Source organism: Nesterenkonia sp. AY15 (assembly GCF_022565855.1).
GTDB lineage: Bacteria > Actinomycetota > Actinomycetes > Actinomycetales > Micrococcaceae > Nesterenkonia.
The window spans coordinates 56,205-110,879 of the sequence record NZ_JAJOYV010000008.1 but is presented as its reverse complement, the minus strand read 5'-3'; the positions used below and the strand labels follow the sequence as shown (position 1 = coordinate 110,879).

The following is a 54,675-nucleotide window of genomic DNA, read 5'->3' as shown; positions in this document are numbered from 1 at the left end:
GCGATATTCACTCTGCGCACCCGTAAGACCACCAGGACCATGCGTCATCGGCTGCTCGATGTCGTCACCGAGCTCTCGGCCGGGCTTGGCATGGCTCCGAAGGTGACCTTCACGGGTCAGATCGATGGGTTCATCAAGGGTGAGCTCGCAGATGATGTCGTCGCGGTCCTGCGTGAGACGGTCACCAACGTGACCCGCCATGCCCAGGCGACTGCGGTCTCGATCGAGGTCCAGGCAGACTCCGCCGGAGTCACGGTCACGGTCGGTGACGACGGGGTCGGCCTGGCTGCCGGTGACAAGACCGCGAGCGGCACGGCGAACCTGCGGGCCAGGGCGCGTGCTCGGGGTGGTGCCTTTGGGCTGACCCCGGGGGAGAACGGCGGGGTGCGGGCGCGCTGGCACGTCCCGGTCCATGGTCAGGACGTCCCATGATCAGGGTCTTCCTCGTCGATGATCATGAGATCGTCCGACGCGGCATTGCGCGGCTCGTCGACGTCGAACCAGAGCTGGAGGTCGTGGGGGAGTCGGCGACGGTGCGCGGGACGCTCGACCGGGTTCAGGTCACGCATCCTGATGTGGTCGTGCTGGATCTGCACCTGCCCGACGGGACCGGGATCGATCTGTGTCGCAGCATCCGTTCTGCGCACCCGGCGATCCGCTGCCTGATCCTGACCGCCGATGATGACGAGAGCGCCCGCGTCGCCGCAGTCATCGCCGGCGCCTCGGGACATGTGCTCAAGAGCATCCGCGGGGGACGTCTGGTCGAGGCAATCCTGCGGATCGCCCGGGGTGAGAGTCTGATCCCCGAGAATCTGGCGGAGCGAGTGCACAGAGACCTCTCTGCCCAGGCGCTCCACGCCCGGCGGCCGCGCGTGAGCCTCACCCTGCGCGAGCAGCAGGTGCTGAAGCTGATCACTGAGGGACTGACGAACCGGCAGATCGGGCAGCGGCTGGGTCTCGCGGAGAAGACCGTGAAGAACTACGTCTCCGGGCTGCTGGCCAAGCTCGGCATGGAGCGCAGGACTCAGGTAGCCGCCTACGGCGCCGCCACCCAAGACAGTGATATCCACAGCTGACGCACCTGTCTGGCGCCCACCCGACGCCTCTGGTAGGACCTATGGCCCTACATGGGCCCGACCCTGATGCGAGAGGCTGGACCCAGCTCGCAGGACTGCGGGCGGGGAGAAGGGAATCCACCTGTGATCATCGCGACAAGAACCCGATCAGACAACAAGATCCACTCTCTGGTTCTCGCCGAACTCGAGTGGACGCCGGAGATCGACGCCTCAGAGGTCGAGGTCGAGGTCGAAGCCGGAGTCGTCACCTTGTCGGGTGAAGTGGGGGACTATTTCGAATACCTCGCCGCCTCGCGTGCCATGCGACGCGTGCACGGCATCGCTGGGGTTCTGAATCGGCTGACCGTGCTTCCTCGCTCGGCGAGATGGGTCACCGACACGGACATCGGCCGCGTCGCGGAACGTGTCCTGACCTGGTCCGCGAACATCCCAGGGACGGTGCGGTCGCGGGTCGAGGGCGGGTGCGTGACGCTCACCGGGCAGGTCGACTGGCACTTTCAGCGGGAAGCGGCCGAGCGGGCGGTGGAGAACATCCGGGGAGTGCACACGGTGCGCAACGAGGTCACGCTGATCCCCCGCCCCGTCTCCGAGGAAGCCGCCGAACGGATCAGGAGTGCCCTGTTCCGCGATCCCCAGGTCGACGCCGGCCGCATCAGCGTCTCAGTCGTGGGCAACACTGCGGTCCTCACCGGATACGTGAAGTCGCTGATGGAGAAGACCCAGGCAGGTGAGGCTGCCTGGTCCTCACCTGACGTCACCACGCTCGACAATCGCCTCGACGTGCGCCCCTACTGAGGCGCACGCACTGATCGAAGCACACTTCCGGTCCCGTGATGCGCTGGGCCCAGCTCGACGTTGCTTCGAAGTCCACCCGACCTGAATCACCCGTCCCACGAGAGGAAGGGACCATGACAGATCATGTTTCTCGCTTCGATTCGCTGGCAGGGTTGGTGAGTCTTCGCCACAACTTGTTCGACGAAGGGATGCGCGGAACGCCGAGCACCGACGTCTACACCAGGGATGAGAAGGAACTGGTCGTGGAGGCGCATCTGTCGAATTTCGCGGACACCGACATCACCGTCAGCGTCGACGATCGAACGCTCGTGATCCAGGCGGAGCGGCGCGAACGCGAGGAGGACAAGGGCAAGCGGTACCTGCTCCGCGAGAGCACCAGCAGCTTTCGGCGCAGCGTCGATCTACCGGAGCAGGCGAAGGACCGGCAGATCAGGGCGGTCTTCGACCACGGGGTTCTGACGGTGTCCGTTCCGCTGGAGGAATCGACCACGCTCAAGTGGATACCGATCGACAACGGACACTCGAACAACTGACTCCGGCAAGACCGGAGTCTGCAAAGACTAAGGGGGCGTGATGTTCGACTGGCTCTATTTCTGGAACCTCATCTGGTCCTTCTTCACGCTGCTCTCGCTCGTCTTCGTTCCGGTCTTCATCGTGATGATCTACTTCGTCACGCGGACACCCAGGGCTCGGGCACCTGGAGCTCGTCCTGGGGCCTCGTCGAGGTTTGCCCGCTCGGACGGTGCGGTGCCCGGGCCCGTGGGTGAGAGTCACACGAAGAAGGCCGCGTGAGCTCCGGATCGTCCCCCAGGGCCACCCGGCCCTCGCCGAATGGTGCGCACGGGTGTCATCCGCGGCTGGAGATCCAGGCGCTGACCTCGCGGGCCTGCAGATCCACGAACTTGCGCATATAGGGCTCGGCGGCCGCCTTGATCTTCTTGCCGATGATCGGAATGTTGACGTTGACGTCGCCCCGGACCGTGGAGAGCGTCTCGGTGGCCCCGCGCACGTGCAGGTTCTGCGCGGACTGCGCCGAGACCGGAGCCGAGGCGATCTTCACCGCGGTGTCCGCGCGGCGTGACCCGGCCCCGTCGGGTGCGCCCCAGGAATGGGTGACGTGCACGGTGACCTCACCCTTGATGACCTTCTTGGCGATCTCCGGGAGCTTGTCCGCGGGCATGGACTGCTCGGTGACGATCTCGAAGGGACCGTCCAGCGGGCCGAGGACCTCGAAGCTCAGCAGCTTCGCGCCGACCTTCTTGGACAGGTGCTCATTGAATTCTCGGTCCGCGTAGGCCTCGATGATGTCCTGCGCGCTGTGCGGAATCATGAGCTCTGTTTCAAGTGCCACTGATGGTCTCCTCGTTGACGTCTTGGTGAAGGCATTCTGCGACGGCGGTCACGGAACCTACCCATTGTAAAGTTGTCCCAGTGACCATCATGACTCTTCTCCTGCTCCTCGGCGGTTTCGTCCTGCTCGTCGGCGGCGGCGAGGCCCTGGTCCGAGGCGCCGCCTCCCTGGGTCGCACGGTGGGCCTGTCCTCGCTGATCATCGGACTCACCGTGGTGTCCTTCGCGACCTCAGCCCCGGAGCTGGCCGTCAGCACCGGCGCCGCGCTGAGCGGCTCACCCGGCCTGGCGGTGGGCAATGTGGTGGGCAGCAACATCGCCAACATCCTCTTCGTCATGGGCCTCACCGCGATCTTCGGCGCGCTGTTCGTGAAGATCCAGCTGATCAAGGCCGACATCCCGATCATGATCGGACTCTCGGTGCTCGCCCTGCTGATGGCGCTTGACGGCGGCTACAGCCTCCTCGACGGCATCGTGCTGCTGGGTCTGCTGCTGGCCTACCTGGTGGTCACCCTCGTGATGGCCCGTCGGCAGACGCGCCGGGAAGCCCGTGAGGAGGCGGAACGGCTCGATGTGGACACGGTTCTCGCCGGCGGCTCGGTGCGACTGACCAAGGGTCTGCGCACCTCGAAGCTGCGAGCCGTGCTGATCGACGTGCTCCTGGTGCTCGGCGGGGTGGCGCTGCTGGTCGTCGGTGCTCAGATGCTGGTCACCGCGTCCACCACCATTGCGATGGTGCTCGGGGTCAGTGATCTGATCATCGGTCTGACCATCGTGGCCATCGGCACCTCGCTGCCGGAACTCGCCACCAGCATCATCGCCGCCCTGCGCGGCGAGCGGGACATGGCGGTGGGCAACCTGGTGGGCAGCAACATCTTCAACATTGGCGCGGTCCTCGGGATCACCGCGATCATCGCCCCGGACGGCGTCGAGGTCGCCTCGGCCGCCGTCAACTTCGACCTGCCGGTGATGATCGCGGTCGCCCTGGTCCTGCTCCCGCTGGCGTTCACCGCCCAAGCAATCGGACGCTGGGAGGGACTGGTGCTGGTGGCGCTCTACAGCGCCTATGTCGTCTATCTGGTGCTCTACGCGGCTGGGCATTCAGCGCTGCAGCCCTTCAGCTCGGCGATGCTATGGTTCGTGCTGCCGATCACCGCGCTCTGGATCGCGGCTCTGGTCGGATACGAGGTCGGGGTGCTGCGCACCCGCCGGGCGGCCCGGGCCGGGGCGTCATAGCCGGATCAGCGAGTATCCTGTGTGAGGCCCGAAACTCACGATTCTCCCACCGCGCCGAAACACCACCGCGGATCTCCGGCATCGATCTGTATGCGAAACGAGGCGTCACTCTCCCATGGCTCTGTCAGGTCTGCGCACAGCGCTCACGGCGAACCCCTCCTATCGGCGCGTCGCCTCGGCCGCCGCCCATCCCGCGGGGGAACGCACCGACGAGCTGCAGATCTCCTCGACCACCGGACTTCGACCTGCGCTGATCGCCGAGATCGCGACCCAGCTGCGCGGCACGAGCCCCACCGGCACGCTGCTGGCGGTGACCGCCACCGACCGCGAGGCCGACGAGCTGGCCACCTCGCTCGCCGCATACGCCCCGGAGGCCGCGGTGGCGCACTTCCCCTCCTGGGAGACCCTGCCGCATGAGCGGCTCTCTCCACGCTCGGACACTGTGGGACGTCGGCTCGGGGTGCTGCGCCGACTCGCCCACCCGGACGAGGCCGGAGGCGTGCTCGACGTCGTCGTCGCTCCGGTCCGGGCCGTGGTGCAGCCGCTGGTCGCCGGGCTGGGGGATCTCGCACCGGTGCGGCTGAAGGTCGGCGAGTTCGCCGACTTCGACCAGACCGTCGCGCAGCTCGCCGATGCCGCCTATTCCCGGGTGGACATGGTCACCCGGCGCGGCGAGTTCGCCGTGCGCGGCGGCATCCTCGACATCTTCCCGCCCACCGAGCCGCACCCGGTGCGCATCGAGTTCTTCGGCGACGAGGTTGAGCAGATGCGCTGGTTCGCCGTGTCCGATCAGCGTTCGCTCGACACCGAGTCCACCGAACACCCGGAGGTGCTCGACGCCGCGCCCTGCCGCGAGCTGCTGATCACCGACGCCGTGATGGCCCGCGCCAAGGAGCTGATCATTCAGATGCCGCACGCGGCGGATCTGCTCACCAAGCTCGCCGAGGGCATCGCCGCCGAGGGCATGGAGTCCCTGGCCCCGGTCCTGGTGCCCGAGATGGTGCCCTTCGTGGACCAGCTGCCCGCCGGCTCGCTCACCGTGGTGATCGAGCCGGAGAAGACCCGTGGGCGCGCCCACGACCTGGCCGCCACCAACGAGGAGTTCCTCGCCGCCGCCTGGTCCGCCGCCCCAGACGGCGCGGCCGCACCGCTGGACATCAGCGGAGCGCAGATCGGCAGCGAACAGCAGGGCCTGTCCGCAGGCGGCTTCGCCAGCCTCGCCGAGACCCGCGAAGCCTCCATCGCCCACGGCGCCGGCTGGTGGTCGATGACCTCCCTGGGCCTCGATGAGGAGCTGGAGCAGGACGCCGACATCGTCTCGATCGCCTCCCGTGAGCCGATCGGCTACCGCGGCAGCGTCGAAGACGTGATGACCTTCCTCGCCGAGCGCGCCAAGGCGAACTGGTCCGTGGTGGTCACCACCGCCGCCTCCGGCTCCGCCCAGCGGGTCCATGAGCTGCTCACCGAACACGACGTTCCCTGCGTCCGGGTGGACACCCTCGAGGAGACCCCTGCCCCGGGCAAGATCACGATCTCCACCGCCAACGTCTCTGAGGGCTTCGCAGTGGACCCGCTGCAGCTGGCGCTGCTGACCGAGTCCGAGATGCTCGGCCGCGCCATCCGGCAGGACTCCGGCTCCGCACGGAAGGTGCCGGCCCGGCGTCGTCGCCATGTGGTGGACCCGCTGGCGCTGAAGCCGGGGGACTATGTGGTCCACGAGCAGCACGGCATCGGCCAGTTCGTGGAGCTGATCCAGCGCAAGGTCGGCTCCCCGCAGGCCATCAAGGCCGGCACCGCGGGCATCCGGGAGTACCTGGTCCTGGAGTACGCCGCCTCCAAGCGCGGCGGCGCGAAGGACCGGCTGATGGTCCCCACCGACCAGCTGGATCAGGTCTCCCAGTACGTGGGCGGCGAGGCGCCGTCGCTGTCGAAGATGGGCGGCAGTGACTGGTCCCAGACCAAGCGCAAGGCCAAGAAGGCGGTCAAGGAGATCGCCGGGGAGCTGATCAGGCTCTATGCGGCACGCATGGCTTCGCGCGGGTTCTCCTTCGGCCCCGACACTCCCTGGCAGGGGGAGCTCGAGGACGCCTTCCCCTACGCCGAGACCCCGGACCAGCTCACCGCCACCGATGAGGTCAAGGCGGACATGCAGCGCGAGATTCCGATGGACCGACTGATCTCCGGAGACGTCGGCTACGGCAAGACCGAGATCGCCATCCGCGCCGCCTTCAAGGCCGTGCAGGACGGCAAGCAGGTCGCCGTGCTGGTGCCCACCACGCTGCTGGTCTCCCAGCACTATGAGACCTTCACCGAGCGCTACGCCGGGTTCCCGGTGCGGGTGGCGCCGCTCTCACGGTTCCAGACCGCCAAGGAGTCCAAGGAGACGATGGCCGGTCTGCGCGAGGGCAGTGTGGACATCGTCATCGGGACCCACCGGCTGCTGTCCAAGGAGGTCGACTTCCACGACCTGGGCCTGGTGATCATCGATGAGGAGCAGCGCTTCGGCGTCGAGCACAAGGAACAGCTCAAGAAGATGCGCACCAATGTGGACGTGCTCGCCATGTCCGCCACCCCTATCCCGCGCACCCTGGAGATGTCCATGGCCGGGATCCGGGAGACCTCCACGCTGGCCACACCGCCGGAGGAGCGGCACCCGGTGCTCACCTACGTGGGCCCCTACACCGATAAGCAGGTCTCCGCCGCGATCCGCCGCGAGCTGATGCGCGAGGGACAGGTGTTCTTCGTGCACAACCGGGTCTCCTCGATCGACGCGACCGCCGCCCGGATCCGGGAGCTGGTCCCCGAGGCGCGGGTGGAGGTCGCCCACGGGCAGATGAGCGAGACCCGGCTCGAGCAGATCATCCAGGACTTCTGGGAGAAGCGCTTCGACGTGCTGGTCTCCACCACGATCATCGAGACCGGGCTGGACATCTCCAACGCCAACACCCTGATCGTGGATCGGGCCTCGACCTACGGGCTCTCCCAGCTGCACCAGCTGCGCGGACGCGTGGGACGTTCCCGGGAGCGCGCCTACGCCTACTTCCTCTACCCGGCCGAGAAGCCGCTGGGCGAGGTCGCCCTGGAGCGGCTGCGCGCGGTGGCGGCGAACAACGAGCTCGGCGCCGGCCTGCAGCTGGCCATGAAGGATCTGGAGATCCGCGGCGCCGGCAACATGCTCGGCGGGGAGCAGTCCGGGCACATCGCAGGGGTCGGCTTCGACCTGTACCTGCGCCTGGTCGGCGAGGCTGTGGCCGATTACCGCGGGGACACCGAGGAGACCTTCACCGAGGTCAAGATCGAGCTGCCGATCAACGCCCACCTCCCGCATGACTACGTCCCGGGGGAGCGGCTGCGCCTGGAGGGCTACCGCAAGCTCGCCGCCGCGGACACCCAGGAGAAGATCGCCGAGGTCATCACCGAATGGCAGGACCGCTACGGGGACCTGCCCGACCCGGTGACCAACATCGTGGAGGTGGCCCGGTTCCGCAACCGCGCCCGGGCAGCGGGGATCCACGACGTCGGCACCCAGGGTCAGTTCATCAGGTTCGGCCCGGTGACCGAGCTGGCGGAGTCCAAGGCGATGCGCCTGGAACGGATGTACCCGGGCAGCCAGCACAAGGTCACCATGAAGCAGGTGCTGATCCCGAAGCCGAAGACCCGCGGCGTCACCGGGGTGGAGCTCACCGATTCAGAGCTGCTGGCCTGGCTCAATCAGGTGTTCGAGGCGATCTTCCCGCCGGTCTGATCCGCCGCCGGTCGGCGCAGCGCGGAACGGGGCAGCCCGTTCAGCGGCAGCGACAGCGGGCTGCGGTTCACGAGCATGCCCAGGCCCCAGCACAGAAGCAGGGCCGCCAGGGTGCGCAGCGGCGGGTTCTCCAGCGCGAAGAGGCGCAGCAACAGGTACAGGATGATCGCGTGGGCGAAGACCACGAAGGTCGCGGTCTGCACCAGTTCCGAGATGACGACGCCGAGGATCCGCCCGCGCCGCGGCTGGGTCAGCACGGTCGAATCGTCACCGTCCGCAGAGCTCGTGCTGGTCCGTTGCGGGCGCGGCCCGCCGAGCAGCGCGTTGACGGCGCTGGAGAAGACCAGCACCAGGCCGATGCTGATCAGCACCGAGACGGCCGGCGAGAGCAGGAACGTCCCGAAGCCTGAGTACTTGATGTTCATCGTCCGGACGCCAGCGGCCACGGCGCCGAAGCCGACACTCAAGCAGAGCAGCCCGAGCCACGGCCTGGCCGGCAGGCTCAGTCCGCGCGGGGAGCGCATGAAGCGGCCGAACCAGTGCCCGGCCAGCATGAACGCCATGCAGGCCGGTGCCAGACCGATCCCCAAGGGGGTATAGCCCATGACAGATCCTGGGATCTGCGCCACCGCGAGGCCGCCGACCGCCACCGCGACGCCGACCCACCAGGGCTGGCTGAGCACCGCGCGCAGCAGCAGCGCGGCGAAGAAGAGCACGGAGATGAACCAGAAGACCAGGAAGGGCATGTTCGTCATGGCGCCGCCGAAGAGCGCCTGGGGAACGGTCATCGGGTCGAACGGCCACGGGGTGGGGACCATCGCCAGCACCGCGACGCTGAGCAGCACGAACCAGACCAGATAGGGCAGGGCCAGGCTGCGGCTGCGGGCGAGGAACTCCTCACGCACGGTCCGCGAGGTGGAGAAGAAGAACCCGGCCAGGAAGAAGAACAGCGGCATCCGCCAGATCTGCAGGTACTCCGCCCCCGGCATCCCGGCCCAGGCGTGGCCGAGGACCACGGCGGCCACCGAGATGACCCGCAGCAGGTCGATGCCGAGATTCCGGGCGCGCACAGGTCGCGGCGCCGGAGCGGTCATGTCAGCTGAAGGTCGAAGCGAGGTCAGCGGACGTGTGGCTCCGCCGCCGACTCTCGCGAAGAGCTGGCGCGGGAGGCCATGGCGTCGAGCGGCTCACCGTGCTCACCGTGGAGGTCCTGCTGCTCCAGGGAGTCCGAGCGGCCGATGACCTCCTTGGCGACGAGGAACGAGCCGCAGTACAGGACGATGAAGATCATCCCGGGCAGCCAGACCTGATCCAGATCCCAGAAGTACAATGCGACGATCGAGCCGACGAGCATGAAGAAGACGAAGAGGAACGCGACGAAGTTCCCTACAAAATTGCCCTGGCCCGAATAGGCCTTGACCTTACCGTTGCTGATCATGTGCTCCCCTTAGGATGCGGTGCGGTCTGCTGGACGCCCATCTCAGTAGCTCCCGGCAGCACCCGATGTGCTGGAATCTCTAGGCTCCACGATATCAAGAGAGGAGCTCGCTCCGATGCGTGTGGCGCCGGCGGACACCATCGCGACGGCGTCGTCATAGCTGCGCACTCCGCCGGAGGCCTTGATGCCCAGCCGGCCACCGACCAGGGAGTGCATCAGGGTGATGTCGGCGAGGGTGGCTCCGCCGCCGGCGAACCCGGTGGAGGTCTTCACGAAGTCAGCCCCGGCCGCTTCCGCGGCCCGGCATACCAGCTCCTTCGCTGACTCGCCGAGCAGCACCGTCTCCAGGATCACCTTGAGGATCGCGCCGCCTGCGTGGGCGGCGTCGGCCAGCGCACGGATCTGCGCCTCGACGTAGCTGTGGTCACCGGCATTCGCGGCGGCGATGTCCACCACCATGTCCACCTCCTGGGCGCCGAGCTGAACCGCCTCCACGGTCTCCGCCAGCTTCGACGCGGTGGTCGAGGCTCCCAGCGGGAAGCCGACCACGGTGCAGGTCTTGACCTCGGTGCCGGTGAGCTCCGCGGCGACCAGCGGCACCCAGCGCGGGTTGATGCAGACCGCGGCGAAGGAATGGGTGCGCGCCTCGGTGACGATCCGCCGGATGGTGGCCTCATCGGTGTCAGGCTTCAGGGCGGTGTGATCGATCAGCGGTGCCATCTCGGCGGGGGTGGGGGTATGTGACATGGGCGTGCTCCTGGAGGGTCAGTGGGAGGGGCAGGTGGGGCTGGACGGCGGGCTGGTCAGCCCAGCAGGGACTCCATCGAGGTGCGCAGCTGTTCCAGGCGCTTGGCCGCCTGGGCGCGGGCCGCGCCGATGGCCTCGGGGTCGGCGTTGATTCCGGGGGTGTCCGCCACGGCTTCGAGGTAGCACTTGACCTTCGGCTCGGTGCCGGAGGGCCGGACGATCACCCGGTCCCCAGCCTCGGTGAGGTAGATCAGAGCATCGGTCTTGGTCGCCTCGCTCAGCTCCGTGCCGGGCAGCGGATCCCGGGTCAGGTCCAGGGACTCGACCACGGGGGAGCCGGCGATCTCCACTGGAGCCTGTGCGCGCAGCGCCGCGGTGACCTTGCCCAGCTCGGAGAGGTCGTTGACCCGGATGGTGACCTGGCCGGTGACGAAGACTCCGGCCTCGGCGGCGATCTCGTCCAGGGCGGCGATCAGGCTGGTGCCGCGGGCCTTCAGCGAAGCGGTCATCTCCGCGAAGATCAGCGCGGCAGAGACGCCGTCCTTGTCCTTGACGTGTTCGGGGTCCACGTTGAAGCCGATGGCCTCCTCGTAGCCGAAGCTCATGTGCTGGACCCGGGCCAGCCATTTGAACCCGGTCAGCGTCGCGGCATGTTCGACGCCGCGGACCTCGCACAGCCGCGCGAGCAGCCGGGAGGAGACGATCGAGTTCGCCAGCACCGGGGCGCTGCCGTCGGCCTGGGGGCGCAGCGGTCCGCGTTCGAGCAGGTGGCGGCCCAGCAGGGCCCCGATCTCATCACCGGAGAGCTGGCGCCAGGCGCCGGCCGACACGTCATAGACCGCCGCGGAGAGCCGATCAGCGTCGGGGTCATTGGCCAGCACCAGGTCTGCCTGCTCGGCCTCGGCGGCCTTCAGTGCGAGGTCCAGGGCGCCGGGCTCCTCAGGATTGGGGAAGTCGGCCGTGGGGAAGTCGGGATCCGGTTCGAACTGCTCGGCCACCGGGGTCACGGTGAACCCGCCGGCACGCAGCAGCGAGGTGACCATCTCCCCGCCGACGCCGTGCATCGCGGTGTAGACCACGTGCAGGTCGCGCTGCGGGTAGGTCTCCGGATCCAGCAGCTCCAGGGCCTCGCGCTCGTAGCTGCTGCGGGCCTCATCGGTGACGGGGTGCGGCTCAGCGTCGCCGGCGGAGGCGCCGGCGCCGTCAGCGGCCCCAGCGCCGACCTCCGCGGCGGGTGCGGGTGTGTCCGCCAGTTCGGCGATCCTTGCCGCGATGTCCTGATCCACCGGTGGCACGATCTGCGCACCGACCCCATGGCCGTGGGGTTCCAGGAAGCGGGAGAGCTCCCCGCCGAGGTAGACCTTGTACCCGTTGTCCTGGGGCGGATTGTGGCTCGCGGTGACCATCACACCGATCTCGGCGTCGAGCACCAGCACCTGGCGGGCCAGCAGCGGGGTGGGTCCCGGGCGGGTGAAGAGGTGGACCTCCCAGCCGGCGGCGGAGAAGATCTCGGCGGTGTCGGCGGCGAACTCGTCGGACTGGTGGCGGGCGTCGTAGCCGATCACGATCTTGCGCGCCCCGCTGCGCATCAGGTCCTGCGGGTTGTCCGCCTGCTGCTGGGCCTTGGCCAGCTGCTCCTCGGCGTAGCTGAGCATCCCCGCCGCCGTCTGGCGGACCACCAGGCGGTTCATCCGCAGCGGTCCCGGACCCAGCTCCGCGCGCAGCCCGGCGGTGCCGAAGGCGAGCCGACCGGCGAAGAGCCGTTGAAGCTCTGCGGTCGCCGAGGCGTCCGAGTCCTCGGCGCGCTGCAGCAGCTGCTGCAGCCTGGACCGGGTGCCGGCGTCCGGGTCCTGGTCGATCCAGCGGCGAACGGCAAAGATCAGCTTCTCGGTCATGGCGGTCTGCTCCCTCATCTCGGTCGGGGTATCGGGTCTGGGTCGGTCGGTCATCGGTGCAGGACAGAAGTGGAGAGCGACGGGCTCGGCGCGTGAGGCTCGTCAGAGGTCACGCTGATCAGGGCGCCAGGATGCGCCCGATGACCTCTGCCAGCAGGGCGGATATCCGCGGGGCGGCCTGGCGTCCGGCGTCGAGGACCTCGCTGTGGCTCAGCGGCTCCGGGGAGATGCCGGCGGCCTGGTTGGTGACCAGGGAGATGCCGAAGACCTCCATGCCGGCGGCGCGGGCGGCGATCGCCTCCAGCGCGGTGGACATCCCCACCAGATCGGCGCCCAGTGTTCCGGCCATCCTGACCTCGGCGGGAGTCTCGTAGTGCGGGCCGGGGAACTGCGCGTAGACACCCTCGGGCAGATCGGGATCGACTTCCCGAGCCGCTGCACGCAGCCGGCTGGAATAGAGGTCGGTCATGTCCACGAAGTGCGCGCCGCGCAGGGAGGAGGTGCCGGTGAGGTTGAGGTGATCGGAGATCAGCACCGGGGTGCCGGGCTTCCACTGCGGGTTCAGCCCGCCGCACCCGTTGGTCAGCACCATGGTCGCCGCACCCGCAGCGGCGGCGGTGCGCACCCCGTGGGCGACGGCGTCGACTCCGCGGCCCTCGTAGTAATGGGTGCGCGCGCCGATCACGAGCACATGCGCGCCCGAGGGGGTGCGCAGGACCTTCAGCGTGCCGCTGTGGCCGGAGACGCCCGAGGCATGGAAGCCGGGAACCTGTTCGGCGTCGACCTCCGCGATGAGCTCTCCAAGCCTGGCGGCGGCCTCACCCCATCCTGAGCCCAGGGTGCAGGCCAGGTCGATCGAGTCGACGCCGGCCTGGTGCAGCAGCTCTCGCGCGGCCTCTTCGGCGCGCAGGTTCGCCGGGGCGGTCGGGTCATTGGTGGAGGTCAGCTCCGCAGGCGCGCCGAGTGGGTCGCCGAGCGGGGCGCTGGTGGGGGCACTGTGCTGGGTCTGGACTCTGTCGTGGCTCACATGGGTCAATCTACAGTCTGGGTGAGACACAGCGGCAGGCTGACGCGACGGATCTGGCTCCACCGACGCGCCGCAGCGGCTCTCGAATCGCCGCGAGCTGACGGACCGGTCAGGTCGAGTCTTCGAGCTTGCGATGTCACATCCCTGTGTGGCGTATGACATTGCTGTCTCAACTGGGCAGAATGGGGCGGTGACTCCAACTAATATGCAACGACGCTTCGCCCCTGACCGCATCGCCATCCTCGGCGGAGGCCCGGGAGGCTATGAAGCCGCTATGGTCGCCGCCGACGCCGGCGCGGAGGTCACCATCATCGAGGAGAAGGGCCTCGGCGGCTCCGCGGTGCTCACCGACGTGGTTCCGTCCAAGACGCTGATCGCCACCGCCGACGCGATGCGCCGGGTCAACATCTCCACCGCCTTCGGCGTGCGCTTCGGTGAACATGCCAGCGGCACCGAGGGTGCGGCCGGCGACGAGGCCAAAGAGGCAGAGGCCTGGGCCGACTTCTCCAAGGTCAACGAGCGCCTGCTCAAGCTCGCGCACAGCCAGTCCCGCGACATCCACGCCACTCTGGAGTCCTATGGGGTGAGGGTGATCATCGGGCGCGGCAAGCTCGTGCCGCCGCACAGCATCGAGGTCACCTCTGGGGAACATGTCGGTGACGTGGTCGTCGCCGACGCGATCATCGTGGCGACCGGAGCTCACCCGCGCGAACTCGGCTCCGCAAAGCCGGACGGCGAACGGATCCTCAACTGGACCCAGGCCTACAACCTCACCGAGGTCCCGGAACACATGATCGTCGTCGGCTCCGGCGTCACCGGCGCCGAGTTCGCCTCGGCCTACCGTCGGCTCGGCGCCGAGGTCACGCTGGTCTCCTCCCGCGACCAGGTCCTGCCCGGGGAGGACGCCGACGCCGCCACGGTGCTGGAGAACTCCTTCAAACGCGTCGGAGTCCACGTCGCGTCACGGACCCGCGCCGAGTCCGTGGAGCGCACCGAGGACGGGGTCGATGTCCGGCTCACCAACGGTGAGGTGCTGCACGGCTCGCACTGCCTGATGGCGGTGGGCGGGATCCCGAACACCGCCGACCTCGGGCTCGAGGAGGCCGGGGTCGAGATCTCCGAATCCGGCCACGTCCAGGTGGACACCGTCTCGCGCACCACGGCCAACAACATCTACGCCGCAGGGGACTGCACCGGGGTGATGCCGCTGGCCTCCGTCGCGGCGATGCAGGGCCGTGTGGCCGTGGCCCATATGCAGGGCGAGAGCGTGAAGCCGCTGAAGCTCCACCAGGTCGCCTCAAACGTGTTCACCTCCCCGGAGATCGCCACGGTCGGGGTCACCCAGGAACAGGTCGACTCCGGAAAGTACCAGGCCGACGTGATCAAGCTCGACCTGGCCACCAACGCCCGGGCCAAGATGATGAACATCCGTGAAGGCTTCGTGAAGATCTTCTCGCGCAAGGGCTCCGGCACCGTGATCGGTGCCGTCGTCGTCGCCCCGCGCGCCTCCGAGCTGATCTTCCCGCTCGCGCTGGCCGTGACGCACAAGCTGCACGTCGACGACGTCGCCACCACCTTCACCGTCTACCCCTCGCTGACCGGCTCGATCTCCGAAGCCGCCCGCCGACTCCACCTTCACGTCACCGACCCGGAGGACTGACCCGCATGAGCAGCCCCACGCCCCCCGAACCGGTGAAGCCGGGAAACGCGACGCCGCGCACCCCGACCGCGGTGGATGCCTTCGCCGAGGACTACTTCGAGCGGCTGCTCGCCCTGGACCCGGAGGAGGCCACGGTGCTGGGCCGCCCCGGCGTGGAGACCGAGTACGCCGACTACTCCCCGGCCGGACGCGAAGAAGTCGCGCAGCTGCAGCGCGAGACGCTGACCCGGCTGGCCGGGCTGACGCCAGCGGACCGCATCGACGAGGTGACCCTGCATGCGATGGCCGAGCGGATCGGGCTTGACGTCGCGCTGCACGATTCCGGGCGGACCGAGCTGAACAACCTGGCATCGGCACCGCAGGGAGTGCGGATGGTCCTGGAGCTGATGCCCGCGCAGACCGAGCAGGACTTCCTCCACATCGCCGGGCGGCTGCACAACCTGCCTGCCGCGCTCGAAGGCTACTGGGCCTCGCTCCAAGCCTCCGCCGAGCGAGGCCAGGTCCCCGCCGTACGCCAGGTCCAGGCGGTGGCGCAGCAGTGCCGCAGCTACGCCCGCGACGACGGCGCGCTCGCCGGCTACCTGCACAGCGGCCAGCAGGCCCAGGTCAGCGCGACCACGCAGGACGCCCTGGCCGCCGGCACCGCCGCCGCGCAGCAGGCCTACCGGCTGCTGGCGCGGCGCCTCGAGGAGGAGCTGCTGCCCCAGGCTCCGGCGGCCGACGCGGTGGGGATCGAGACGTACCGGCTGGCCAGCCGGTACTTCACCGGCACCGCGCTGGACCTCCAGGAGACCTACCGGTGGGGCCTGGAGGAGCTCGCCCGGCTCGTCGCCGCTCAGGAGGAGGTCGCCCAGCAGATCAGCCCCGGCGCCTCCGTGGAGGACGCCAAGGCGATCCTTGACGCGGATCCCACCCGGCAGCTCTCCGGGACGGCTGCGCTGCAGGAATGGATGCAGCGGCTCTCGGACGAGGCGATGGCGGCCCTGAAGGACGTGCACTTCGACATTCCGTCTCCCATGGACGCCCTGGAATGCATGATCGCGCCGACCCAGGACGGCGGGGTCTATTACACCGGACCCAGTGACGACTTCTCCCGGCCGGGCCGGATGTGGTGGTCGGTGCCTGAAGCGGACGAGCGCTTCACCACCTGGGCGGAGACCACCACCGTCTACCACGAGGGGGTCCCGGGGCATCATCTGCAGATCGCCACCGCCACCCTGGTGAAGGACCGGCTGAACTCGTGGCGGCGCCACGGCAGCTTCGTCTCCGGCTTCGCCGAGGGGTGGGCGCTCTACGCAGAGCAGCTCATGGCCGAACTGGGATTCCTCGCAGACCCCGGAGACCTGATGGGGATGTATGACATGCAGCGGATGCGCGCGGCCCGCGTGGTCTTCGACATCGGGGTTCACTGCGGCTTCGACGCCCCAGCAGAATGGGGCGGGAAGCCCTGGACCCCTGAGCAGGGCAAGGAGTTTCTGCGCGCCCACCTTCCGATCTCGCCGGCGCAGCTGGACTTCGAGTTCACCCGCTATCTCGGCTGGCCCGGTCAGGCGCCGTCGTACAAGGTCGGACAGCGTGTCTTCGAGCAGATCCGCGCCGAGCGTGAGGCGGTCGCCCGGGCAGCCGAGGAGCCATTCGACCTGCGTGCCTTCCACACCGAGCTGCTGGGACTCGGCATGATCGGGCTGGACACGATGCGATTCGCGATGCGGCCATGAGACTGCGCCCCGGCCGGAACCGTGACTGGCCGGTGAGCCCTGCGGTGCAGACCTCCGCCGGGCGGGTGGAGCTGCGCCCCCTGCGGCCCGAGGACGAGCATCGCTTCATGGCGCTGCGCGTGCTCAACAGCGAGTGGCTGCAGCCCTGGGACGCCACCACCCCCGAGAATCCCGATCCCCGCGATTCCGCCGCCAGCTTCCGGCAGATGGCTCGCCACCTGACCCGCAGCGCCCGGACCGGCACGCACCTGCCCTGGCTGATCTGGTTCACCGCCGACGGCGGAGCGCCCCGGCTGGTCGGTCAGCTGACGGTGGGCCCGATCATCGCCGGCTCCGCGCAGACCACCTCCCTGGGCTACTGGCTCGACGAGGGACATGCCGGGCGGGGGATCACCCCGATGGCCGTGGCGCTCGCGGTCGACCACCTCTTCTTCGAACGCGGACTGCACCGGGTGGAGATCGCCGTTCGTCCGGAGAACGCAGCGAGTCTGCGGGTGGTGGAGAAGCTGGGATTCCGGGAGGAAGGAATGCGCCTGCGGTTCCTGCACATCCACGGGGCCTGGCGCGACCACAGGTGCTTCGCGCTGACCCGGGAAGAGATCGGCGACGGTCTTGTGGCGCGTTGCCGCGGATCACAATCCGGTGTCGGATAGGCTCACCCTGTACTTCATGAAGGGCAAGGGGGCCAGAGATGCTGGGCATGGAACACACCGAGAGCGGTTTCCTCTCCGCTGTGCAGGGCCTGCCCATCCCCTCCTCCGCGCTCATCGCCCTGATCGCCGTGCTCTTCCTGGGCGCCCTGGTCCTGCGCGGACGGCGCCAGGCCAGCAGCTTCACCGAGGCCGCGCCCACGGTTCAGGACGGCCCGACGATCACTCGGGAAACCTCCCTGCGGACGCTGCCGGCCTCCACCGAGCCGATGACCAGCACCACCGCCCACCCCGACACCCACCGAGGGGCGACAATGTCTTCCACCACTGAGTCCTCAGCCACCGCGTCTTCCACCACCGAGTCTTCCACCACCGAGTCTTCACGCTCGGCCTCCGGGTTCCAGCTGCACTGGGGTCGCACCCTGGTGGCGCTGCTCGGAGTGCTCGCTCTGCTCACCGCCGTCATTACCGGGATCCTCGCGCCGCTCACCGCGGTGCCCGCAGCGCTGCCGCTCAGCGCCGCTGGCGTGTTCCTGCTCGCACTGGTGGCCATGAGGACCATGGCGGTGCTGCGCCGACGCAGCCGGCGTCGAGCGCGCGTGCAGTCCGCCATCGAAGAAGCGATGAATCCGCTGCAGTCCAGCCCCTGGGTGAATCCGGCCGACGCCGGGCTCTTCGACGCGCTGAGCGCCGACGACCGTGGCGCCGGGGGCCCGAACTCCTTGCAGCAGATCGACGAGGACGGACTTCCCGTGGGACTGGAACGCACCTTCGGGGCTGAGGTGCAGACCGCGGGCCCGGTCCTGGGCGATGCCGCTGAGCCGGTCGGCCCCTGGCAGCCGCGTCCCGTGCCGCGACCGAAATACCTGGACCTGGACAAGGCCGAGCGGATCGAGCCGGAGGCGCTCGCGGTGCAGACCCCCGTGCCGCGCAGCGACGTCAAGCTCACCCAGCGCCGCTTCCTGGACACGTCGGCCCCCGCTGAGCAGACCCCGGCGGCCCAGCAGAGCTCCACAGAGCAGAACCCCCCGGTGGACCAGATCAAGGCCCCGAAGCATGATTCGATGAACCTCGACGAAGTACTCAAGCGCCGGCGCGCCTGATGTCGCGAGGCATGACCCCAGCAGAGCTGGAGGCCAGGCAGCTGGCATTCATGGAGTCCTTCGACGCGCACCCGCCGATCGCGGAGGCGATTCAGCACACCGGCGTCTACGCCACCAGCGTGCACCTGGAATCGTTGCAGCACCGCCCGGGAGCGGGGGTGACCGGGGTCTACCGGGTGGCGACCGGACGCCCCGTGATGCCGCGCGGCGGACCTGCGGGGGCCTATACCGAGACCTCTGACCACGTGGACGAGCTCTATGTGGGCATGACCACCGAGCCGGTGCCCGCCGACGCTGACGGTGTCGTCCAGTCACACAGCCCCTATGGCCGGCTCTCGATCTGGCAGCACCCGCTGGACCCCTCGCTGCCAGGGCTGCGCATCGCGACCGACCCAGACTCGGTCCGCAATGTCTGGGGGGCAGGCCGGGACCTGGTCAGCTTGGAGACCATCAGCTATCGGCCGCTGCGTCGGGCCGTGATCGCCGCGGAGTTCGACGACGGCACCCGGCTGTTCCTGAAGGTCCTGCGTGAGCGTCGCGCCCATCATCTGCACACCCGGCACCAGCTGCTGCTCGACGCCGGGATCCCCGCCGCCGTGCCGGTGCGTGAGCCGGTGCTCGACGTCGTCGCCCTGCAGGAAGGCTCGGGGGAGTCCCTGGCAGAGTATTTCCTCGCCGACGGCGCCGCCGCCGCCGCGCCGGAGCAGTTCATCGATCTGCTCGAGAAGCTGCCCGCGGAGGTCATGACGCTTCCGGCACGAGAGGCCTGGACCGATCGGCTCTCGGCATACGCCTCGGCGGCCTCCTCGGCTCTGCCCGAGGCGGAGGACCGGATCCGCGCACTGGTGGAACACATCAGCGCTGCGCTCCCGCTGACCGATCGTGGCCCGGTGGTGCCCACCCACGGTGACTTCTATGAGGCCAATCTGCTGATGCGCGGCGGAGAGGTCTCGGCGCTGTTGGACGTGGATTCTCTGGGGCCGGGTCACCGGGTGGATGATCTCGCCTGTTTCCTGGGCCACCTTGCGGTGCTGCCCGCCGTGGACCCGCGCTATGTCCACGTCCCTGCCGCGTTCGAGCGCTTCGCTTCCGGATTCGCCGCCACCGTCGATGCGCAGGGGCTGCGGGTGCGCACCGCCTCCGTGGCGCTGTCCCTGGTGGCCGGTGCGCGCGACACCCGTCGGCGGCAGTGGCAGGCGCAGGCCGAGCATCGGCTCAGCTGTGCGGAGGCCGTGGTCGGTCTGCGCCCCGCGGGCCCGGCGCTGCCGGAGTGGCCGAGGCTCTAGAACTGAACGATCACGCCGTCGGCCAGCAGATCTGGGTGTGCCACTTCTCAGGATCAGGCTCGGCCCCTGGATCCGTGAGGTAGCTCTCCCACATCACGTCGCCGGGCGTGACGTCGGCGTCGACGAAGTAGCGTTCCAGCTCGGAGTACGTGCGCTCCAACGTGTCGTATGACCCGATGTGGATCGCTTCGACCACACGGCCACCGGGGAGACTGCCCGGAGCGACGGGTCCGTCCGGTGTGATGGGCGAGTCGACGGGAAATCCTGCCTCGACATCCACCGTGTCTCCCGGGCGACCGTGATATCTGCCGAACGGGGCACCCGTGGGGCTGACGCCCTGGGCTTGCAGCACTCGCATCGTCTCTTCAAACGCCCGAGAGAAGAAGTCGGTCAGTCCCGTCATCGGCACCCGCTCCCTGATGCCGGCGGTGTGCTTCTCGGAGAGCTGGGTGAGTCTGATGTCTGTCATAGGGTGATGCTCGTCGGGGAGACGCGCCACGGGTAGAGCCGAAAGTCCCTGCCGAGGATCCGACGGCCGAGCAGATCAGCTGCGCATCCTGCGCTTCAACCGGGTGAGCTTGCGGCGCAGGTCCGCCGCGGCCTCGGCCTTGCCCTGCCGCATCAGCGCCTCGATCTGACCCTCCAGGGCATCGGCCATCAGCGCAGGGCTGGCCTCGCGCTCGTCGGTGGACATCCGGAAGATCGTCTCGGCCTCATCGGCCCGCCCCATCTCCAGCAGCACCTTGGCCGCGAAGACCTCTGCGTCCCCGGCCGCATCCTCGTCTCCGGCCTCGGCGAACAGGTCAGCGGCTTCCAAGCCGGCGGCCACCGCCTTGGTTCCTTCACCCAGCGCCGTCCATCCGCGTGCCAGTGAATCGGTGATGTCCGCGCGCTGCCAGGTGGTCCCGTGTTCTCTCGCCAGAGCCAGCGCGCGATCCAGATGATCGATTCCAGTCTGGTCCTCGGCGCGGGTGAGCAGGTGCCCCAGAGAGTGGAGCGCCTGCAGCAGCACCAGCGGGTCCAGGTCCTCGCTGTGCTCGACCAGCTCGAGTCCACGTTCGTAGTGGCCGCGGGCCACCTCGAGGCGGTCCAGGGAGGCGGCCAGCGCCCCCGCGGCAAGATGGGCGCGCGCTGCCTCATCGGTCTCCTGGACCTCGCTGAAGAGCGCTGCGGCCTCGTTCCAATGCGACATCGCCTCCAGCGGCCGCTTCAGATGGGTCACCGCGTGGCCGAGCCCCATCAGCGCCCGGGCCCGGGTGGACCGGTCCTCCGCGGAGCCGCCCAGCCGCACGGAGAGGGCATCGAGCACCTTCTCCGCCTCGGGATAGTCGTCCAGTTCCAGGAGCTGCTGGCCCAGCGCCAGGCTCAGCAGTCGCGATTCACGGAACTCTCCGAGCTCGGCCTGCTGCACCGCGACCCGCCAGGCCAGGACCGAAGCCTCGCCGTCGTCTTCTTCTCCGGTGAGCCCAGCCAGCAGCGCGGCAGCTGAGGCGGCGCCCTTGCGCACCCTGGCCGCGGCGTAGAGCTCCACGGAGCGCAGCGCTGACTCGATGGCTTCGAGATTGCGGTCTTCGTGATGGTGGATCGTGGCCTGCAGCATCGCCATGGCGCCGTGCACTGCACGATTCGCCGGCGCGGCGAGGACCAGCCCAGCTGTGGTGAGCGCCTCGGCGATCTCACCGGAGAGCAGCAGGGTGTGCGCCAGGAACATTCTGGCGCCGGCCAGCGCCTCGGGCCGGTCGAGAGCGGTGAGGATCGCACAGGCCTCCTGCACCAGCGGCAGGGTGGGTTCGGGTCCTTCGTCCTGGAGCCTGCGCACGGCCAGGGAGGAGAGCACATCAGCGAGCTCCACGGTGACATTCCCGGACGCCTGGTCCTCCGCGCGCAGATCTTCGGCGACCCGGGACAGGATCTCACCCTCCACCCGGTCAGGTTCGCGCAGCAACATCGCGCCGAGGTCGTCTTCGACCCGGGCCTGCCGGAAGCGGCCCAGCTCGCGCAGCAGGCTCAGCCGCTGGGCGATGAAGGGAGCTGAAGCGGCGGAGTCCCCGCGCATCTCATGGACCCCGGCCAGGATGCGCAGCAGCATCAGCCGGTTCTCGGGATCCTCGCCGCCGGGAGAGCGCAGTCCGGCCTCAGCGGCCTCAGCGGCCGTGCGGAACCGCTCACCGTAGGCACCCTCGTATGCAAGGTCGAGCCAGCCCGCGGCGTCGTCGGCGGGCACAGTCGTCCCACCGGCGGCCTCGAGGAGTGCCGTCAGACGCGGAATCAGCGGACTCGTCATCTGCACCAGAGTAACGCCGATCGAGTGCCGTCGTAGAATGGCGCTCATGACTTCTTCCCCTCCGGCGCCTCGGCGTGTCCGCCGCGTCACGGGGTTCACCGCGATCACCGCCGCTGGGGTCATGGCTCTGACGAGCTGTTCGTCGCCGCCCCCCACGGAGGAGCCCACCGGCCGCGCCGCCGAGGGGGCCTGGACCATCGCAGTCGGGGATCACCCGCTGGATCAGACCATCGCCAATGTCTACGCTCTGGCGCTGAACTCCCGGGACACTCCCGCCGTGGTGGAGACCTCCGATCGCCGCCCCGCTGATGTGGTCGCCGAAGGTGAGACCGATCTGGTCCTCGGGCGATCCCTGACCTTAGCCCGGCAGCTCGATCCCGAGGCGTTCGCCGAGCTGGAGCAGCCGAGCTCGGCCGAGCTGCTCGGCGTGATCGAAGACAGCCTCGATGATCAGGCCCAGCTGCTGGACCCGATCGCTGCGGTGCTCGGCAGCTCCCTGGTGATCACCTCGATCACCGCCGAGCTCAATGACATCGCCACCGAGGGGGAGGTGGATGATCCCGCCTTCGCCGATGCCTGTGACGAGCTGCGCATCGGGGTGCGTCCGGACCTGCCCGCCCCGGAGCCTCTTCTGGCCGAGGTCTATGACTGCGATCCCGCCGAGATCGTCGTCGCGGGGGAGAACGAACTGCTCAACGCGGTGATCACCGCCGAGCTCGACGCCGCGATCGTCACGACCTCGCACCCCGACATCCAGGAGCAGGGGCTCATCGCGCTCACCGATGCTGAGCGCGCCTTCCCGCAGGAGCAGTACGTTCCGGTGGTCTCCGCGGAGATCGCCGAGGAGGTCCCCGGGGTGGCGGTGGAGCTGGCTCAGGCGTTGAACGAGGACGCCCTGGTCACGCTGCGCCGACTCATCGACGGGGATCAGGGGCTGACCCCGCAGGAGGCCGCGGAGTACTGGTTGGTCCAGGAGGGCTTCGTCGCGGAGCCCGAGGACTGGGGCTGACGAGGCTCGTAGCTGAGGGCAGACCGCTGGGTTCGCGCAGCTGTGCGCAACTCGCCGAACGGGTCGAGGCTTGTAACGTCCCGACGCGGACCGTGTCATAGGGCACAATCTGTTCATGGAGGAATTCGAGGACTTCACTCAGGCCCAGAAGCTCCGCAACGTGCGGTACGACGTGCGCGGACCCATCGCAGTGGAAGCCGCGCGACTAGAGCGCGCGGGCCACCGGATCACCAAGCTGAACATCGGCAATATGGCGCCCTTCGGCTTTGACGCGCCGGACTCGATCCTGGTGGACATGATCAAGAACCTTCCCAGCTCCCAGGGCTACTCCGAGTCCCAGGGCATCTACTCGGCCCGCACCGCGGTGGCCCAGTACTACCAGTCCCGCGGCATGCGCGATGCCGAGGTGTCGGACGTGATCCTGGGCAACGGGGTCTCCGAGCTGATCACGATGGTGCTGCAGGCGCTGCTCAACCCCGGCGACGAGGTCCTCATCCCAGCGCCGGACTACCCGCTGTGGACCGCGATCACCACCTTGTGCAGCGGACGCGCCGTCCACTACGTCTGCGACGAGGAGAACCACTGGTGGCCGGACCCGGAAGAGGTCGAGTCCAAGGTCACCGACCGGACCAAGGCCCTGGTGCTGATCAACCCGAACAATCCGACCGGGGCGGTCTACCCGCGCGAGATCCTCGAAGCCATGGTGGACATCGCCCGGCGGCACAATCTCCTGCTGCTCTCCGATGAGATCTACGAGAAGATCACCTTCGACGACGCGGAGATGATCAACGCCTGCACCCTGGCCGACGATGTCTTCACGATCACCTTCTCCGGGCTGTCCAAGACCTGGCGCGTGGCAGGATTCCGCTCGGGCTGGCTCTACATGTCGGGACCCAAGCACCGGGCCAAGAACTACATCGAGGGCCTGAACCTGATGTCGAACCTGCGCATGTGCCCCAACGTCCCGGCCCAGCACGCGATCCAGACCGCGCTCGGCGGCTACCAGTCCGTGGAGGAGTTCATCCGTCCCGGCGGCAGGCTCTACGAGCAGCGCAATGTCGCGCACAAGCTGCTCGCAGAGATCGAAGGCGTCGACGTCCACCAGGCCGACGGCGCGCTCTACCTCTTCCCGCGGCTGGACCCCGAGATCTATCCGATCCAGAACGATGAGACCTTCGTGATGGAGCTGCTGCGCCAGCAGAAGATCCTGGTCTCCCACGGTCGGGCGTTCAACTGGATCGATGACAACCACTTCAGGCTGGTGTCGCTGCCTCCGGTGGAGGAGCTGGAAGAGGCCATCGCCGGGATTGCGGACTTCCTGGCCTCCTACCGAGACGCGTTCGCCCGCACCTGAGCGGCCCGCCGCGAAGAATCGAGCAGGTGACGAGCTGAGCCGGTGACACGCTCAGCATGTGAAACAGGGGGGCTCTTTCGCCCCGGAAGGTGCAGGATAGGACAGTGCGCAACTCCAGGATGCAGGAATTCGAAGACTTCACCCAGTCGCCCAAGCTTCAGGACGTCCGGTACGACGTGCGCGGACCCATCGCGCAGGAGGCCGCCCGGCTGGAGCGCGAAGGGCATGCGATCACCCGGCTGAACATCGGCAACCCCGCGCCCTTCGGCTTCGAGGCGCCGGACTCGATCCGGATGGCGATGATCAGCAACCTCCACGACGCGCAGGGCTACTCCGACTCCCAGGGCATCTACTCGGCCCGGATCGCGGTGGCGCAGTACTACCAGGCGCGCGGGATGACCGAGGCCGATCCCTCAGACATCTACCTGGGCAACGGGGTCTCCGAGCTGATCTCGATGGTGCTCCAGGCGCTGCTCGCCCCCGGTGACGAGGTGCTCATCCCAGCTCCGGACTACCCGCTGTGGACCGGCGCCACGACGCTGGCCGGCGGCCGGGCTGTGCACTACATCTGCGACGAGGACAACAGCTGGTGGCCGGACCCGGAGGAGATCGAGTCCAAGGTCACCGCCCGCACCAAGGCCCTGGTCATCATCAACCCGAACAACCCGACCGGAGCGGTCTACCCGCGCGAGATCCTCGAAGCCATGGTGGACATCGCCCGGCGGCACAACCTGATGCTGCTCTCGGACGAGATCTACGAGAACATCACCTTCGACGACGCCGAGATGATCAACGCCTGCACGCTCTCCGACGACGTCTTCACGATCACCTTCTCCGGACTCTCGAAGACCTGGCGGGTCGCGGGCTTCCGCTCGGGCTGGATCTATGTCTCCGGCCCGACCCACCGTGCGAAGAACTACATGGAGGGGCTGACCCTCCTGATGAACATGCGCATGTGCGCCAATGTGCCGGCACAGCACGCGATCCAGGCGGCTCTGGGCGGGCATCAGTCCATCAAGGACCTGATCGACCCGGGCGGGCGGCTCTTCGAGCAGCGCGAGACCGCGTTCCGGCTGCTGCGTGAGATCGAGGGGGTGCAGGTGCACCAGGCCGACGGCGCGCTGTACCTCTTCCCGCGGCTGGACCCGGAGATCTATCCGATCGAGAACGACGAGAAGTTCGTCATCGAGCTGCTGCGTCAGCAGAAGATCCTGGTCTCCCACGGACGCGCGTTCAACTGGATCGATGACAACCACTTCCGACTGGTGACCCTGCCCGGGGTCGAAGACCTCGAGCACGCCATCGCCGGGATCGCGGAGTTCCTCGCGGACTACCGCGACGCCGCCGTCCGGGCCTGAGCAGTCGCCTCGGGCCGGCCTCGTTGGACGGTGAGACGGTGAGACGGTGAGACGGTGAGACGGTGCCGGCGGAGGCCTGCGCCGGCTGGGCTGCGGTCCATGGTGACCGGCCAGGCCCTCACCGGCCGCCCCGGAGCTCAGCTGTCCTCGGTCAGCTCCGCGCGGACTTCCTCCAGACGGGTCCTGGCGCCGTCGAGCCAGCGCTCGCACCGGTCGGCCAGGGCTTCACCGCGCTGCCACAGCGCCAGTGACTCCTCCAGCGGAGCGCCGCCGGTCTCGAGCTTGGTCACCACAGAGATGAGCTCCTCCCGGGCGCGCTCGTAGCTCATAGTCTCGATGTCCTCGGTCTGCGCGGTGCTGAACTCGGTGGACTTCGAGGTCGGTGCTCCTGTGGTGCTGCCGTCGTCGGTCATTGCGCTGCCTCTCGGTTCTGGATCTGTGCATCGTGTTCGGCCTGAGCGGCCCTGCGGTCTCTGGGGAAGATCTCCTCGGCGCGGGCGGTGAGCTCGCCGGAGGCGACCATGATGCTCAGCCGATCCCCGACGGCCACGGTGCCGGCGTCGCGCAGGACGTCCCAGCCTGCGCCGCCCTGGGTCTGCACCACGGCGTAGCCGCGGTCAAGGGTGGACTGCGGGGAGAGCGACCGGACCCGAGCCCGGGTCTGTGCGACCCAGTCGGTGTCGCGGCGCAACGCGGTCTCCATGCCGAAGAGCGAGCGACGCCGCAGCATCAGCAGCTCTTGGGCGCGCCCGGTGATCATGTCCTGGGGCTGGGCGAGCACCGGCCGGGATCGCAGCGCCTGAAGCCATTCGGTCTCGCGACCGATGAGCCGTTGGACGCCGGCTGACATGCGTTCGCGGGCGTGGGTGAGCTGATCGCGCTCCTGGGCCTCATCGACCACCAGCAGCTTCGCGGCGCCGGTGGGGGTGGAGGCGCGCATATCGGCGACCTCATCGAGCAGCGGGCGGTCCGCCTCGTGTCCGATGGCGGAGACGACCGGTGTGTGGGCCGCCGCCACGGCGCGGATCAGGCGTTCGTCGGAGAAGGGCAGCACCACCTCCTCCAGGGCGCCGCCGCCGCGGGCGATCACGATCACCTCCACCGCTGGGTCGGCGTCGAGTTCGGCCAGGGCCGCCGCGACCTCCTGGGGCGCGCCGGGTCCCTGGGTCGCGACCTCACGGATCTCGAACTGCGCGGCGGCCCAGCGGGCGTGGGTGTTGCGCAGGATGTCCTTCTTCGCGTCGGAGTTCCGGCCGGTGATCAGCCCGATCCGCAGCGGCAGCACCGGCAGCGGCTTCTTCCGATCCAACCGGAAGAGGCCCTCGGCGGCGAGGCGCTGCCTGAGCTGCTCGATCCGGGCCAGCAGGTCACCCAGTCCCACCGGCTTCATCTGCTGGGCCACCAGCGAGAGCCGCCCGGACTTCTCGTAGAGGTTCGGCTTGACCAGGGCCACCACCCGAGAGCCGGGCTGGACGGTCCCGCTGAGGCTGCCGGCGACGGTGCGCCAGGCCACCGTGGAGAACGAGACCTCCTGCTCCAGGTCCCGCAGGGTCATCCAGGCGTTGCCGTTGCGCAGGTTGAACTCCACCAGCTGGCCTTCGACCCAGGTCGGCGGTGCCGCCTCGATATGGGCCTTGAGCTTGCCGGAATAGGTGCTCAGCGCCCACGGCGTCTCCGCCGAGGTGTCCTGCGCCTGTGCCGGCTCGCTCATGTTCTGCCTTCGATCATCGACGGTCTCCCCGGAAGGTTCGCTATGGTGCTTACAGCCTATGCCACCCCCTTGACATGGTTGAAGGAGTTATCCACATGCGCCAGGTGCTCAGTGTCATCTCGCTGCTGCTGGCCGCGGTGCTGGCCGGCTCGGCGCTGGCGGGGTTCCAGGCCGACCAGCTCCTGCGCGAGGACGAGCCCATTCGGCAGATCGCCGGCGAGCTCCCGCAGCAGGAGGGGTTCAGCGAGCTGGTCTCCGAGACGCTGCTGGATCAGATGGAGTCTGAGCTGCCCGGAGGGCTGGCGAATCTGCTCGGTGACCGGGCAGACTCCGCCGTGGACTCCATCGTGGCCTCCATGTTGGAGAACGAGGAGATCGACGCCGCCTGGGACGAGACCCTGCAGGGCACCCGGGTGGACTACGCCGCGCAGCTGGAGACCATGTTCGATCAGGGCACCACAGGGCAGTCCAGCGACCTGGACCTCGCCGTGGATCTGAGCCCGATGGCGGAGGCCATGACCGGGCCGCTGCGCGAGGGTCTGGACTCGGCCCTGGGCTGGCTGCCCTTCCTGGACACCGCCAGCTTCGAGTTCCTCGCCCCCGAGGTGGTGGTGGACATCGAAGCCACCACCGGAGAGGGCGCCGATCCCTACACCTGGGCGCTGCTGGCCGAGGTCAGCAGACATTGGCTGGTGCTCGCGGTCCTGGCCGGGGTGATGGTCGCGGTGGGCCTTCTGCTGGGACCGGGCCGCAGCCGATGGGTGGCGCTGGCCCTCGGCGGCCTGCTCGGAGTGGGCCTTGGGCTCGGGATCGCGCTCACCGTCGCGGCAGCGGAGTTCGGCGCAGTGACCGATGCGGCCACCCAGTCCCTGGTGGACCACCTCGAGGTGCAGATCACCGCATGGGCCCAGCCGGCCTGGTGGGTCTTCAGCGGCGCGGCGGGCGCCGCCGTCGTCGTCGGACTGCTCGGCAGTGTGGCCGCGCGGAGCAGCCGAAGGGTGACCTCGCCGCGAGGCCTCGATCGGTGACCTTGGCCGGCGGCTTGATCCGTTGACCCGAACTGGGGCTTCACCCGGTGACTTCAACCAGGGACACGGTGTGACGGCCCCAGCCACCCGCCGGTAGACTCAGCCCCATGACTTCCACCGCCACCGCTCCCGACGCTTCGGCCCGGCGACAGCACATCGCTGTCCCCATGCCGATGGTGCCCCGCCGGCGCCGCAGCCCCGAGGAAGTGGCCGCAGAGTCCACGTTCACCGGTCCGCGCAAGGTGCTGCTCGCGGCGCCGCGCGGCTATTGCGCCGGGGTGGACCGCGCCGTCGTCGCCGTGGAGAAGGCGCTGGAGACCTACGGTGCTCCGGTCTACGTGCGCAAAGAGATCGTGCACAACCGACACGTCGTGGAGACCCTGCAGGAGAAGGGCGTCATCTTCGTCGAGGAGGCCGATGAGGTCCCCGAGGGTGCGCTGCTCGTCTTCTCGGCCCACGGAGTCTCCCCGGCGGTCAAAGACCTGGCCGACAGTCGGAATCTGCAGACCATCGACGCGACCTGCCCGCTGGTCACCAAGGTTCACCGCGAGGCCGTGCGCTTCGCCAGGGACGACTACGAGATCCTGCTGATCGGCCACGAGGGCCACGAAGAGGTCGAGGGCACCTACGGCGAGGCGCCGGACAACACCACGATCGTCAACGGTCCCTGGGAGGTCGATGACCTCCAGGTGCGCAACCCTGATCAGCTGATCTGGCTCTCACAGACCACGCTCTCGGTGGACGAGACCATGGAGACCGTGCAGAAGCTGCGCGAGCGCTTCCCGAAGCTGCAGGATCCGCCCTCAGACGACATCTGCTACGCCACCTCCAACCGACAGGCCGCGATCAAGAAGGTCGCTCCGCAGTCGGATCTGGTGATCGTGGTGGGCTCCGAGAACTCCTCGAACTCCGTGCGGCTCAAAGAGGTCGCCAAGGAGTACGGCGCCGCCCGCGCCGAGCGCGTGGACTACGCCAACCAGGTCGATGAGGCCTGGTTCCAGGAGGCCGCGACGATCGGGGTGACCTCCGGAGCCTCGGTCCCCGAGGTCCTGGTCGACGACGTCCTCCGGCTGCTCGCCGACTACGGCTACGGCAAGGTCGAAGAGGTCATCACCGCCGAAGAGGACATCGTGTTCTCGCTGCCCAAGGAGATCCGCAAGGCGCTCACCCAGGCCGGCCACGACGACGTCGGCACCGGTGGCCGCAAGCGCAGTGCCTGCTCCACCTCCTGAGCCCCCAAGAGCCTCCGAGTTCCAGTTCTGGGCCCTGTTCGTGGGGGAGCGGTGCGCCCGGTCCGGGCATGACCTGGGCTGACATACGATGAGGAGATGACGGTGCTGGGCATGACTGCGGTGATCGCGGCCGCGGTGTTGATCGGCACCATCCTCCAACGGGTCTCCGGCACCGGTGTGGGCCTGGTGGTCGCCCCGGTGCTCTCCATCCTTCTCGGCCCCGCCTTCGGGGTGCTGGTGACCAATATGACCACCTTCGTCTCCGGCGGCCTGATCATGATCGCGGTCTGGTCCCATGTCAGCTGGCGGCGCTTCTGGCTGATCATGCCCGCCTCGGTGCTGGGCGCGATTCCCGGGGCCTGGGTCGTCGGGCAGCTCAGCGCAGGCTGGCTGTCGATCATCGTCGGCGCGATCGTGGTCTTCGCGCTGCTGGTGACCTTCGCGCTGCCGAAGCTGCCGCATCTGCCCGGCCGCGGCGCCGGACTCTTCGCAGGGCTGCTGGGCGGATTCTTCAACACCACCTCTGGCGTCGCCGGGCCGGTGATGGTCATCTACTCCCGGGTCTCGCGCTGGGACCATCGCAGCTTCGCGGCCACGCTGCAACCGATCTTCATGACCATGGGTGCGGTCTCGGTGATCACGAAGCTGCTGATGGGCTCGGTGGAGGTCAACGGTCAGGCCGGGCCTCCGCTGGGATGGCTGTTCCCGGTGATCGTGGTGACCGTGATCGTGGGAATCCTGCTCGGCACGCAGCTGGCCAAACGCGTGTCCATTCCCACCGCGCGGACGCTCGCGATGACGCTGGCCGGACTCGGAGGAGCGGGCGCGATCATCCGCGGCACCATGGACGTCCTGGCATGACGGGTGCGCACACCACAGGGGCGCTCCCATGACCGCGCAGAGCGCACACAGCCGCCGACTGCTCATCGCGCTGTTCTTCATCGGGGTGGCGACCTTCGCCCAGCTCTACTCGCCCCAGGGCCTGCTGCCGCTGATCGCGACGGAGCAGGAGGTCTCCGCCGACCGAGCGGCGCTGATGATCTCCACCGCCACCCTCGGGCTCGCCCTCGGCGTGATCCCCTGGTCCTATATCGGGGACGCCCACGGGCGGAAGAAGGCCATGATCTGGGCGATCAGCCTCGCCTGCTTCTTCGGGATCCTTGCGGTGCTCATGCCCGTCCTCTTCGTGAGCCAGGGCTTCGAGCTCACCCTGCTGATGCGCTTCATCGAGGGGTTCATGCTCGGCGGGGTGCCGGCACTGGCCGTGGCGTACCTCAACGAGGAGGTCAGTCCCAAGATCGCGGTGGCCGCGGCGGGCACGTATATCTCGGGGACCTCGCTGGGCGGCCTGACCGGGCGCATCGTGGCGGCCCCAGTGGGGGAGCAGCTCGGCTGGAAGATCGGGATGCTCACCGTGACGCTGATCGCCGTGGCCTGCGTGGTGGTGTTCCTGCGGCTGGCGCCCATCGCGCAGAACTTCACCCCGCGCCGGGTCCGGCTGCGCGAGATCGTGCCGGCGCTGACCGGGAACCTGCGCTCAGCCACCCTCTGGACCCTGTACCTGCAGGGCTTCCTCACCATGGGCGGCTTCGTGGCCATGTACAACTTCCTGGGCTTCCACCTCTCCGCTCCGCCGTATTCGATCCCGTTGTGGATCGTCTCCTTCGTCTTCCTCGCCTACCTGGCCGGCACCTGGTCCTCCCCGCGGGCCGGACGGCTGGCCGCGCGATATTCGCGCAAACCGGTGCTGATCGCAGGGAACCTGATCATGATCCTGGGCGTCGGACTGACCCTGGTGCCGCATCTGGCGGTGATCATCCTGGGCACCGTGGTGCTCACCGCAGGGTTCTTCGCCGCCCACGCCGTCGCCTCGGGCTGGGTCGGTGCGGCCGCCACGGCCGGTCGTGCCCAGTCGGCCTCGCTGTATAACCTGGGCTACTACGGCGGCTCCTCGATCTTCGGCTACCTCGGCGGAACCGCGCTGAACGCCGCGGGCTGGTCCGGGACGGTCCTGATGGTGCTCGGACTCGCCGGTCTCGCGACCGTGCTGGCCGTCGTCGTCCTGCCCAGGGACTGAGCGCCCCACACCTGAGCGCCCCACACCTGGACGCCCAGGCACACCACGGCGCCCAGTTCGAGCAGGGTGACCACAGCTCGCTCGTCATCATTTCGGTTCAAGGTCGCAACTTATCCTGAGTCCCCGTAGACTCTGTGAGCCCTGTCACCAGATAGAGCGCACCCCAGCACCCCACCAGCAGGAGTACCGGCAATGACGACGCCTCCGCGTTCACGTGTCTCAGGCGACCACCTGAAGAAATACGACCCCCGCACGCAGTCGGAGGCCGAGTCCGAAGAGCTCTCAGTCGGTGCTCGCGCCGAGGGCCTCGAACGCCCGGCTCTGCTGCGCCGGATGATCGGCCTCATCGGCGGCGTCGTCCTGGCGCTCCTGGTCTACACCGTGATGCCCGGGGACATGGAGGTCTGGCCCCGGCTGACCGCCGCCACCGCGGTGCTGATGGCAGTGTGGTGGATGACCGAGGCCATCCCGATTCCGGCCACGGCGCTGCTGCCGCTGATCATCTTCCCGCTGCTGGTCCCCGCGGGGGACTTCGGCAGCGCCGAGGAGGCGGTGGGCGGGGTCTCCGTCGACGACGTGGGCGCCAGCTACGGAAACAACATCATCTTCCTGTTCATGGGCGGCTTCATGCTCGCCCTGGCCATGCAGCGCTGGAACCTGCACCGCAGGATCGCGCTGATGACCCTGCGCGCCATGGGCTCCAAGCCGGTGAACCTGATCGCCGGATTCATGATCGCCACCGGCTTCCTCTCCATGTGGGTCTCCAACACCGCCACCGCGGTGATGATGCTGCCCATCGGCGTCTCGGTGCTGATGCTGGTCAGCAAGATCATGAAGGGCGAGGACCCGGCCACGGCCAAGCACGCCGACGAGGAAGAGACGAACCAGGCGCTGAAGTCGAACTTCGGCACCGCCCTGATGCTCGGCATCGCCTACGCCGCATCCATCGGCTCCCTGGGCACCATCATCGGCACCCCGCCCAACGCGCTGCTGGCCGGTCACATGTCGGCCAACCACGACCTGACCATCGGCTTCGGCCAGTGGATGCTCGTGGGAGTGCCGATCTCGATCATCATGCTGGTCATCGCCTGGGTCCTGCTGACCCGGGTGCTCTTCCGCCCCGAGATCGACGACATCCCCGGCGGCGGTGACCTGATCCGTGACGAGCTGCGCAAGCTCGGTCCGATGTCCGCCGCCGAGGTGCGCGTGCTGGTCATCTTCGTGCTCGCCGCGGCCTCCTGGGTCTTCATCCCGCTGATCTCCACCAACCTGCTCGGCATGGAGGATCCGTTCATCTCCGATGCGGGCATCGCCATGGTCGTGGGTCTGCTGCTGTTCCTGCTCCCCGGCGGCGCCGCCAAGGGTGTGCGCCTGCTGGACTGGGAGTACGCCGCGAAGCTGCCCTGGGGCGTGCTGCTGCTCTTCGGCGGAGGCCTGGCCCTCTCGGCTCAGTTCGGCAATTCCGGGCTCTCCGTCTGGCTCGGCACGCAGGTCGAGGGCCTCGCCGGGATCCCGGTCTGGGTCCTGGTCCTGGTCGCGGCCTTGGGCATCCTGGTGCTCACCGAGATGACCTCGAACACGGCGACGGCGGCCACCTTCCTTCCGGTCGCCTCCGGCGTGGCGATGGGCACCGGTGTCGACCCGCTGATCCTCGCCGCCCCGGTGGCGCTGGCCGCGACCTGCGCCTTCATGCTGCCGGTGGCCACACCTCCGAACGCGATCGCCTACGGCTCCGGCTATGTGACCATCGGGCAGATGATCAAGGGCGGCGTCTGGCTCAACGTGGCCGGCGTCGTCATCATCACCGCGGTCTGCATGACCATCCTGGTCTGGGTCTTCGGTCTGACCCTGTAGCACCGAGGAGCTCCCACATGCCCGTCCTCTCGAGGAGCAGGGCACTTCACAACAGCGAAGTCAGGGGCAGTGAACCGCAGCGTCAGCGCGGATCGCTGCCCCTGACTCTTCACTGCCCCTGACTCTTCACTGTCCTTGACTTTTCACTGCCCCTGATTGCGCTCAGCCTCCAGCCGGGGACCCAGCGGGTTGACCTCGGTGCTCACCGTGGTGGTGCTCAGCGTCTCGCCGAGGTCCTCCAGCAGCCCCTCCGCAGAGGTGGCGGTGGGCTCACCGACCTCCAGCCGGCTCATCGCCTCCACCTTGGGCAGCACCTGACGCTCGATGTTGCCGATCAGCGAGTTGTACGCCGTCACCGCCTGGCGCAGCCGGTCCCCGGTGCGGGCCAGATGTTCGCTCATCTTGGCCAGCCGGCGGTAGAGGTCGCGGGAATGATCCACGACCTCGCGGATGTTCTGCGCCAGCCGCTCCTGCCGCCAGGCCGCGGAGACGGCCTTGAGCGAGGCCAGCAGCGAGGCCGGGGAGACCAGGGTGACGCCCTTGGAGAGCGCGTCATCGAGCAGCATCGGGTCCGCCTCCATCGCCGCCGAGAGCAGAGACTCGGCAGGGACGAAGCAGAAGACCACATCGGGGGAGAGGTCCACCGCCTCCCAGTAGCGCTTCTTCGCCAGCTCATCCACCCGGGCACGCAGCGCCTTGGCCTGGGCCTTGGGGTCCGTGGCGTTCAAGGGGGCCTTCGCGTCCAGGACCAGCTGGCGTCCACCGGGCAGGTGCACCACCATGTCTGGGATCAGCAGCTGCCCGTCGGTCCCGCGTCCGCTGTGCTGCTCGGTGAAGTCCACATGGGGGAGCATCCCGGCGGACTCCACCACCCGGCGCAGCTGCACCTCGCCCCAGTGTCCGCGCGCCGAGGTCGAATGCAGGCTCCCGAGCAGCGCCTGGGTGGATTCGATGATCCGCGCATCGGTCTCTGCGGCGGAGGTCAGCTGCTGGGAGAGTCGGGAGTGCTGGGCGGCCCGCTCGGTCTCGAGCTCCTGGACCCGGCGGTGCATCTCGGTGACGCCCTGACGCACCGGGTGCAGCATCTCTACCAGCGTCTCGCGCTCCCTGGCCGCCTCGGAATCCTCCTCGCGCCGCCGCTCGAGCTCCCAGAGCCGGCCTTCTGCGGTGGCCAGCTCCTGCTGCGCCGACGCGAGCTGGGCCTGGGCGTCGACGAGGTCCGTCTGTGCGCCGTGCAGCTGACCGCGCAGCGCGGCGGCGTCCTCGGTGCCGCGGCGCAGCAGATAGAGCACCAGCCAGCTGCCCAGGACGCCGAGCAGAACACCGAGCAGGACAGCGGCGAAGAAGTACAGATTGGTCATGACACCCAGCATGTCACCGGGCACTGACATAGTGTGGCGCGAGAGAGCCTGAGGTTGAACCTCCCCCGAGAATCCGAACGCGAGAAAGCCCGAGGAGATCCATGATTCGCATCCTGCTGGTCCGCCATGGCGAGACCGAGTGGAACAAGGCGCACCGGCTGCAGGGCCATTCGGACATCGAGCTGTCCGACTCCGGGGCGCTGCAGGCGCGCACCACCGGCGCCTTCATCCGCGCGCAGCACCCCGCACAGGCTCATGTCTCCAGCCTGGTCCGCACCCAGCAGACCTTCGCCGAGTTCGGCCTGGATCTGACCCCGCGCATCTGGGACGAGCTGCGCGAGCAGAACCTGGGCGAGTGGGAGGGCGCCTATGCCGCGCAGATCCGGGACGCCGAGCCGGAGAACTTCGAGGGCTGGCGCGCCGGCAGCTACACCCCCGCCGATGGGGAGACCCACCAGGCGCTGCAGACCCGGATGACCGGAGCGTTCGCGGACATCGTGCGCGCCACCGCGGAGACCGCACCCACTGCCTCGGCTGATCTGAGCTTTGAGGTGCGCACCGCCGTCCTCGTCTCCCATGGTGCTGCGCTGCGGGTGCTCTTCGAAGGCCTGGGGCTCATCGACCGGACCCAGTTCATCCCGCTGACCCCGGCCTCGGTCACGGTGCTCGACATCCCGCTCACCAAGGGCCCGGTCTCCTCCTCGCTGCCGAACTCGGGTCTCGACGAGGACCACGACGACGACGCCGAGGCCCGCGCGATCCGGGCGCTCACCGACGCCCAGATCGCCGATCACGCCAGGCTGCGGCTGATCAACCTCTCCCCGGAGCTGCTGAACCCGGGTGAGAAGACGACCGCGATCTGAGCGGCAACACCGCCTGACACAGACGAGTGGGCGATCTGAGGGATTCTTTCGCCCCTGAAGGCAGGAAGACTCACTCAGATCGCCCACTCGATGCGGGGTGTCCCGGGAGGCCGGGCCGGTGCAAGACCTAGACGTTGGCCGCCTTGATCAGGTCCGCGCAGCGCTCACCGATCATCATGGTGGTGATGTTCGGGTTCACCGTGGTCAGCTCCGGCATCACCGAGGCGTCGGCCACGCGCAGACCCTGCACGCCCTTGACCCGCAGCTGAGAGTCCACCGGTGACATCGCATCGTCATCGGCGCCCATCCGCACGGATCCCGCCGGATGATAGACGGTGTTGTGCGTGCGGGTCACATAGTCCGCCAGCTCCTCGTCGGTCTGCGTGTCAGGACCCGGGAAGAGCTCCTGCCCGGCCCAGTCCGCCATGGCGGGCTGCGCGGCGATCTGGCGGGCCAGCTTGATGCCCTCCACCGCCACGCGCATGTCATGGCCCTCGGCGTCGGTGAAGTAGCGCGGATCCACCTTGGGCTTGTCCCGATAGTCCTTGGAGCGCAGCCGCACCGTCCCGCGCGATTTCGCGTGGGTGACGTTCGGGGTCAGGCAGAAGGTGTTGTCCGCGGTCGGGTAGCCCTGGCGCAGAGTGTGCATGTCGAAGGGCACCGAGCCGTAGTGCATCATCAGGTCCGGGCGGTCCAGACCCTCACGGGTGGGCGCGAAGATCCCGATCTCCCACCACTGGTAGGAGTCCTCCACCATGGGCTGCCTGGCCTCCCAGGCGATGACCGCCTCGGGGTGGTCCTGCAGGTGCTCGCCCACGCCGGGGGAGTCCACGCGGGGGTTGATGCCGAACTCGGCCAGGTGCTGCGCCGGGCCGATCCCGGAGAGCATCAGCAGCTTCGGCGAGTCGATCGCGCCCGCGGAGAGCACGATCTCCTTGGTCGCGCTGATCCGGTGCGCCCGGCCGAACGCGTTGTTGACCGCGTCCACGCCGACCGCACGGTCGCCCTCGAAGACGATCTCGCGCACCCAGGTGTCGGTCAGCACGCTCAAGTTCGCCCGCTCCAGGATCGGGTGCAGGTAGGAGACCGACGACGACGCCCGGGTCCCGTCCTGGCGTCGGTTCACCTGGAAGAAGTTCGCACCCTTGAGCACGGTCTCCCCGGAGTTGAACTGTACCCGCGGGATGCCCTGTTCCTCACAGGCGTCCAGCAGCGCCACGCCACAGGGGTCATTCGGCGGGATGGTCATCAGATTCACGGGGCCGCTGCGGCCGTGGTGGTCGCCGGGGGCGTCATTGGTCTCCAGCCGCTTGAACAGCGGGTAGGTGGACTCGGCGTTCCAGCCGGTGGCCCCCATCGCCTCCCATTCGTCCATGTCCTCGCGCAGCGCCCAGAAGGCGATGCAGGAGTTGTGCGAGGAGCAGCCGCCGAGCACCTTGGCGCGGGCGTGGCGCATGAAGGAGTTGCCGTTCTCCTGGGCCTCGATTGGGTAGTCCCAGTCGAAGCCTGATTCCAACAGCTCCATCCAGCGGTTGAGCTGCAGGATCTCTGGCTTGTCTGCATCGGTGGGGCCTGCCTCCAGCAGGGCCACCGTGACGTTCGGGTCCTCGGACAGGCGGGCGGCGACGGCGGCGCCGCCGGATCCGCCGCCGATCACGACGTAGTCGAAAGTGGTGTTCTCCACAGGGTCTCCTTAGTTCTCCGGCATGCTGAACCAGCCGGTGACGGCGGGCTCGGTGTTCTCGTAGATGTGCTTGGACTCGCGGTACTCGTCCAGGCCCATATGACCCAGCTCGCGGCCGACGCCGGACTGTTTGAAGCCGCCCCACTCCGCCTGCGGCAGGTAGGGGTGGTAGTCGTTGATCCAGATGGTGCCGTGGCGCAGCCGTGAGGACACCCGGTGGGCGGTGCCGCGGTCGGATGTCCAGACCGCTCCGGCGAGGCCGTAGATGGTGTCGTTGGCGGTCTCGATGGCCTCGGCCTCGGTGGTGAAGGTCTCCACGGTGATGACCGGGCCGAAGCCCTCCTCTTCCACGACGGACATGCCGCGCTTGACGTCGTCGAGCACGGTGGGGGCGTAGAAGTACCCGTTGCGGTGCTCCTCGCCGCCGAAGTGGTGTCCGGTGCGCAGCGTGGCGCCCTCTTCGATGCCGCGCTGGGTGTAGTCGTACACCTTCTGGCGGTGCTCGGCGGAGATCAGCGGTCCGGTCTCGGCGGTCTCTTCGAAGGGCCCGCCCATCCGGATGTTCTCGGCGCGGCGGACCAGCTCGGTGACGAACTTCTCCTTGATCGACTCCTCGATGATCAGCCGGGTGCCTGCGGAGCAGACCAGGCCGGAGTCCACGAAGCCGGCGTTGAGCGCGTTGTCCACCGCGGCGTCGAAGTCGGCGTCGGCGAAGACCACATTGGGGTTCTTCCCGCCCAGCTCCAGGGCGACCTTCTTCACCGTCTCCGCAGCAGTCGCGGCGATCTTGCGTCCGGTGACCACACCTCCGGTGAAGGAGACCATGTCCACATCAGGGTGGGAGGCCAGCGGCGCACCGGCGGTGGCGCCGGCCCCGGTGATCAGGTTCGCCACACCGGCGGGCAGACCGAGGGAGTCATAGACGTCCATGATCAGCATGCCGGTGTGCGGGGTCAGCTCCGCGGGCTTGAGGATGAAGCTGTTGCCCGCGGCCAGGGCGGGCGCCATCTTCCAGGCGGCCTGCAGCAGCGGGTAGTTCCACGGGGTGATCATCGCGCAGACCCCGACCGGCTCGTAGACGACCCGGGAGAGCACCGTCGGGTCCCCGGCGTCGACCAGGCGACCTGACTCGGCATCGGCGAGCTTCCCGAAGTGCCGGTAGCAGGCGATGATGTCGTCCATGTCGATCTGCGCCTCGACGAACCGCTTGCCGGTGTCCAGCGCCTCGGCGCGAGCGAACTCGTCCTTGCGCGCCTCGATGGCGTCTGCCACGGCCAGGACGAAGGCGCCGCGCTCGGCGGCCGGGGTGTCGGCCCAGACGTGGGAGTCGAAGGCCTTGCGGGCGGCGGCGATCGCGGCGAGGGTGTCGGCCTCACCAGCTTCGGAGACGACACCCACTTCGGAGCCGTCTGCGGGGCAGTGGATGGTGCGCGTCTCGCCGGACTGGGCCGGAACCCATTGCCCGTCGATGAACAACGTTGAGACCTGCTCTGCTCTACTCATATGTGTTCCTCAGCTTCCGGTGGTGCGGTCATGGTCCCAGTCATCTGGGATGTTGCTGCCGGTGTGCAGCGATGAGGACTGCCCGCCTTCTTCGCTCATGGTCAGGAAGGCGAGGTGGCGCTCGTAGGAGTCCAGGACATCGGCGATGACCTGGTCCCGGGTGTAGCCCATCAGGTCATGGCCTTCCGAGCCCGTGGCAGAGAACGTCTCCACGCGGTAGTAGGTCTCCTCGGTCGGGCGCACGCTGCGCGCGAAGCTCGGCACCGAGTAGGCGATCGGGTAGACCTGGTACTTGAACTCGGTCTGCTCGCCGAAGTAGACGTGCAGATCGATGTGCGGAATCTGGGTTTCCGGAACCAGGCCCCGTTCGCAGCTGATGTCTGCGCCCTGGTCGCGCAGCTCCTCGGCGACGTCTTCCACAGCCGGGGCGGCCACGGTGTCGATGAACTCGGTGGCCTGCTTCGCGGTGGGGAAGTGCATCCCCCGGGCGAGACGACGGCGCCAGCTCAGGCCGCTGCGCTCGCCGGCGTCCTGGCTGCGCTCCGAGACCATCCAGGGCAGGGTGGCCTCACGCGATTCACGGTTGTAGCGCTCCATCTGCAGCGCTCGCCAGATGCCCATCATCAGCACATACATGACCACCGAGAACGGCAGCCCGATGATCACCGTGGCCATCTGCAAGGTGTAGACCCCGTCGAGCATCAGCACCGCCAGAGTCAGGGCACCGGTGGCCAGAGCCCAGAACACGCGGAGCCACGGGGCGCCGTCGTCGGAGTGGCTCAGCGGTTTCGAGGTGAAGTTCGCCATCACCAGGGCGCCGGAGTCGGCGGAGGTGATGTAGAACAGCAGACCGGTGATCACCGAGAGACCGATGGTGAAGGTTGCGCCGGGGTACTGCTCCAGGAGCAGGTAGTAGCTGGACTCGGGGGCCTCGACGGCGGCGGTGATGAACTCGGTGTTGCCGCTGAGGAACTCCCAGATCGCGCCGTTGCCGAAGATCGAGATCCACAGCAGGATGAACCCGAACGGGATGATCAGGGTGCCGATGATGAACTGGCGCAGGGTGCGGCCGCGGGAGATGCGGGCCAGGAAGAGCCCGACGAAGGGGGCCCAGGCGATCCACCATGCCCAGAAGAACAGCGTCCACCATTCGAGCCACTCACCTTCCGGCGGGTCATAGGCGAAGGTGTTCAGCAGCATCGAGGGGAAGAACGCGGCGAAGTCGCCGATGTTCTTCACCAGGGCGTTGAGCAGGTAGGTGGTCTGACCCGCGATCAGCACGTAGATCAGCAGGATGACGGCGAAGATGACATTGAGCTCGGAGAGCCGGCGGATGCCGCGATCCACGCCGGAGACGCTGGAGAAGATCACGACGATGACCGAGAGGACGATCAACCCGATCTGCGCACCGGTGCCCTGCTCGATGCCGAACAGCCACTCGAGGCCGTAGTTCAAGAAGACCACGCCGATGCCGAGGCTGGTGGCGATGCCGAAGATGGTGCCCACGACGGCCGCGATCTCGATGCCGTCGCCGGTGACGCCCTGGGCGCGCTTGCCGATGATCGGGTAGAGCGCGCTGCGGATGCTCAGCGGCAGGTGGTAGCGGTAGGCGAAGAGACCGAAGGCCATGCCCATCAGCGCGTACATCGCCCAGCCGGGGATGCCGTAGTGGAACAGCGTCCACAGCACGGCCATCTCGGTGGCCGCGGAGGAGCCCACCTCCACGCCGGGGGCTGTGGTGAGGTTCGTGGCAGGTCCGGAGATCGCGAAGAACATCAGGTCCACGCCGATGCCGGCAGCGAAGAGCATCGCTGTCCAGGTGAAGAGGTTGTACTTCGGTGTGGAGTGGTCGGGTCCCATCTTGGTCCGGCCCACGCGGGAGAAGGCGACGATGAGGACGAAGACCACCACGATGCCTGCGGTGAGGATGTAATACCAGCCGAGGTTCGCGCCGATCCAGAGGAAGACGGATTCGAGCGTGGTGTAGGCGGCGCCTGGTGCGAGCCAGGCCCACAGGGTGAAGGCGATGATGATCGCCGCTGAGCCGAGGAAGACCGGCAGATTTACTTTCGAGTGTGCAGGAGCACCTTTCGAGCCGTCCCCCTGGACATCGCTCGGGACGTCACTCGGGACGTCTTGCGTGGCCGATGCCATGAAATTATGTTCCTTTCAGTGCTGAGTCAGTGCGCTTGTGTATCAGTAGGTTCGAGTGATTGAGCCTCAGGCATCTTAGACACGGGTGAGTCGCGTCCGGGGCACCAGGGGGCGGTGAATGTGACCCGAATCTCCTGAATCTATTGAGACTCGGTCCACATAGTGAACGGAGTCTCAGTCTATGGCGCGCTGGTCGGAGGCGGGAAGGCCCTGGAAGTCGCCGCAGGGGCTGTCCGGACGGTAGGTTAGGTGACCGTGGCTTTGACTATCGGAATCGTAGGACTACCCAATGTGGGCAAGTCGACCCTGTTCAACGCGCTGACTCGTCAGTCGATCTTGGCGGCGAACTATCCGTTCGCCACCATCGAGCCCAATGTGGGCATCGTGAATCTGCCTGACGAGCGGCTGGACGCGCTGGCGAAGATCTTCGGTTCGCAGAAGATCCTTCCCGCGACCGTCTCCTTCGTCGACATCGCCGGGATCGTCAAGGGCGCCTCCGAGGGGGAGGGGCTGGGCAACCAGTTCCTCGCCACGATTCGTGAGGCCCATGCGATCGCCCAGGTGGTCCGGGTGTTCGAGGACGAGAACGTCATCCACGTGGACGGCAAGGTGGATCCCACCTCAGATATGGAGACGATCAACACCGAGCTGATCCTCGCAGATCTCCAGACCATGGAGAACGCGATCCCGAAGCTTGAGAAGCAGGTCAAGGGGCGCAAGGCCGAGCAGTCCACCCTGGATGCCTACCTGGTTGCGCAGAAGACCCTGGAGCGTGGTGACACCATCTTCAGCTCCATCACCAAGGACAAGCTGGAGATGGAGCACCTGGCCCAGCTGAACCTGCTCACCGCCAAGCCCTTCATCTACGTGTTCAACGCCGATGAAGGCGTGCTGAACTCCGCCGAGAAGCAGGCCGAGCTCGCCGCCCTGGTGGCCCCGGCCGATGCGGTGTTCCTCGATGCCAAGCTCGAGGCCGACCTCGTCGAGCTCTCCGAGGAGGAGGCCCGCGAGATGCTCGAGCTCAACGGCCAGGACGAGTCCGGCATGGACCAGCTGGCCCGCGTAGGCTTCGCCACGCTCGGGCTGCAGACCTACCTCACCGCCGGTCCGAAAGAGACCCGCGCCTGGACGGTCAACAAGGGAGCGACGGCGCCCGAGGCGGCCGGCGTCATCCACACCGACTTCCAGCGCGGCTTCATCAAGGCCGAGATCGTCAACTTCGATGACCTGGTGGCTGCGGGGTCGATGGCCGAGGCCAAGTCCGCCGGCAAGGTCCGGATCGAAGGCAAGGAATACATCATGAAGGACGGCGACGTGGTGGAGTTCAGGTTCAACGTTTAGCATCAGCCCCTGACCACAGACTTCATCTCTTTCCGATCGTTCTCGTCGTGGTCAGGTTTGGCCACTGAATCCGCGCCGTTAGAGAGTTCACTCACGCCATCGAGCTGTGACTTGCCCGTGGAGGGCAGCGGAAGGTTCCAGTAGGGGGCCGGTGACTGGTTTCACGGTCCACGTAAAACTCCTGCTTTTCGAGCTCATTCGCTTGTCTGCCTGAGGACACGGCTTGCTTTCCGTCCTGCTCAGCGGGCCTCCAACTTTTCTCTAGACGTTAAGCACGCCCAGTGCCTCACTTCCGGCGTCAGGTGAGGGACGTGATTTCATAGGTATGGCCTGCCTCGCGCAGCCGCTCAACCAGAATGTTACCGAGGGCGGTCGCCGGGGTCAGCGATCCTGTGGCGGGCGGCAGACGGTCGCCGTCGAGGGCAAGTGAGAGCGCTGTCTCTCCGGCCATCACGGCGGTGGCGGCGTATCCCGGATCGCCGGGCCCGGCTGCGATGGCACGATAGCGCTGGCCGCTCTCCGTGGAAGCAGTCACCTGGGAACGGAACCAGCCTGAGCGCCGCGCGGCCTCGCTCGGGCCCGCACCGGGCGACGGAAGGACACGGTCCAGTAATTTCCTCGTCAAGGGTAGGGCCAGTGCGGCTCCGAACAGCCGCAGGCCAAGCGCCGTCGCCCCGGCGGTGACGGCGCCGACAGGCCCTCGCCCCATACCCATCACTTCGCCGTACCGCAGGGACCGACCGTAGGCCCAACCCTGGAGGGCATTGCTGCGACGTACGATCCGCGTATTCGCCGACGCCATGATGAAGGGCGCGGCCCACGGGCCGTCATCCGAACGGCTGATCCACCCCAGATCCGGAGGTTGCCGGGTCGCGGGCTCCGCCGTCCGGTCTGGACTGAGGGAGTAGGGATCGCCCGCGAGCGATCGCAGCACAGGGTCCGTCCTCATACCGTCGAGCTGACCACGCATGGACTCGATGGTGCCGCCGCTGAAACCGCCCTTCGCCCGGGCGACGAGCTGCACCTCGGTCAGTCCGCCCGCGCCATCAGCCTGCGCGGCCTGGTGCAGGAGGAGCACCGCGAGGTCCGACGGGACGGAGTCATAGCCGCACGCATGGACGATCCGTGCACCTGTACTCCTCGCAAGGGCATCCCAACGGTCGATAGCTTCACGGACGAAGGACACCTCGCCCGTCAGGTCCCCGTAGTGGGTGCCGGCGCGGGCACACGCCTCGACAACCGACAGTCCATATTTCGCGTAGGGACCCACCGTGGTGAAGAGAACTCTGGTGCCCGTGGCCATGGCCGCGAGCGAGTCAGGGCGCCCCGTATCGGCCTCAATGATGGCCCAGTCATGAGCGGCGACAGGCAGTCTGGACCGTACGGCTTCGAGCTTTGCCCTCGACCTCCCCGCGAGTCCCACTCGCAGGTCCGGTGGAGCGTGGTGCGCAAGGTATCCAGCAACCAGTTCCCCGACAAAGCCGGTCGCACCAAAGAGGACGAGGTCGTGGTCGCGCGTTGGGGACTCCATGCCGGCAGTCTTCCACAGCAGACCGGCACCGGCACCGGAAAGTGAATCCCTCTCCTAGCGCTGAAGCGCTCCGTCACCCCAGAACCAGATCACAGATCATCATTAGTTCGCGAGGCGTGGTGCCCTGCCCAGTCCTCCAACCGCAGAGGTTACCCGGTGACGCGACGTGGTGGAGTTCAGGTTTAACGTGTAGCTCAATGAATTTCGAGACGGCCCCAGCGAACCGACTAGGGCTGGGCTACCTGCCGCACGTGATCTAGGGTCTATCCATGACGAATCTTCAGGGTGCGGTTGTTCTGGTAGTCGGCGCCACCGGCGGGCTCGGCTCGCGGATCGCCGATCGGCTGGAGAGCAACGGCGCCATTGTTTCCCGGTCGTCGAAGTCTGCTGGGCACGATCTGCGAGAACTCTCGGTGATTCGGGAGGTGCTGGATGCCACGATTGCACAGCACGGGCGCCTCGACGGGCTGGTGGTTGCGTCCGGGGTCGTCGCCTTCGGCGCCGCTTCGGAGATTGAACCTGCCACGGTGGATGAGCTGTTCGCTGTGAACACGACCGGTGCGATCCAGCTCATCACCCAGAGCCAGTCCTACCTCGCGGCCTCGGCACAGGACGGCCGGGAGCCCTTCGTGGTGACACTGAGCGGCGTCGTCGCTGAGACACCGGTCGCAGGACTGGCAGCATATTCGGCGTCGAAAGCTGGGCTCGCGGCCTTCGTCGTCGCAGCGGCGCGCGAGTATCGTCGCGCGGGCATCCGACTCCTGGATGCCCGCCCTGGCCACACCGGCACCTCGCTGTCCGAGCACCCGATCGCCGGGTCAGCGCCGCGATTCGGAGCGCCGCTGGATCCAGACCTCGTTGCAGCGCGGATCATCACTGCGATCGTCAATGGCGAGAAGGATCTGCCCAGCACCGCCTTCTAGGCGCAGCCGAGATGATGAGACTGAGCTTCGTATGCGAAAGGCCCGACTCGAGAGTGCGAGCCTGGCCTTACGAATACAGCGCCAGAGATTCGGATGGACTCCGAAGTGGGTTCATTGCTGAGGGCCGGGCGACTTCCTCAGAACAGTGGCCAGGGAACCGCCGACATCTCACCGGCGGGAGCCGGAAACCGCCCCGTCAGGCGCAACCTGGAGCAGCGCGCAGCGAGCGCTGCGACTTCTTCGGCACTGAGCAGGTCCGCCAGGTTTCGGCCCAGGTCACCGTGCAGTCCTTCGCTGACCCGATCGATGCCCTCGCGCTCCTCGGCGGTCAGAGCGTCTCCCAGCCATCCCCAGAGGACCGTGCGCAGCTTGTGGTCACGGTGGAAGGTGAGCCCATGGTCCACGCCGTGCCGGTGGCCGTCCGTCATCGCAAGAATGTGGTCGCCTTTGCGGTCGGCGTTGTTGACGACCAGGTCGAACACGGCCATGTGCCGCAGCGCTGGCGAGTCTTCGTGAATGAGCGTGATCATCCGCCCGTTTTCGTCTCGCCCCTCGAGAACGTGTTTCCAGCCCGCCTTTGGCACGTGGTCCGTCGCGACCAGATCGACGGCGCTGTGATCGGGGTCTTGCTCCTGCCAGAGCTGTACCATTCCTTCGCCCAAGGGACCATCGCGCAGCCAGGTGTGCGGGACCACGCCCCAGCCGAGGGCCTGCGAGACGAGGTAGGCGGCGATCTCCCGGTGCGCCAGGGTTCCGTCGGGAAAGTCCCACAGCGGGCTTTCGCCGGCTATCGGCTTATAGACCACGGTCACGTCGCCGATGCTGCCCAGGAACGTCGCATTGGAAGCCGTCCTGATGCGCCCGGTGAGCGTCAGCTCCGCAGTCACCAGGTCCGTCGCCGCCATCAGCCCTCGGCAACGGTGCAGGTATGTCCCTCGGCGTCCACGGGGTAACCACAGAGCGGGCACGCCGGGCGCCCGGCGCCCACGACCTCGAGGGTGCGCTTTGCGAATGCACGGGCGGTGCCGACCGGCAGTCGCACCAGCAGCATCTCGGTCACCTGAGCGTCGTCTTGGTCAGGCGAATCACCATATCCATCAACATCGGCGTCCGTGATGGGGTGGGCCTCGATCACGATCTGGGCCGTGGTCGGGTCCCAGCCCAGGCTCATGGCACCGGTGCGGAAATCCTCCTCAACAGCCTCGAGCTGGTCGTTGTCGACAAGTTCAACGGGAGTGCTCGTGGGAACGCTGTAGCGGTTGCCCTCGACGGTGATGAGCTGGTCGAGGATCTCATCGATCTTCTCCGCGAGCAGAGCCGACTGCTGCTTCTCGAGCGCGATGCTCACCAGCTGCTTCCCTGAGCGCACCTGCAGGTAAAACGTGCGCGCCCCCGGAGGGCCGATGGTGCCGACGACGGCCCGATCGGGCCAGTCGAACTCGTGAACACGTGTAGGCATGTCAGTATTCTAGGCGTTCTAGATTCACGGCGTCTTGTGCCCTGCGCCGCCGCCCACCGGCGCATCCCCAGAGTGGATGCCCTTCGACAGCCACGAAAGATCACCCGCGTCGGTGTTGGTCGCGTGGACGCTCGGTCGGCCAGCGCCGTAGCGCACGATCGACACGGATGCGGGGCCCACGTTGATGCGCTGGAACAGGTCAAGGTGCATGCCGAGCGCGTCGGCGAGGATCGACTTGATGATGTCACCGTGGCTGACCGCTGCCCACACGGCCTCGGGTCCATGCTCGGCTTCGAGGGCCGCATCGTGGCGGCGAATCGCTGCCACCGACCGAGCCTGCATCGCGGCCATCGATTCACCGTCGGGAAAGACGACGGCGGATGGCTGCGACTGCACCAGCGGCCACAGATCCTCGGTCGCCAGATCGGTGAGCGTGCGGCCCTGCCACTGGCCGTAATCGCATTCGGTGAGATCGGGGTCGACCGGCGCGTATGGCGTGCCCGCCTGGCGATCGAGGATGTGCTGGGCGGTCTGTTGACAACGCTCAAGGGGGCTCGACACCACCGCGACCAGAGGAACGGCCGCGAGCCGGTCTCCGGTGTGAGCCGCTTGGTCGCGCCCGAACTGGTCCAGGCTGACGCCGACGGCCCTGCCGGCCAGCAGCCCAGTGGCATTTGCTATGGAGCGGCCGTGCCGCACGAGAATCACTGTCGCCATCCAGTCAGCCTAACCACCCGGGCGACGTAACGCGGTGGAGGTTCCAGTGCCGGTGGGGCCAAATCAGACTTTCAGGACCACGAGATTGCGTGAGTGAGGCCCCGGCCTGCAATCACCCAAACCAGGGCGGGCACTCCATTCCGTCTAACCCTCGCTCTCGCACTCCGGCACGCACGCACGATCCGGCCCATCAGATGTGCGCTCTCGACGCCATACCGACCAGTCGGTACTGTCGCCTCATGGGTACTCTCCGCATACCCTCCTCGCTTCACGATGTCTTCGGCGCGCACCAGTCGGCCGCGTCAATCACGCTCGTGCTGCTCGCCGTGCCGATTGCCGTGCTCGCCGTGCTGCCGGCCTTGCTCACCGTCGAGCTCTGGCGAGCCGTGCTGGCCGCGCTGCTCGTCGCCGACATCGCGGCAGGAGTTGTCGCCAACTTCACGCGAGGCACGAACGACCACTATGCGGTGAGCGCCAAGCGCCGAGCGGTCTTCATCGCGGTGCATGTACACCTGCCCATCGTCGCCTTGCTTCTCGGGCTGCCCTTGTTCCCTGCGCTCATCGGGTGGGCACTCACGATCGCGGCAGGCACCGCCGTCGTGTTGCTGCAGGGCTCGCCCGTGCAGCGACCTGCGGCCGGGTTGGGCATAGTCATCGTGCTCGGCGCGACTGCCCTGGTTGCCGAGACGACGTCCGTGCTGCTGTTCATCACGGCGCTGTTCGCGATCAAGGTCGTGCTGTCGTTCGCCGTCGACCACAGCGGGGCGACGGGGCCGTGACCCTGGCAGACGTCACGCTGCGCCCCGCTGAATGCCGGGATCGCGATGGTGCGGCCCGCATGTTGGCGCAAGCCTTCGTGCACGATCCCCTCATCGCCGCCGCGACCAGCACCACGCAGCACCCGCAGGCCGCTCGCGAGGCAGTGTTCCGCGCCTCCATCGTCGGTACCCTGAACGCCGGCGGCGAGCTCGTTCTCGCCGAGCGCGCGGGCACCATCATCGGCGCGGCCCTCATCGCCGACCCGCAGAGCGGCACCCTGGCGAGAACACTGCGGGCCAGGGGCGCACGGATGATCTCGGGCGCACGCTTTCTCATGCTCGCCCGCCACCTCGCGCCGGGGGCCTTGACGCTCCTCAACGACGCCGACCTCGCCTCGCGCAGGCTGGCGCCTCCTCACCCCCACCACGTGCTCGTCGCCGTGGGAGTCACCGAATCCGCTCGAGGTCTCGGGGTCGGTCGACTACTGGTCGACCACACGCTGCAGCGTGCGCGCCAAGACTCCCGGTCGTGGGGGGTCAGGCTCGAGACTGAGAGCCCCGGCAACGCCGAACTCTATGCCCGCTGGGGCTTCACCCTGCTCGGCGTCGTTCCCGTTGCGCAGTGCGAGGTGCACGTCATGGCGCAGGCCGGCACTCCCGACGGGGAGAACGACGAGGTGCCGTGATGTCAGACGCCAGAGCGAGTATCGTCGACGCAGCGTTTCGGTTGTTTCTCGAGAACGGCTACGACGGCGCGAGCCTGGCGCGCATTCTCGCTGAGGTGCCCTACTCGAAGGGGGCCCTGTACCACCACTTCGAGAGCAAGGAGGCTCTGCTCGAGGCCGTGATCGAACGGTTCTTCACTGACTCGCTCACCGACCCGCAGCAGCCTCGACCCACGACCCCGGTCGCCCTCACTCACCGGCTCGTCGACGATTACGTCGACTCGATCGAGAGCATCGCGAAGTTCGCACCCCCACTCTCGTACTACGCCTTCCTCATCGCCGTTGCGCCTCGCGTGCAGCCTGCGCTAGAGGCCGCTGCCGACCACATCGAAGCCGAACTCACCGCATCTCTGGCGTCGGTCGTGCCCGGCGAGAACCCCGCCGCCCGAACGCTGGCCGGCGACGTCATGGCGCTCGTCGAAGGCTCGGGCCTTCTCACGGTGCTGCAGCATCGCGTGCCCGACCGGGCCCAGTTGCACGCTCGCGTCGACCGTCTTCTGCGCGCCCACTTCGCTGCACGAGGCCTCGCTGTGGAGGTGATCTCATGAACTCCTGACACCGAAGAAGCTCTCCCGTGTCGTCGCCTTTTCCGAAGCGATCACCTGGACCCTGCTCTTCGCCGGCCTCATCATTCGCGCTACGACGGGTTTCGCACCGGTAGTGACGATCAGCGGCCGCATCCACGGCTTCGTCACTCTCGCCCACAGCGCCACTGCGGTGCTCACCGCCGTCAACCAGGCTCTTCGTACTTGACCGGGCAGCTCGCTTCTCCGGGCTGTCTCCCGGCGGTGTTGGCGGGTGCAGGCCAGGTCGTGGAGCTCGATGCCGGCGAGGCTGGCGGTCCGCAGATAATCACAAGAAGTCCGGCCGAGACCGACGATCGCCGATGACGCCCAACGGCGCCGAAAATGCGTTTCCGCAGGTTGGACCGCATTTCTCGGTGTCGGCCAACGGTGACCACCAACAGCCGAAACCCCGCGTGATCGTTCCGCTTCAACGTCTGATCGTGTGACTTCCTGGTGGGGGAATCAGCGGCGATCGCCGCAGGCGGGACCGGGCTGGACGGTGAGGATCGCTGGCTCGGCGTCTCCAGCGACCGACGGGGCTGCCTTCCAGTCCCTGGACGGCCAACCTGGCCGCTGACTACTCTAGGAGGAAGAGTGAGCCGACGATCGGAGCGCCGTGACTACGACTGAGATCGACGCAGGGCGCTACACCGGCCTGCGCAGGTACAACATCATTGCCGCAGTCGTTCACGCGGCCCAAGCCGTGGCGGTGGTTCTGCTCGCCACCGACTTCACCCTTCCGGTCACGGGCAGCTACCCCGCCGGTCCACCCGGCACCCCTCCAGGTGAGGCGGTCACCCTGTGGGACCTGCCGATCCCCTTGGCGATTGCGGCGTTCTTGTTCCTGTCCGCTCTGTTCCACGCCATCGTGGCCTCGCCGCCGTTCTTCGGTCGCTACCGCGCGGGGCTGGCGAACGGGCACAACTACTTCCGCTGGGTGGAGTACTCACTGTCCAGCTCGCTGATGATCGTGATCATCGCCCAGCTGGTCGGCATCTTCGATGTGGTCGCGCTGCTGGCGCTGTTCGGCGTCAACGCCTCGATGATCCTCTTCGGCTGGCTCCAGGAGCGCTACCACGAGCCCGGCGACGGCGGATGGCTGCCGTTCGTCTTCGGGTGCATCGCCGGGATCGTGCCCTGGGTCGGCATCGTGATCTACACCCTGGCTCCTGGCTCCACCACCGGGGCCGAGCCGCCAGGATTCGTCTATGCGATCATCGTCTCGCTGTTCCTGTTCTTCAACGTGTTCGCCGTGGTCCAGTGGCTGCAGTACCGACCGGTCGGACGGTTCCGCGACTACCTGCTGGGGGAGCGGCTCTACATCACGCTCAGCCTCACGGCCAAGTCCGCGCTGGCGTGGCAGATCTTCGCCGGCACCCTCGCCGCCTGAGCCCACTTGCTGGTCGTGGCGCCGCGCCGCGAGCACGCCGCTCCGCCGCAACCCTCCTGCTGTCACCCTGAGCCTGGCCGATGATGGGGGTATCAGATGACTGCTCGGGTCGAGTCCCTCAGGCGCAGCTGGGCAGAATTCGTCGGGCCAGAGGCCACCCGCGCAAACAACACGCTAGCGGTCAGTTCCGGGATCATCGGCCTCTTCTACTCCTACCGGTCAGCGAAGCGCGCTGGCGCGGGACGGTTCTCCCAGACGGCATTGGGCGCCCTGGCTCTGGATCTGTTCGGCGGCGCCTACGTCAACAACACCCGGGCGTGCGTCCGCTGGTATGAACGCGCCGGGCAGGGGGCACGCGAGCACTGCGCGTTCGCTGCCCTTCATGTACACCCGTTGATCGTGGGCGCCGTGGATCAGCGCATCGGGGAGCGGAGCAACGGTGTGAGCTGGGCGTCTGCTCACTACGGCTACATGATGCTAGCCACAGCGATCACCCGAAGCTGTCCGTCTCGGCGACGGAGTCTCGGGGCGATCCTCACAGTGGGTGGTCTGCTTCTTGATCACGCGTTGCGAAGGTCGGCGGTCGCCCCGTGGTTCGCGTGGACCTACTATCCGAAGCTGCTCTTGGGACACGCCGCGGGTTCCCTCTGGCCCGACGAAGACCTCGGCGTCGAGCACTTCGACTCCTACGTCTAACCGGCTCCGTGGACCGACTGCCGCAGAGCGGGGGATTCAACCTGTGTCAGACCCGTTCCGCAGGCTCCCAGGTCCCCGTATCGGCGAATTCGCGAATGACCCTGCTGAACAGATCCGGGTCCTCGATGTTCCAAGGATGGTGCATCTTCGGAGCGATCCACGTCTGCAGCTGTGGAAGCGACTGACGCAGAACCGGGAAGCCATCGCGCACCGAACGCTGTTCCTTCTCTCCGGCAATCGCCAGGACTGGCCCTGAGTAATGGAACCGACTTGCGGGCATGCACCCTGCGGCGACTTCCCGGTAGGTCAGCCGGTTCGTCTCCGCGGAGACCCGCACGGCGGAATCCACGAACAACTCCCTGCTGTCGGGCGGAACCCCGAAGGCCATCGCCTGGGCGTTCCAGTACCAGCGTCTGCGCAGGAGCGGAATCTGCGGGGGGATCAGGAGGCGTTCGATCCTGGTCAGTCCGGCGACTGGAGCTCCGGTGACCACGGTGCTGCGCACAAGCTCCGGGTGGCGATGCAGCAGGCGCACGACCACGAGACCGCCGAGTGACAGTCCCACCACATGGGCGCGGCCACCAAGTGCGTGCGCGCGGATGACCCCGGCGACGTCGTCGGCGGCTCCGGCCAGCCCTGGCCACGGCTCCCGATAGCGCTCGCCGAGGCCTGGCAGGTCCGGGGTGAGGAGGTGGCGGCCGGGGAGACGCTCCACCTGGGGTGCCCACATCCAGCTCCCGGTGCTGTTTCCGGGGAGGAAGATGATGGTCTCACCATCCTGTGGCCCGTGCTCCAGCGGCCATTGATGGGAATCCGCTGTCAAGGCTCAGCTCTCCAGTGCCTCGTAAGGCGCCGAAAGCCCGGGGTAGTAGTCATTCCACTCCACACCCGCGGGATCCGCTCCACCCAGGACCGCCGAGAGTCGGTCGAGGTAGTACTCCCACCCGGGGCCGATGCTGCCCAGCGGGTCATCGCCGATCCGCTGGGCGAAGAGCAGGGTGGTGATGCCGTCCTGGTGGCTCAGCTCGAAGCGCAGGTGCCAGACAGCCGGTCCGACGCTCGTCTGCACCGTAAGGCTGCGCGGTGGGCTGCAATCCAGGATTTCGCACTCCTCCGGCGGAGCGTCCTCGCCCTCCGCGGTCATCAAGAAGGTGACCTTCCCGCTGGCGGGATCTCCCTCCCAGCGCCCGATCCACTTCACGAGCTGCGCGGAGTCCGTCATCGCCGCCCAGATGGTCTCGAGCGGCTCCGCGAAACGGCGCTGAAGCTGGAGCTCGCTGCCGTGAGGCCCGACGCCGAGGGTCCCCGTCGCTGCTGGTCCTGTGGTCATCTGAGGGTCACCTTCTCTAGGCGGTCCGGCCCTATGCAGTCCGCGTGTGCGGATATGCCGGCTCACGATGCTGGAAGCTCAGGATGTTCGGGTTCTGGATCACGCCCTCGTTGATCTCGATCGCGCGGGAGATGATCGGACTCGTCGCCCAGGTGGCCTGGCCTTCCATCACGGTGCGCAGGAACGGCAGGATCGCCGCGCTGACCTCCCAGGTGGCTGAGTTCCACAGGTATGACGGGCTGTGGTCGACGGCGTAGTAGTTGACCCCTCGTCCAACGGTGAACATCGGATCGTCGAACGTCGTGGTCTGCGCCCACTCGAAGCCCATCCCCGGGTCACACGACACGTCGATGATCAGGCTGCCTCCAGAGAAGAGCTCCAGGTCCTGGGTCCGCAGATACGTCAGCGGCGCGGTGACGTCTTGGAGCGTGCAGTTGACGACGATGTCATGCGATGCCAGGAACTCGGGCAGCGGAACATCCCCGGCTGAGGTGAGGACCTCGCTCAGAGGTGACGTGCCCGACGCCGTCTTGAGCTGGGTGATCTGGGCGGTGTGGATCGGCGAGCCGACCGCAGTCGCACCGCGCTGGGTCAGGACCTGGATGTCATGGATTCCCTGCGCCTTGAGCGCCGTCACCGCACCTCGGGCCGTGGCTCCGAAGCCGATCACCACCGCACTGAGCCGGGGACCGTAGTCCCCGGTCGAGCCGGTCAGGCTCAGTGCGTGCAGCACGGAGCAGTAGCCGGCAAGCTCGTTGTTCTTGTGGAACACGTGCAGATTGAAATCACCCCGAGGGGTCCAATGGTTCATCGCCTCGAAGGCGATCAGCGTGAGCCGGTTGTCGATCGCAGTCTGCGTCAATCCGGCATCCTGGACGCAGTGCGGCCAGCCCCACAGGATGCCGCCTTCGGGAACCGCCGCCACGTCTGCCGCCTGCGGCTTGGGCAGGAGCAGGACATCAGCAGATGCAATGACCTCCGCACGTTCAGCGACCCTGCCCACGCGGGACTCCACGTAATCGGGTGCCAACTGGAAGTCAGACCCGTAGCCCCGCTCGACGATCATCCGGGCGCGCAGGTCCGGGTCGATCTGGTCCAGGTGGTGGGGGTGAATCGGCAGGCGCCGTTCGTTCTCCATCGAAGAGTTCGCGAGCACCCCGAGACTCAGCAATTCGCGGCTCGGGGAGGACGCCTCCGAGGTCTCGGCGGAGGCAGCGGTGGAAGAGGAAGTGGTGCTTGACATCGGTATTCCCGTCTTGAGGGAGCCCTGGTCGGCTCCTTCCCCGACTGTACGCCGATCTCCCACAGCGGATCACGAGTTGCTGACCTCAGTCGCGACCAGGTCGGCGCCGGTTCGCCTTGATCTCTGAGCGTTCACGCTTGCCTGCGAGCCGACGCCGGTGCGACCCCCGCGTGCGCCGCGTGGGACGTCGGATGATCGGGGGAGCGATGGCCTCACGGAGCAGCTCGGAGAGGCGTTCACGTGCCGCGGTCCGATTGCGCCGCTGGGAGCGGTGCTCGGCGGCGCTGATGGTGAGCACCGTGCCGGCCAGCCGGGCAGCCAGCCGATCCAGGGCAAGTCTGCGCTGGACCTCGGTGAGCGACGTCGTCGTTGCCAGGTCGAGGCTGAGCTGGACGCGGGAGTCGGTGGTGTTGACGCCCTGACCGCCGGGCCCGGAGGCGTGGGAGAACTGCTCGTGCAGCTCACCAGCCGGGATGAGCAGGCCATGGGGCGCCCCGGGCCCCGGGGGTACGCGCAGATTCTCCACGCCTTCCAGTCTGCCGCACCGCGGCCGAGGGCCCACGCGCAGGTCGGCTCAGGCCAGTCCTTCGATGATCCGCAGCGCGCTGCCGGTGCCGTCCTCGTGCGCCATCGTGTCTGCGGCCGCGCGGACCCTAGGGCGGAAGTCTTCAGCGGCACCCAGTGCCGCGCTCAGTCGATCTGCGGTGAGCTTGCGCTGCGGGATCGGATCGGCTGCGAGACCCTTCTCACGCAGCCGCTCGGCCCAGAACGGCTGATCGGCGATGAACGGAACCAGCA

The 54,675-nt window shown here is 67.8% G+C and carries 52 protein-coding genes (1 of these 52 cut by a window edge); 29 read left to right on the top strand and 23 right to left on the bottom strand.

Features of this window, described 5'->3' with window-relative positions; all coding sequences use genetic code 11:
- From LSI54_RS11640 to LSI54_RS11620, 5 genes are all read left to right on the top strand, one after another.
- On the top strand, nt 1–432 hold a 432-nt coding region (locus LSI54_RS11640; protein WP_342357823.1), incomplete at its 5' end, for an ATP-binding protein.
- Nucleotides 429–1,076: a response regulator gene (locus LSI54_RS11635; protein ID WP_241471087.1), complete on the top strand. Its 648-nt coding sequence runs from the start codon at nt 429–431 to the stop codon at nt 1,074–1,076. The genes LSI54_RS11640 and LSI54_RS11635, both read left to right, overlap by 4 nt.
- A gap of 123 nt (nt 1,077–1,199) precedes the next feature.
- Complete coding sequence (locus LSI54_RS11630) at nt 1,200–1,871, top strand: BON domain-containing protein (RefSeq protein WP_241471088.1); 672 nt, start codon at nt 1,200–1,202, stop codon at nt 1,869–1,871.
- Nucleotides 1,872–1,984: 113 nt separating this feature from the next.
- On the top strand, nt 1,985–2,404 hold the full coding sequence (locus LSI54_RS11625) for an Hsp20/alpha crystallin family protein (RefSeq protein ID WP_241476611.1): 420 nt from the start codon (nt 1,985–1,987) through the stop codon (nt 2,402–2,404).
- 40 nt (nt 2,405–2,444) lie between these two features.
- Nucleotides 2,445–2,663: a hypothetical protein gene (locus LSI54_RS11620; protein WP_241466130.1), complete on the top strand. Its 219-nt coding sequence runs from the start codon at nt 2,445–2,447 to the stop codon at nt 2,661–2,663.
- A 55-nt stretch (nt 2,664–2,718) separates the two neighbouring features.
- Here the strand turns inward: LSI54_RS11620 and LSI54_RS11615 are convergent, their stop codons facing one another.
- Nucleotides 2,719–3,222 carry a DUF2505 domain-containing protein gene (locus LSI54_RS11615; RefSeq protein ID WP_241471090.1) on the bottom strand — a complete coding sequence of 168 codons (504 nt, stop codon included), beginning with the start codon at nt 3,220–3,222 and terminating at the stop codon, nt 2,719–2,721.
- An 89-nt stretch (nt 3,223–3,311) separates the two neighbouring features.
- Between LSI54_RS11615 and LSI54_RS11610 the strand changes: the two genes are divergently transcribed.
- Nucleotides 3,312–4,457 carry a calcium/sodium antiporter gene (locus tag LSI54_RS11610; protein WP_255728162.1) on the top strand — a complete coding sequence of 382 codons (1,146 nt, stop codon included), beginning with the start codon at nt 3,312–3,314 and terminating at the stop codon, nt 4,455–4,457.
- 115 nt (nt 4,458–4,572) lie between these two features.
- Nucleotides 4,573–8,202, top strand: coding sequence for a transcription-repair coupling factor (gene mfd, locus LSI54_RS11605; RefSeq protein ID WP_241478433.1), 3,630 nt, complete (start codon nt 4,573–4,575; stop codon nt 8,200–8,202).
- On the opposite strand, the gene LSI54_RS11600 is transcribed toward mfd, so the two are convergent.
- The 5 genes from LSI54_RS11600 to LSI54_RS11580 form a co-directional block, all read right to left on the bottom strand.
- Complete coding sequence (locus LSI54_RS11600) at nt 8,169–9,296, bottom strand: acyltransferase family protein (RefSeq protein WP_241466138.1); 1,128 nt, start codon at nt 9,294–9,296, stop codon at nt 8,169–8,171. The genes mfd and LSI54_RS11600 overlap by 34 nt on opposite strands.
- A 23-nt stretch (nt 9,297–9,319) precedes the next feature.
- Nucleotides 9,320–9,640, bottom strand: coding sequence for a hypothetical protein (locus tag LSI54_RS11595; protein ID WP_241466139.1), 321 nt, complete (start codon nt 9,638–9,640; stop codon nt 9,320–9,322).
- A gap of 42 nt (nt 9,641–9,682) precedes the next feature.
- Entirely contained in the window at nt 9,683–10,387 is a 705-nt protein-coding gene (gene deoC / locus LSI54_RS11590; RefSeq protein WP_241466141.1) for a deoxyribose-phosphate aldolase, read from the bottom strand.
- Between the two features lie 56 nt (nt 10,388–10,443).
- Nucleotides 10,444–12,282: a phospho-sugar mutase gene (locus LSI54_RS11585; protein WP_241478432.1), complete on the bottom strand. Its 1,839-nt coding sequence runs from the start codon at nt 12,280–12,282 to the stop codon at nt 10,444–10,446.
- 118 nt (nt 12,283–12,400) lie between these two features.
- Nucleotides 12,401–13,228 (bottom strand): purine-nucleoside phosphorylase, encoded by an 828-nt coding sequence (locus tag LSI54_RS11580; protein ID WP_446740431.1) that lies wholly within the window; start codon nt 13,226–13,228, stop codon nt 12,401–12,403.
- 286 nt (nt 13,229–13,514) lie between these two features.
- Between LSI54_RS11580 and LSI54_RS11575 the strand changes: the two genes are divergently transcribed.
- From LSI54_RS11575 to LSI54_RS11555, 5 genes are read left to right on the top strand one after another with little or no spacing between them, the layout of a single operon-like run.
- Complete coding sequence (locus tag LSI54_RS11575; protein WP_241478435.1) at nt 13,515–14,969, top strand: NAD(P)H-quinone dehydrogenase; 1,455 nt, start codon at nt 13,515–13,517, stop codon at nt 14,967–14,969.
- Between the two features lie 5 nt (nt 14,970–14,974).
- The gene (locus tag LSI54_RS11570; RefSeq protein ID WP_241478431.1) at nt 14,975–16,687 is read left to right on the top strand and encodes a DUF885 domain-containing protein; all 1,713 of its coding nucleotides are present in this window, start codon (nt 14,975–14,977) and stop codon (nt 16,685–16,687) included.
- Nucleotides 16,684–17,340 (top strand): GNAT family N-acetyltransferase, encoded by a 657-nt coding sequence (locus LSI54_RS11565; RefSeq protein WP_241466146.1) that lies wholly within the window; start codon nt 16,684–16,686, stop codon nt 17,338–17,340. The genes LSI54_RS11570 and LSI54_RS11565 overlap by 4 nt, the downstream gene beginning before the upstream one ends.
- A gap of 47 nt (nt 17,341–17,387) precedes the next feature.
- Complete coding sequence (locus LSI54_RS11560) at nt 17,388–18,440, top strand: hypothetical protein (RefSeq protein ID WP_241478436.1); 1,053 nt, start codon at nt 17,388–17,390, stop codon at nt 18,438–18,440.
- 11 nt (nt 18,441–18,451) lie between these two features.
- Entirely contained in the window at nt 18,452–19,726 is a 1,275-nt protein-coding gene (locus LSI54_RS11555) for a phosphotransferase (RefSeq protein ID WP_241466150.1), read from the top strand.
- Between the two features lie 10 nt (nt 19,727–19,736).
- Here LSI54_RS11555 and LSI54_RS11550 read toward each other — a convergent pair whose 3' ends face one another.
- Nucleotides 19,737–20,195 (bottom strand): GyrI-like domain-containing protein, encoded by a 459-nt coding sequence (locus LSI54_RS11550; protein ID WP_241478430.1) that lies wholly within the window; start codon nt 20,193–20,195, stop codon nt 19,737–19,739.
- Nucleotides 20,196–20,270: 75 nt separating this feature from the next.
- A complete protein-coding gene (locus LSI54_RS11545; protein ID WP_241478429.1) occupies nt 20,271–22,058 on the bottom strand; it encodes a hypothetical protein in 1,788 nt (595 codons plus the stop codon).
- Here LSI54_RS11545 and LSI54_RS11540 point away from each other — a divergent pair.
- The 3 genes from LSI54_RS11540 to LSI54_RS11530 all read left to right on the top strand — a co-directional run bounded on the left by LSI54_RS11540 (nt 22,057) and on the right by LSI54_RS11530 (nt 25,731).
- Nucleotides 22,057–23,019: a glycine betaine ABC transporter substrate-binding protein gene (locus LSI54_RS11540; RefSeq protein WP_241466156.1), complete on the top strand. Its 963-nt coding sequence runs from the start codon at nt 22,057–22,059 to the stop codon at nt 23,017–23,019. The genes LSI54_RS11545 and LSI54_RS11540 overlap by 2 nt on opposite strands.
- Before the next feature lie 115 nt (nt 23,020–23,134).
- Nucleotides 23,135–24,373, top strand: a complete 1,239-nt coding sequence (locus LSI54_RS11535) for a pyridoxal phosphate-dependent aminotransferase (RefSeq protein ID WP_241466158.1) — start codon at nt 23,135–23,137, stop codon at nt 24,371–24,373.
- A gap of 119 nt (nt 24,374–24,492) precedes the next feature.
- Nucleotides 24,493–25,731, top strand: a complete 1,239-nt coding sequence (locus LSI54_RS11530; RefSeq protein ID WP_241466297.1) for a pyridoxal phosphate-dependent aminotransferase — start codon at nt 24,493–24,495, stop codon at nt 25,729–25,731.
- A 137-nt stretch (nt 25,732–25,868) separates the two neighbouring features.
- Here the strand turns inward: LSI54_RS11530 and LSI54_RS11525 are convergent, their stop codons facing one another.
- Nucleotides 25,869–26,144 carry an exodeoxyribonuclease VII small subunit gene (locus LSI54_RS11525; RefSeq protein WP_241466160.1) on the bottom strand — a complete coding sequence of 92 codons (276 nt, stop codon included), beginning with the start codon at nt 26,142–26,144 and terminating at the stop codon, nt 25,869–25,871.
- Nucleotides 26,141–27,442 (bottom strand): exodeoxyribonuclease VII large subunit, encoded by a 1,302-nt coding sequence (gene xseA, locus LSI54_RS11520; RefSeq protein WP_241471099.1) that lies wholly within the window; start codon nt 27,440–27,442, stop codon nt 26,141–26,143. The genes LSI54_RS11525 and xseA overlap by 4 nt, the downstream gene beginning before the upstream one ends.
- Nucleotides 27,443–27,537: 95 nt before the next feature.
- Here xseA and LSI54_RS11515 point away from each other — a divergent pair, with 95 nt between their 5' ends.
- The 5 genes from LSI54_RS11515 to LSI54_RS11495 all read left to right on the top strand — a co-directional run bounded on the left by LSI54_RS11515 (nt 27,538) and on the right by LSI54_RS11495 (nt 33,633).
- Nucleotides 27,538–28,470: a hypothetical protein gene (locus LSI54_RS11515; RefSeq protein WP_241478428.1), complete on the top strand. Its 933-nt coding sequence runs from the start codon at nt 27,538–27,540 to the stop codon at nt 28,468–28,470.
- A 107-nt stretch (nt 28,471–28,577) separates the two neighbouring features.
- Nucleotides 28,578–29,702: a 4-hydroxy-3-methylbut-2-enyl diphosphate reductase gene (locus tag LSI54_RS11510; protein WP_241466166.1), complete on the top strand. Its 1,125-nt coding sequence runs from the start codon at nt 28,578–28,580 to the stop codon at nt 29,700–29,702.
- 96 nt (nt 29,703–29,798) lie between these two features.
- On the top strand, nt 29,799–30,563 hold the full coding sequence (locus tag LSI54_RS11505) for a sulfite exporter TauE/SafE family protein (RefSeq protein ID WP_241466167.1): 765 nt from the start codon (nt 29,799–29,801) through the stop codon (nt 30,561–30,563).
- A gap of 28 nt (nt 30,564–30,591) precedes the next feature.
- On the top strand, nt 30,592–31,779 hold the full coding sequence (locus LSI54_RS11500) for an MFS transporter (RefSeq protein ID WP_241466169.1): 1,188 nt from the start codon (nt 30,592–30,594) through the stop codon (nt 31,777–31,779).
- Nucleotides 31,780–31,971: 192 nt separating this feature from the next.
- Complete coding sequence (locus tag LSI54_RS11495) at nt 31,972–33,633, top strand: SLC13 family permease (RefSeq protein WP_241466171.1); 1,662 nt, start codon at nt 31,972–31,974, stop codon at nt 33,631–33,633.
- Nucleotides 33,634–33,776: 143 nt separating this feature from the next.
- Here the strand turns inward: LSI54_RS11495 and LSI54_RS11490 are convergent, their stop codons facing one another.
- On the bottom strand, nt 33,777–34,994 hold the full coding sequence (locus tag LSI54_RS11490) for a DNA recombination protein RmuC (protein ID WP_241478427.1): 1,218 nt from the start codon (nt 34,992–34,994) through the stop codon (nt 33,777–33,779).
- Nucleotides 34,995–35,095: 101 nt separating this feature from the next.
- On the opposite strand from LSI54_RS11490, the gene LSI54_RS11485 reads away from it, so the two are divergent.
- Nucleotides 35,096–35,857 (top strand): histidine phosphatase family protein, encoded by a 762-nt coding sequence (locus LSI54_RS11485; protein WP_241471102.1) that lies wholly within the window; start codon nt 35,096–35,098, stop codon nt 35,855–35,857.
- 127 nt (nt 35,858–35,984) lie between these two features.
- On the opposite strand, the gene LSI54_RS11480 is transcribed toward LSI54_RS11485, so the two are convergent.
- From LSI54_RS11480 to betT, 3 genes are read right to left on the bottom strand one after another with little or no spacing between them, the layout of a single operon-like run.
- Nucleotides 35,985–37,541, bottom strand: coding sequence for a GMC family oxidoreductase (locus tag LSI54_RS11480; RefSeq protein WP_241466182.1), 1,557 nt, complete (start codon nt 37,539–37,541; stop codon nt 35,985–35,987).
- A 9-nt stretch (nt 37,542–37,550) separates the two neighbouring features.
- A complete protein-coding gene (locus tag LSI54_RS11475; RefSeq protein WP_241466184.1) occupies nt 37,551–39,044 on the bottom strand; it encodes an aldehyde dehydrogenase family protein in 1,494 nt (497 codons plus the stop codon).
- Nucleotides 39,045–39,053: 9 nt separating this feature from the next.
- The gene (gene betT, locus LSI54_RS11470; RefSeq protein WP_241466186.1) at nt 39,054–41,198 is read right to left on the bottom strand and encodes a choline BCCT transporter BetT; all 2,145 of its coding nucleotides are present in this window, start codon (nt 41,196–41,198) and stop codon (nt 39,054–39,056) included.
- A 255-nt stretch (nt 41,199–41,453) separates the two neighbouring features.
- Here betT and ychF point away from each other — a divergent pair, with 255 nt between their 5' ends.
- Nucleotides 41,454–42,539 carry a redox-regulated ATPase YchF gene (gene ychF, locus LSI54_RS11465; RefSeq protein ID WP_241478426.1) on the top strand — a complete coding sequence of 362 codons (1,086 nt, stop codon included), beginning with the start codon at nt 41,454–41,456 and terminating at the stop codon, nt 42,537–42,539.
- Between the two features lie 298 nt (nt 42,540–42,837).
- Here the strand turns inward: ychF and LSI54_RS11460 are convergent, their stop codons facing one another.
- Nucleotides 42,838–44,070 carry a saccharopine dehydrogenase family protein gene (locus LSI54_RS11460; protein ID WP_241478425.1) on the bottom strand — a complete coding sequence of 411 codons (1,233 nt, stop codon included), beginning with the start codon at nt 44,068–44,070 and terminating at the stop codon, nt 42,838–42,840.
- A gap of 269 nt (nt 44,071–44,339) precedes the next feature.
- Here LSI54_RS11460 and LSI54_RS11455 point away from each other — a divergent pair, with 269 nt between their 5' ends.
- Nucleotides 44,340–44,993: an SDR family NAD(P)-dependent oxidoreductase gene (locus LSI54_RS11455; protein WP_241466200.1), complete on the top strand. Its 654-nt coding sequence runs from the start codon at nt 44,340–44,342 to the stop codon at nt 44,991–44,993.
- 137 nt (nt 44,994–45,130) lie between these two features.
- Here the strand turns inward: LSI54_RS11455 and LSI54_RS11450 are convergent, their stop codons facing one another.
- The 3 genes from LSI54_RS11450 to LSI54_RS11440 are packed head-to-tail and all read right to left on the bottom strand — an operon-like array spanning nt 45,131 to nt 47,169.
- A complete protein-coding gene (locus LSI54_RS11450; protein ID WP_241466202.1) occupies nt 45,131–45,898 on the bottom strand; it encodes an SCO1664 family protein in 768 nt (255 codons plus the stop codon).
- Nucleotides 45,898–46,452, bottom strand: coding sequence for a DUF3090 domain-containing protein (locus LSI54_RS11445; RefSeq protein ID WP_241466204.1), 555 nt, complete (start codon nt 46,450–46,452; stop codon nt 45,898–45,900). The genes LSI54_RS11450 and LSI54_RS11445 overlap by 1 nt, the downstream gene beginning before the upstream one ends.
- A 24-nt stretch (nt 46,453–46,476) precedes the next feature.
- The gene (locus LSI54_RS11440) at nt 46,477–47,169 is read right to left on the bottom strand and encodes a histidine phosphatase family protein (protein ID WP_241478424.1); all 693 of its coding nucleotides are present in this window, start codon (nt 47,167–47,169) and stop codon (nt 46,477–46,479) included.
- Nucleotides 47,170–47,408: 239 nt separating this feature from the next.
- Between LSI54_RS11440 and LSI54_RS11435 the strand changes: the two genes are divergently transcribed.
- From LSI54_RS11435 to LSI54_RS11415, 6 genes are all read left to right on the top strand, one after another.
- Nucleotides 47,409–47,948, top strand: coding sequence for a hypothetical protein (locus LSI54_RS11435; protein WP_241466208.1), 540 nt, complete (start codon nt 47,409–47,411; stop codon nt 47,946–47,948).
- Nucleotides 47,945–48,613 (top strand): GNAT family N-acetyltransferase, encoded by a 669-nt coding sequence (locus LSI54_RS11430; RefSeq protein ID WP_241478423.1) that lies wholly within the window; start codon nt 47,945–47,947, stop codon nt 48,611–48,613. The genes LSI54_RS11435 and LSI54_RS11430 overlap by 4 nt, the downstream gene beginning before the upstream one ends.
- On the top strand, nt 48,613–49,200 hold the full coding sequence (locus LSI54_RS11425; RefSeq protein ID WP_241478422.1) for a TetR/AcrR family transcriptional regulator: 588 nt from the start codon (nt 48,613–48,615) through the stop codon (nt 49,198–49,200). Before LSI54_RS11430 ends, LSI54_RS11425 begins: the two co-directional genes overlap by 1 nt.
- Before the next feature lie 4 nt (nt 49,201–49,204).
- On the top strand, nt 49,205–49,405 hold the full coding sequence (locus LSI54_RS13225) for a DUF3817 domain-containing protein (protein WP_342357824.1): 201 nt from the start codon (nt 49,205–49,207) through the stop codon (nt 49,403–49,405).
- Between the two features lie 429 nt (nt 49,406–49,834).
- Nucleotides 49,835–50,608, top strand: a complete 774-nt coding sequence (gene heR / locus LSI54_RS11420; RefSeq protein ID WP_241466216.1) for a heliorhodopsin HeR — start codon at nt 49,835–49,837, stop codon at nt 50,606–50,608.
- A 96-nt stretch (nt 50,609–50,704) separates the two neighbouring features.
- Nucleotides 50,705–51,304: a hypothetical protein gene (locus LSI54_RS11415; RefSeq protein ID WP_241478421.1), complete on the top strand. Its 600-nt coding sequence runs from the start codon at nt 50,705–50,707 to the stop codon at nt 51,302–51,304.
- 46 nt (nt 51,305–51,350) lie between these two features.
- Here the strand turns inward: LSI54_RS11415 and LSI54_RS11410 are convergent, their stop codons facing one another.
- The 5 genes from LSI54_RS11410 to LSI54_RS13220 form a co-directional block, all read right to left on the bottom strand.
- The gene (locus tag LSI54_RS11410) at nt 51,351–52,127 is read right to left on the bottom strand and encodes an alpha/beta fold hydrolase (protein ID WP_274617626.1); all 777 of its coding nucleotides are present in this window, start codon (nt 52,125–52,127) and stop codon (nt 51,351–51,353) included.
- A gap of 3 nt (nt 52,128–52,130) precedes the next feature.
- Complete coding sequence (locus LSI54_RS11405) at nt 52,131–52,634, bottom strand: SRPBCC family protein (protein WP_241478419.1); 504 nt, start codon at nt 52,632–52,634, stop codon at nt 52,131–52,133.
- Between the two features lie 31 nt (nt 52,635–52,665).
- Nucleotides 52,666–53,772, bottom strand: coding sequence for a N(5)-(carboxyethyl)ornithine synthase (locus tag LSI54_RS11400; RefSeq protein ID WP_370642762.1), 1,107 nt, complete (start codon nt 53,770–53,772; stop codon nt 52,666–52,668).
- A gap of 190 nt (nt 53,773–53,962) precedes the next feature.
- The gene (gene arfB / locus LSI54_RS11395; RefSeq protein ID WP_241466226.1) at nt 53,963–54,403 is read right to left on the bottom strand and encodes an alternative ribosome rescue aminoacyl-tRNA hydrolase ArfB; all 441 of its coding nucleotides are present in this window, start codon (nt 54,401–54,403) and stop codon (nt 53,963–53,965) included.
- Nucleotides 54,404–54,451: 48 nt separating this feature from the next.
- Nucleotides 54,452–54,675 carry the 3' portion of a glycosyltransferase gene (locus LSI54_RS13220; protein WP_241478418.1) on the bottom strand. It continues 865 nt past the right edge of the window, so the window shows 224 of its 1,089 coding nt (coding positions 866–1,089); its start codon lies beyond the right edge, outside the window; its stop codon occupies nt 54,452–54,454.

Coding starts and splice junctions, on each gene's coding strand:
- betT (WP_241466186.1), bottom strand. CDS start 41,198: ATGGCATCGGCCACGCAAGACGTCCCGAGTGACGTCCCGAGCGATGTC.
- LSI54_RS11415 (WP_241478421.1), top strand. CDS start 50,705: ATGACTGCTCGGGTCGAGTCCCTCAGGCGCAGCTGGGCAGAATTCGTC.
- LSI54_RS11460 (WP_241478425.1), bottom strand. CDS start 44,070: ATGGAGTCCCCAACGCGCGACCACGACCTCGTCCTCTTTGGTGCGACC.
- LSI54_RS11530 (WP_241466297.1), top strand. CDS start 24,493: ATGCAGGAATTCGAAGACTTCACCCAGTCGCCCAAGCTTCAGGACGTC.
- xseA (WP_241471099.1), bottom strand. CDS start 27,442: ATGAGCGAGCCGGCACAGGCGCAGGACACCTCGGCGGAGACGCCGTGG.
- LSI54_RS11505 (WP_241466167.1), top strand. CDS start 29,799: ATGACGGTGCTGGGCATGACTGCGGTGATCGCGGCCGCGGTGTTGATC.
- LSI54_RS11510 (WP_241466166.1), top strand. CDS start 28,578: ATGACTTCCACCGCCACCGCTCCCGACGCTTCGGCCCGGCGACAGCAC.
- LSI54_RS11425 (WP_241478422.1), top strand. CDS start 48,613: ATGTCAGACGCCAGAGCGAGTATCGTCGACGCAGCGTTTCGGTTGTTT.
- LSI54_RS11540 (WP_241466156.1), top strand. CDS start 22,057: ATGACTTCTTCCCCTCCGGCGCCTCGGCGTGTCCGCCGCGTCACGGGG.
- LSI54_RS11610 (WP_255728162.1), top strand. CDS start 3,312: ATGACTCTTCTCCTGCTCCTCGGCGGTTTCGTCCTGCTCGTCGGCGGC.
- LSI54_RS11440 (WP_241478424.1), bottom strand. CDS start 47,169: ATGGCGACAGTGATTCTCGTGCGGCACGGCCGCTCCATAGCAAATGCC.
- LSI54_RS11635 (WP_241471087.1), top strand. CDS start 429: ATGATCAGGGTCTTCCTCGTCGATGATCATGAGATCGTCCGACGCGGC.
- LSI54_RS11600 (WP_241466138.1), bottom strand. CDS start 9,296: ATGACCGCTCCGGCGCCGCGACCTGTGCGCGCCCGGAATCTCGGCATC.
- LSI54_RS11490 (WP_241478427.1), bottom strand. CDS start 34,994: ATGACCAATCTGTACTTCTTCGCCGCTGTCCTGCTCGGTGTTCTGCTC.
- LSI54_RS11495 (WP_241466171.1), top strand. CDS start 31,972: ATGACGACGCCTCCGCGTTCACGTGTCTCAGGCGACCACCTGAAGAAA.
- LSI54_RS11570 (WP_241478431.1), top strand. CDS start 14,975: ATGAGCAGCCCCACGCCCCCCGAACCGGTGAAGCCGGGAAACGCGACG.
- LSI54_RS11405 (WP_241478419.1), bottom strand. CDS start 52,634: ATGACCACAGGACCAGCAGCGACGGGGACCCTCGGCGTCGGGCCTCAC.
- LSI54_RS11475 (WP_241466184.1), bottom strand. CDS start 39,044: ATGAGTAGAGCAGAGCAGGTCTCAACGTTGTTCATCGACGGGCAATGG.
- LSI54_RS11550 (WP_241478430.1), bottom strand. CDS start 20,195: ATGACAGACATCAGACTCACCCAGCTCTCCGAGAAGCACACCGCCGGC.
- LSI54_RS11445 (WP_241466204.1), bottom strand. CDS start 46,452: ATGCCTACACGTGTTCACGAGTTCGACTGGCCCGATCGGGCCGTCGTC.
- LSI54_RS11575 (WP_241478435.1), top strand. CDS start 13,515: ATGCAACGACGCTTCGCCCCTGACCGCATCGCCATCCTCGGCGGAGGC.
- LSI54_RS11595 (WP_241466139.1), bottom strand. CDS start 9,640: ATGATCAGCAACGGTAAGGTCAAGGCCTATTCGGGCCAGGGCAATTTT.
- mfd (WP_241478433.1), top strand. CDS start 4,573: ATGGCTCTGTCAGGTCTGCGCACAGCGCTCACGGCGAACCCCTCCTAT.
- LSI54_RS11555 (WP_241466150.1), top strand. CDS start 18,452: ATGACCCCAGCAGAGCTGGAGGCCAGGCAGCTGGCATTCATGGAGTCC.
- LSI54_RS11450 (WP_241466202.1), bottom strand. CDS start 45,898: ATGGCGGCGACGGACCTGGTGACTGCGGAGCTGACGCTCACCGGGCGC.
- LSI54_RS11545 (WP_241478429.1), bottom strand. CDS start 22,058: ATGAGCGCCATTCTACGACGGCACTCGATCGGCGTTACTCTGGTGCAG.
- LSI54_RS11585 (WP_241478432.1), bottom strand. CDS start 12,282: ATGACCGAGAAGCTGATCTTTGCCGTTCGCCGCTGGATCGACCAGGAC.
- LSI54_RS11535 (WP_241466158.1), top strand. CDS start 23,135: ATGGAGGAATTCGAGGACTTCACTCAGGCCCAGAAGCTCCGCAACGTG.
- LSI54_RS11515 (WP_241478428.1), top strand. CDS start 27,538: ATGCGCCAGGTGCTCAGTGTCATCTCGCTGCTGCTGGCCGCGGTGCTG.
- LSI54_RS11500 (WP_241466169.1), top strand. CDS start 30,592: ATGACCGCGCAGAGCGCACACAGCCGCCGACTGCTCATCGCGCTGTTC.
- LSI54_RS11455 (WP_241466200.1), top strand. CDS start 44,340: ATGACGAATCTTCAGGGTGCGGTTGTTCTGGTAGTCGGCGCCACCGGC.
- LSI54_RS11485 (WP_241471102.1), top strand. CDS start 35,096: ATGATTCGCATCCTGCTGGTCCGCCATGGCGAGACCGAGTGGAACAAG.
- LSI54_RS11400 (WP_370642762.1), bottom strand. CDS start 53,772: ATGGAGAACGAACGGCGCCTGCCGATTCACCCCCACCACCTGGACCAG.
- LSI54_RS11625 (WP_241476611.1), top strand. CDS start 1,985: ATGACAGATCATGTTTCTCGCTTCGATTCGCTGGCAGGGTTGGTGAGT.
- LSI54_RS11435 (WP_241466208.1), top strand. CDS start 47,409: ATGGGTACTCTCCGCATACCCTCCTCGCTTCACGATGTCTTCGGCGCG.
- deoC (WP_241466141.1), bottom strand. CDS start 10,387: ATGTCACATACCCCCACCCCCGCCGAGATGGCACCGCTGATCGATCAC.
- LSI54_RS11560 (WP_241478436.1), top strand. CDS start 17,388: ATGGAACACACCGAGAGCGGTTTCCTCTCCGCTGTGCAGGGCCTGCCC.
- LSI54_RS11525 (WP_241466160.1), bottom strand. CDS start 26,144: ATGACCGACGACGGCAGCACCACAGGAGCACCGACCTCGAAGTCCACC.
- LSI54_RS11620 (WP_241466130.1), top strand. CDS start 2,445: ATGTTCGACTGGCTCTATTTCTGGAACCTCATCTGGTCCTTCTTCACG.
- LSI54_RS11565 (WP_241466146.1), top strand. CDS start 16,684: ATGAGACTGCGCCCCGGCCGGAACCGTGACTGGCCGGTGAGCCCTGCG.